This window comes from Dyadobacter chenwenxiniae (assembly GCF_022869785.1).
Lineage (GTDB): Bacteria > Bacteroidota > Bacteroidia > Cytophagales > Spirosomataceae > Dyadobacter > Dyadobacter chenwenxiniae.
This window is the reverse complement of the sequence record NZ_CP094997.1, coordinates 461,373-519,043: the sequence shown is the minus strand read 5'-3', so window position 1 is coordinate 519,043 and position 57,671 is coordinate 461,373. Positions and strand designations below refer to the sequence as shown.

Annotated in this window: 49 protein-coding genes and 1 pseudogene (1 of these 50 only partly in view); 17 read left to right on the top strand and 33 right to left on the bottom strand. The window is 46.6% G+C overall.

Going from position 1 to position 57,671, the window contains the following annotated elements:
• The first annotated feature begins 42 nt into the window (after positions 1-42).
• Complete coding sequence (locus tag MUK70_RS02080) at positions 43-2,505, top strand: response regulator (protein WP_234655586.1); 2,463 nt, start codon at positions 43-45, stop codon at positions 2,503-2,505.
• On the opposite strand, the gene MUK70_RS02075 is transcribed toward MUK70_RS02080, so the two are convergent.
• The 7 genes from MUK70_RS02075 to MUK70_RS02045 form a co-directional block, all read right to left on the bottom strand.
• A complete protein-coding gene (locus MUK70_RS02075) occupies positions 2,487-3,701 on the bottom strand; it encodes a glycosyltransferase (RefSeq protein WP_234655587.1) in 1,215 nt (404 codons plus the stop codon). The genes MUK70_RS02080 and MUK70_RS02075 overlap by 19 nt on opposite strands.
• 6 nt (positions 3,702-3,707) lie before the next feature.
• Positions 3,708-4,559: a beta-1,6-N-acetylglucosaminyltransferase gene (locus tag MUK70_RS02070; RefSeq protein ID WP_234655588.1), complete on the bottom strand. Its 852-nt coding sequence runs from the start codon at positions 4,557-4,559 to the stop codon at positions 3,708-3,710.
• A gap of 158 nt (positions 4,560-4,717) precedes the next feature.
• On the bottom strand, positions 4,718-6,244 hold the full coding sequence (locus MUK70_RS02065) for an O-antigen ligase family protein (RefSeq protein ID WP_234602072.1): 1,527 nt from the start codon (positions 6,242-6,244) through the stop codon (positions 4,718-4,720).
• Positions 6,244-6,390: a hypothetical protein gene (locus tag MUK70_RS02060; protein WP_234602068.1), complete on the bottom strand. Its 147-nt coding sequence runs from the start codon at positions 6,388-6,390 to the stop codon at positions 6,244-6,246. The genes MUK70_RS02065 and MUK70_RS02060 overlap by 1 nt, the downstream gene beginning before the upstream one ends.
• Before the next feature lie 9 nt (positions 6,391-6,399).
• Positions 6,400-7,581 carry a glycosyltransferase gene (locus tag MUK70_RS02055; protein ID WP_234655589.1) on the bottom strand — a complete coding sequence of 394 codons (1,182 nt, stop codon included), beginning with the start codon at positions 7,579-7,581 and terminating at the stop codon, positions 6,400-6,402.
• Entirely contained in the window at positions 7,578-9,758 is a 2,181-nt protein-coding gene (locus MUK70_RS02050) for an exopolysaccharide transport family protein (RefSeq protein WP_234655590.1), read from the bottom strand. The genes MUK70_RS02055 and MUK70_RS02050 overlap by 4 nt, the downstream gene beginning before the upstream one ends.
• The gene (locus MUK70_RS02045; RefSeq protein ID WP_234602064.1) at positions 9,755-10,423 is read right to left on the bottom strand and encodes a TolC family protein; all 669 of its coding nucleotides are present in this window, start codon (positions 10,421-10,423) and stop codon (positions 9,755-9,757) included. The genes MUK70_RS02050 and MUK70_RS02045 overlap by 4 nt, the downstream gene beginning before the upstream one ends.
• A 321-nt stretch (positions 10,424-10,744) precedes the next feature.
• Here MUK70_RS02045 and MUK70_RS02040 point away from each other — a divergent pair, with 321 nt between their 5' ends.
• Complete coding sequence (locus MUK70_RS02040; RefSeq protein ID WP_234602063.1) at positions 10,745-11,152, top strand: acyltransferase; 408 nt, start codon at positions 10,745-10,747, stop codon at positions 11,150-11,152.
• A gap of 46 nt (positions 11,153-11,198) precedes the next feature.
• On the opposite strand, the gene MUK70_RS02035 is transcribed toward MUK70_RS02040, so the two are convergent.
• The 4 genes from MUK70_RS02035 to MUK70_RS02020 form a co-directional block, all read right to left on the bottom strand.
• Entirely contained in the window at positions 11,199-12,413 is a 1,215-nt protein-coding gene (locus MUK70_RS02035) for a sugar transferase (protein ID WP_234602062.1), read from the bottom strand.
• A 13-nt stretch (positions 12,414-12,426) separates the two neighbouring features.
• Positions 12,427-12,816 (bottom strand): response regulator transcription factor, encoded by a 390-nt coding sequence (locus tag MUK70_RS02030; protein WP_234602061.1) that lies wholly within the window; start codon positions 12,814-12,816, stop codon positions 12,427-12,429.
• Between the two features lie 529 nt (positions 12,817-13,345).
• Positions 13,346-14,377 (bottom strand): energy transducer TonB, encoded by a 1,032-nt coding sequence (locus MUK70_RS02025; RefSeq protein ID WP_234655591.1) that lies wholly within the window; start codon positions 14,375-14,377, stop codon positions 13,346-13,348.
• Positions 14,364-14,954: an RNA polymerase sigma factor gene (locus tag MUK70_RS02020; protein ID WP_234602059.1), complete on the bottom strand. Its 591-nt coding sequence runs from the start codon at positions 14,952-14,954 to the stop codon at positions 14,364-14,366. The genes MUK70_RS02025 and MUK70_RS02020 overlap by 14 nt, the downstream gene beginning before the upstream one ends.
• A 143-nt stretch (positions 14,955-15,097) precedes the next feature.
• Between MUK70_RS02020 and MUK70_RS02015 the strand changes: the two genes are divergently transcribed.
• Positions 15,098-16,951, top strand: coding sequence for a YfbK domain-containing protein (locus MUK70_RS02015; RefSeq protein ID WP_234655592.1), 1,854 nt, complete (start codon positions 15,098-15,100; stop codon positions 16,949-16,951).
• Between the two features lie 11 nt (positions 16,952-16,962).
• On the opposite strand, the gene MUK70_RS02010 is transcribed toward MUK70_RS02015, so the two are convergent.
• From MUK70_RS02010 to MUK70_RS01995, 4 genes are all read right to left on the bottom strand, one after another.
• Positions 16,963-17,547: a DUF4202 domain-containing protein gene (locus tag MUK70_RS02010; RefSeq protein WP_234655593.1), complete on the bottom strand. Its 585-nt coding sequence runs from the start codon at positions 17,545-17,547 to the stop codon at positions 16,963-16,965.
• Positions 17,548-17,572: 25 nt separating this feature from the next.
• Entirely contained in the window at positions 17,573-18,046 is a 474-nt protein-coding gene (locus MUK70_RS02005) for a hypothetical protein (RefSeq protein ID WP_234655594.1), read from the bottom strand.
• Positions 18,047-18,117: 71 nt separating this feature from the next.
• Positions 18,118-22,329: a malto-oligosyltrehalose synthase gene (treY, locus tag MUK70_RS02000; RefSeq protein ID WP_234655595.1), complete on the bottom strand. Its 4,212-nt coding sequence runs from the start codon at positions 22,327-22,329 to the stop codon at positions 18,118-18,120.
• A 74-nt stretch (positions 22,330-22,403) separates the two neighbouring features.
• Entirely contained in the window at positions 22,404-22,781 is a 378-nt protein-coding gene (locus MUK70_RS01995; protein ID WP_234655596.1) for a response regulator, read from the bottom strand.
• Between the two features lie 321 nt (positions 22,782-23,102).
• On the opposite strand from MUK70_RS01995, the gene MUK70_RS01990 reads away from it, so the two are divergent.
• The 5 genes from MUK70_RS01990 to MUK70_RS01970 all read left to right on the top strand — a co-directional run bounded on the left by MUK70_RS01990 (position 23,103) and on the right by MUK70_RS01970 (position 32,312).
• Positions 23,103-25,064, top strand: a complete 1,962-nt coding sequence (locus MUK70_RS01990) for an alpha-1,4-glucan--maltose-1-phosphate maltosyltransferase (RefSeq protein ID WP_234655597.1) — start codon at positions 23,103-23,105, stop codon at positions 25,062-25,064.
• Between the two features lie 4 nt (positions 25,065-25,068).
• Positions 25,069-28,410, top strand: a complete 3,342-nt coding sequence (gene treS / locus MUK70_RS01985; protein WP_234655820.1) for a maltose alpha-D-glucosyltransferase — start codon at positions 25,069-25,071, stop codon at positions 28,408-28,410.
• 10 nt (positions 28,411-28,420) lie between these two features.
• Positions 28,421-30,352: a 1,4-alpha-glucan branching protein GlgB gene (gene glgB / locus MUK70_RS01980; RefSeq protein WP_234655598.1), complete on the top strand. Its 1,932-nt coding sequence runs from the start codon at positions 28,421-28,423 to the stop codon at positions 30,350-30,352.
• Between the two features lie 30 nt (positions 30,353-30,382).
• Positions 30,383-31,180: an SDR family NAD(P)-dependent oxidoreductase gene (locus MUK70_RS01975; RefSeq protein WP_234602044.1), complete on the top strand. Its 798-nt coding sequence runs from the start codon at positions 30,383-30,385 to the stop codon at positions 31,178-31,180.
• A gap of 376 nt (positions 31,181-31,556) precedes the next feature.
• Positions 31,557-32,312, top strand: a complete 756-nt coding sequence (locus MUK70_RS01970) for a LytR/AlgR family response regulator transcription factor (protein WP_234602043.1) — start codon at positions 31,557-31,559, stop codon at positions 32,310-32,312.
• A 2-nt stretch (positions 32,313-32,314) separates the two neighbouring features.
• Here the strand turns inward: MUK70_RS01970 and MUK70_RS01965 are convergent, their stop codons facing one another.
• From MUK70_RS01965 to MUK70_RS31035, 7 genes and pseudogenes are all read right to left on the bottom strand, one after another.
• Entirely contained in the window at positions 32,315-32,701 is a 387-nt protein-coding gene (locus tag MUK70_RS01965; protein ID WP_374759718.1) for a DUF3037 domain-containing protein, read from the bottom strand.
• On the bottom strand, positions 32,676-33,473 hold the full coding sequence (locus MUK70_RS01960) for a HipA family kinase (RefSeq protein WP_234655599.1): 798 nt from the start codon (positions 33,471-33,473) through the stop codon (positions 32,676-32,678). The genes MUK70_RS01965 and MUK70_RS01960 overlap by 26 nt, the downstream gene beginning before the upstream one ends.
• Positions 33,474-33,514: 41 nt before the next feature.
• Positions 33,515-35,581, bottom strand: a complete 2,067-nt coding sequence (locus MUK70_RS01955) for a S8 family serine peptidase (RefSeq protein WP_234655600.1) — start codon at positions 35,579-35,581, stop codon at positions 33,515-33,517.
• Positions 35,582-35,646: 65 nt separating this feature from the next.
• Positions 35,647-36,120 (bottom strand): hypothetical protein, encoded by a 474-nt coding sequence (locus MUK70_RS01950; protein WP_234655601.1) that lies wholly within the window; start codon positions 36,118-36,120, stop codon positions 35,647-35,649.
• Positions 36,121-36,149: 29 nt separating this feature from the next.
• Positions 36,150-36,962 carry an eCIS core domain-containing M35 family metalloendopeptidase gene (locus MUK70_RS01945; protein ID WP_234655602.1) on the bottom strand — a complete coding sequence of 271 codons (813 nt, stop codon included), beginning with the start codon at positions 36,960-36,962 and terminating at the stop codon, positions 36,150-36,152.
• 22 nt (positions 36,963-36,984) lie between these two features.
• Positions 36,985-37,335, bottom strand: a pseudogene (locus tag MUK70_RS31040) (contractile injection system tape measure protein); the annotation flags it as partial.
• A gap of 24 nt (positions 37,336-37,359) precedes the next feature.
• Positions 37,360-38,079 (bottom strand): contractile injection system tape measure protein, encoded by a 720-nt coding sequence (locus MUK70_RS31035; protein ID WP_374759719.1) that lies wholly within the window; start codon positions 38,077-38,079, stop codon positions 37,360-37,362.
• Positions 38,080-38,180: 101 nt separating this feature from the next.
• Here MUK70_RS31035 and MUK70_RS01935 point away from each other — a divergent pair, with 101 nt between their 5' ends.
• Positions 38,181-38,555 carry a hypothetical protein gene (locus MUK70_RS01935; protein WP_234655603.1) on the top strand — a complete coding sequence of 125 codons (375 nt, stop codon included), beginning with the start codon at positions 38,181-38,183 and terminating at the stop codon, positions 38,553-38,555.
• A 13-nt stretch (positions 38,556-38,568) separates the two neighbouring features.
• Here MUK70_RS01935 and MUK70_RS01930 read toward each other — a convergent pair whose 3' ends face one another.
• Complete coding sequence (locus MUK70_RS01930; protein ID WP_234655604.1) at positions 38,569-38,970, bottom strand: DUF1801 domain-containing protein; 402 nt, start codon at positions 38,968-38,970, stop codon at positions 38,569-38,571.
• 81 nt (positions 38,971-39,051) lie between these two features.
• Here MUK70_RS01930 and MUK70_RS01925 point away from each other — a divergent pair, with 81 nt between their 5' ends.
• The 4 genes from MUK70_RS01925 (at position 39,052) to MUK70_RS01910 (ending at position 45,147) form a co-directional block, all read left to right on the top strand.
• Complete coding sequence (locus MUK70_RS01925; protein ID WP_234655605.1) at positions 39,052-39,945, top strand: LysR family transcriptional regulator; 894 nt, start codon at positions 39,052-39,054, stop codon at positions 39,943-39,945.
• A 107-nt stretch (positions 39,946-40,052) separates the two neighbouring features.
• The gene (locus tag MUK70_RS01920; RefSeq protein ID WP_234655606.1) at positions 40,053-42,704 is read left to right on the top strand and encodes a DUF7133 domain-containing protein; all 2,652 of its coding nucleotides are present in this window, start codon (positions 40,053-40,055) and stop codon (positions 42,702-42,704) included.
• 192 nt (positions 42,705-42,896) lie between these two features.
• On the top strand, positions 42,897-44,297 hold the full coding sequence (locus MUK70_RS01915; RefSeq protein WP_234655607.1) for a hypothetical protein: 1,401 nt from the start codon (positions 42,897-42,899) through the stop codon (positions 44,295-44,297).
• A 1-nt stretch (position 44,298) separates the two neighbouring features.
• On the top strand, positions 44,299-45,147 hold the full coding sequence (locus tag MUK70_RS01910) for a hypothetical protein (protein ID WP_234655608.1): 849 nt from the start codon (positions 44,299-44,301) through the stop codon (positions 45,145-45,147).
• Positions 45,148-45,157: 10 nt separating this feature from the next.
• Here MUK70_RS01910 and MUK70_RS01905 read toward each other — a convergent pair whose 3' ends face one another.
• The 3 genes from MUK70_RS01905 to MUK70_RS01895 all read right to left on the bottom strand — a co-directional run bounded on the left by MUK70_RS01905 (position 45,158) and on the right by MUK70_RS01895 (position 47,497).
• Complete coding sequence (locus tag MUK70_RS01905) at positions 45,158-45,610, bottom strand: DUF1569 domain-containing protein (RefSeq protein WP_234655609.1); 453 nt, start codon at positions 45,608-45,610, stop codon at positions 45,158-45,160.
• 51 nt (positions 45,611-45,661) lie between these two features.
• Positions 45,662-46,975 carry a Fic family protein gene (locus tag MUK70_RS01900; RefSeq protein WP_234655610.1) on the bottom strand — a complete coding sequence of 438 codons (1,314 nt, stop codon included), beginning with the start codon at positions 46,973-46,975 and terminating at the stop codon, positions 45,662-45,664.
• 279 nt (positions 46,976-47,254) lie between these two features.
• On the bottom strand, positions 47,255-47,497 hold the full coding sequence (locus tag MUK70_RS01895; RefSeq protein ID WP_234655611.1) for a hypothetical protein: 243 nt from the start codon (positions 47,495-47,497) through the stop codon (positions 47,255-47,257).
• A gap of 356 nt (positions 47,498-47,853) precedes the next feature.
• On the opposite strand from MUK70_RS01895, the gene MUK70_RS01890 reads away from it, so the two are divergent.
• Together MUK70_RS01890 and MUK70_RS01885 are read left to right on the top strand one after the other, a co-directional pair.
• On the top strand, positions 47,854-48,213 hold the full coding sequence (locus MUK70_RS01890) for a type II toxin-antitoxin system RelE/ParE family toxin (protein ID WP_234655612.1): 360 nt from the start codon (positions 47,854-47,856) through the stop codon (positions 48,211-48,213).
• Complete coding sequence (locus MUK70_RS01885; RefSeq protein WP_234655613.1) at positions 48,210-48,521, top strand: helix-turn-helix domain-containing protein; 312 nt, start codon at positions 48,210-48,212, stop codon at positions 48,519-48,521. Before MUK70_RS01890 ends, MUK70_RS01885 begins: the two co-directional genes overlap by 4 nt.
• A gap of 9 nt (positions 48,522-48,530) precedes the next feature.
• Here the strand turns inward: MUK70_RS01885 and MUK70_RS01880 are convergent, their stop codons facing one another.
• On the bottom strand, positions 48,531-48,983 hold the full coding sequence (locus tag MUK70_RS01880; protein WP_234655614.1) for a GNAT family N-acetyltransferase: 453 nt from the start codon (positions 48,981-48,983) through the stop codon (positions 48,531-48,533).
• Positions 48,984-49,108: 125 nt separating this feature from the next.
• On the opposite strand from MUK70_RS01880, the gene MUK70_RS01875 reads away from it, so the two are divergent.
• Both MUK70_RS01875 and MUK70_RS01870 read left to right on the top strand, forming a co-directional pair.
• A complete protein-coding gene (locus MUK70_RS01875; protein WP_234655615.1) occupies positions 49,109-49,471 on the top strand; it encodes a hypothetical protein in 363 nt (120 codons plus the stop codon).
• 139 nt (positions 49,472-49,610) lie between these two features.
• Positions 49,611-49,841 (top strand): DUF433 domain-containing protein, encoded by a 231-nt coding sequence (locus MUK70_RS01870; RefSeq protein WP_234601996.1) that lies wholly within the window; start codon positions 49,611-49,613, stop codon positions 49,839-49,841.
• Positions 49,842-49,897: 56 nt separating this feature from the next.
• Here MUK70_RS01870 and MUK70_RS01865 read toward each other — a convergent pair whose 3' ends face one another.
• The 6 genes from MUK70_RS01865 to MUK70_RS01840 form a co-directional block, all read right to left on the bottom strand.
• Positions 49,898-51,196 carry an MFS transporter gene (locus MUK70_RS01865; RefSeq protein WP_234655616.1) on the bottom strand — a complete coding sequence of 433 codons (1,299 nt, stop codon included), beginning with the start codon at positions 51,194-51,196 and terminating at the stop codon, positions 49,898-49,900.
• Entirely contained in the window at positions 51,196-51,834 is a 639-nt protein-coding gene (locus tag MUK70_RS01860; RefSeq protein WP_234655617.1) for a bifunctional 4-hydroxy-2-oxoglutarate aldolase/2-dehydro-3-deoxy-phosphogluconate aldolase, read from the bottom strand. The genes MUK70_RS01865 and MUK70_RS01860 overlap by 1 nt, the downstream gene beginning before the upstream one ends.
• Complete coding sequence (locus MUK70_RS01855) at positions 51,831-52,838, bottom strand: 2-dehydro-3-deoxygalactonokinase (RefSeq protein WP_234655618.1); 1,008 nt, start codon at positions 52,836-52,838, stop codon at positions 51,831-51,833. Before MUK70_RS01855 ends, MUK70_RS01860 begins: the two co-directional genes overlap by 4 nt.
• Before the next feature lie 160 nt (positions 52,839-52,998).
• On the bottom strand, positions 52,999-55,155 hold the full coding sequence (locus MUK70_RS01850; RefSeq protein WP_234655822.1) for an outer membrane protein assembly factor BamB family protein: 2,157 nt from the start codon (positions 55,153-55,155) through the stop codon (positions 52,999-53,001).
• 256 nt (positions 55,156-55,411) lie between these two features.
• Positions 55,412-56,890: a RagB/SusD family nutrient uptake outer membrane protein gene (locus MUK70_RS01845; RefSeq protein ID WP_234655619.1), complete on the bottom strand. Its 1,479-nt coding sequence runs from the start codon at positions 56,888-56,890 to the stop codon at positions 55,412-55,414.
• A gap of 13 nt (positions 56,891-56,903) precedes the next feature.
• Positions 56,904-57,671, bottom strand: partial view of a SusC/RagA family TonB-linked outer membrane protein gene (locus tag MUK70_RS01840; protein WP_234655620.1) — the final stretch only. The gene runs 2,223 nt beyond the window's last position; 768 of the gene's 2,991 nt are visible here — the last part of the coding sequence; the start codon falls outside the window, past its right edge; it ends in the stop codon at positions 56,904-56,906.

Genomic DNA, 57,671 nt, shown 5'->3' with positions numbered 1-57,671 from the left:
CTATCCCTCAACAACGAACGCCTCAACAGGACGATAGGTATTTTGAATCAAACAGCCAATTTCGGGCTTGTTACCAAGGATTTCCAGTCTAATATGCGCGGCTACCTGATCACGCAGGACAACAACCTGCTGGCAGATAATTACAATAAAAAGACAGAGCTGGTCGGCATCACAGACACGCTCTACAATCTGGTCAAAAATGATCCGGCACAGACGGTCAGAGTGCGGCAACTGCTTTCCATTTCCAGTAACATTGTAGCATATTCACAGGAAATTGTGTCCATTTGCAGGACAATCAGCCGGGACAGTGCTTTCCAAAAAATCAGGGAAGGCGAAGGCATAAGGCTTAATAAGTCGCTGACAAACAAAATTAATGAGATAGAATATCACGAAAACCATAACCTCAATACGCGTCGCATGCTCGTAGCGCGTACACAGGAAAATTCGGTGCGATTTATCATGGTTACGGCTATTGTGGGTCTATTTCTGACCGTCGTTTCTATCATTTTCATGAATCTGGATAAGCGGAGACAAGTCCTTTTGCAAAACGAAATAAATGAAAAAGAGCGGCTGGTAAGTCAATATCTGGAAGCGATCCCGGATGGTGTGATGGTCATCAATAAGCAAAGTGAAATTGTGTTTTTGAACCAATCCGGACGGGAAATTCTTGGACTCAAACCCAGCAAACTTATCACACTGAGTGATGAGCTTAGCCAGATCACATTACTGGATCCCACCCGTTTTCACGAACGCTTCACACCGGAAACATTGCCCGTGGCCCGGGGCTTGAAAGGAGAAAAGCTGGCGGGTAACAAAATTGATTTAATTAAAAATGACAAAATATATCACCTGGAAACCAACGTGCAGCCCGTGATCGGGATCGAGGGTGAGGTTACCAGCGCAATTACTGTTTTTCGGGACATTACCGAAAGGGCCAATTATGAGGCCACGCTCGAAAAGGCGAGGGCGCTGGCCGAAAAATCGGTGCGAGTGAAAGATATTTTCTTATCCAATGTGAGTCACGAAATACGCACGCCGCTCAATGCGATCATTGGCTTTACAAATCTGCTGGTCGGAGAAGTAAAGGAGCCAAAGAGCATGGAATATGTAGAGTATATCCAGTATGCCGGGCGAAACTTGCTGGAACTCATCAACGATATTCTGGATTTCTCCAAAATTGAAGCAGGTCAGGTGCATTTGGAAAAAACTACAATTTCACTGAAAGAAGTGGTCGAGTCCGTATCGGTTATTGCCAAACAAAAAGCAGTCGAAAAAGGCATTTCTTACCAATACAGACTGGCCGATGACTTGCCTGCTTTTGTGGAGGCGGATAAGCTGAGATTAACCCAGATTTTGCTTAATGTATGCGGCAATGCTCTGAAATTCACAGAAAAAGGAGGTGTTACATTGAGCGTTGAGCCCGTCAGGAGATCTGTCAATGGCGTGCAAACTATCCGCATGACCGTAACCGACACCGGCATAGGAATTGCGAAAGACAAGCTGAGTGATGTTTTCAACCGCTTTGTGCAAGCCACAGAAAGCACAACGCGGGTTTTTGGCGGAACCGGGCTTGGCCTTAGCATTGTAAAATCACTCGTTGGGCTTTTCGAAGGAACGGTAAAGCTGGAAAGTGAGCTCGGAAAAGGGACGACTTTTATAATGGACTTCCCATTTCAGGTGATGCAAGCGCCCGCAGAACCGGCTGAGGAAATAGTCATTGATCCACGGGAATCTATTTCGTTACTTAAAGTGTTGGCTGCCGAGGACAATACACTAAATCAGAAATTACTACGTGCTATATTTGAAAGATTAAAAATTCCATTGAGCATTGTCAACAATGGTCAGGAAGCATTGGACAAGCTGCGCGAGGAAGAATTCGACATTGTTTTAATGGATATCCAAATGCCTGTCATGGACGGGTACACGGCCATTAAAGAGATCCGTAAGTCCATCTCAAAAACGATCCCGATCATTACAATGACGGCACACGCCATGGTCGGCGAAAAGGAAGAATGCCTTAGCATTGGTGCTAACAGCTACATTTCGAAGCCTTTTAAGGAAAGCGAATTAATATATACAATTGCATATCTGGGAAATAAAGGCCACTTAGAAACGCCTTCTCCCGCTCCACAAATCAAAGAAATAATTCCTCAACAACAGGGCACCATGGCGGACAGCATACTTAATCTTGAATATCTGGCAGAAATAACAGGCGGCGATAACGAGCTTCGCGCCGAGCTGATCCAGATGTTTGAAAATGACAGCAAGACACAATTAGATACGATTGAAGAGTCCTCGCGAGCAGGTGATCTTGAAAGACTGCGTCAGTCTATTCATAAATTCCGCTCATCCCTTTTCTCCGTGGGAATGCTCTCGACGGCCAATCAGTATAAAGAGCTCGAAGCCATTCTCAAACAAGGGAGCTGGAACAATGATCTTGCCCAAAAGCTTGTGTTACTAAAAGCTGAATCCGAGTTAGGATTGGTTCAGTTAAAATTGCTGTAACGATAATCTTTCTTACCGGAACCTGACGCGCCGATCGCCTTGTAAATTTCCCCGACACTATTCTCCCATGTGTGGGAGCTCGCAAATGTTCTGCGCGCCGCAATCCTGGCCTCTGAATTTTCCGAAAGTGCCTGCTCGATAAGCTTAATGTAGTCGTCTTTGGACTTTCCAAGGTAGACATGCTCCGAAAAAACACTCATCGCGTCGGTGCTGGTTGCCACCGTTGGCTTTCCGACAGCCAGATATTCGTCTATTTTTCGCGGGTAATTTCCAATGGTAACCTCGTTCAGTAATTGCGGATTGAGGCAAACGTCAAAAGCGTTGATATAGGCAGGTAAATCGCTGATATCCCGCGAACCCGTGAATAGCACGTTAGGCAATTCATGTAATTTGCTGGCCAGGAATTCATTATCCTCGGGTCCTACCAGCACAATATTCCACGTGGGCCGTTGCTCGGCAATGTACCGGAGCAGGTCCATATCCAGGCGGATGCTTTGCAATGCACCCACATAACCAATGCGCGGGCTGGATAAATGGCTCAGATCGGCCGGTTTGGGTGCATTGCCACCTGCCAGAAAAATGTCCAGGTCGCAGCCTTGACCCACATAATATGAATTTGGATTGAATTTTCGGCAATAATCGGCCAGATAAGTCGAGTTGGCTACGCAGAGATCACTTTTGGCAATCAGCTGCGGTTCGAGCAAGTCGCCATGCTTTTTCCAGTAGTCAACGGCCCGCATATAATCCCGCGAGTAATAAATCGACAATTTGGGTTCGAGCATATCTTTCAGATAGAAGCTCCGGAACATATCATTGTCGTTAAAATGAATGATATCCTTAAAGCCCAGCTTGTCGATTTCTTTTTGGATACAATCTGCAAAAATCCGGTTGTTCCTTCGATTGAAGAAAGTAAAAATTTTATCCGAAGAAATCCAGTTTATTGATTCTATGAGCTTATCCGGATAGAGCACCCATAAGTTTTCCTGCACTTTTTCCAGTCCATCCCGCTTATTCTTAATTACTTCCCGGCGTTTCAGGACCTTTGGATCTTTGCTGTTTTTAAACAAACTGGCACGGTCGAGAGGGGAATTCACATACAAGACACGGTGGTGCTTGCTAAATTCAAGCGCAATGTTTTTGCAATTACTTCCTATCTCTACGTCCCAAGCCTGTTGTCCGGTAATGACGATATCCATAATAACCTACGTGTAGCTAAAAATCTTCTTGTCTATCTGGTCCAGTATTTCAGGATGAGAAGTCATATCGAATTTTCGGGCAAAAAGTGCCCCTGAGTTCAACAGATCCTGCTCATCCATTGCTGTAAATATTTCCGGGCTTGCCTTGCCGTCTTGCCAGCGGATGTACCGGAGGTTGTTGTTCACCATTGTATCCCTAAGGCGCGAATTATAGAGTATGGTCTGAAAAATGATCTCATCCGGCGCCCAAGTATGTTTAAAAAAATGCGTAACCTCAGGATGCGCCTTTAAATACGTTAAAAGGTACTTCGCTGCATCCAGAGTAATGCTCATCCACTGGGACCGTCCCACAGCCACCAGATTGTCGGGCATCTTTCTGGCGGGTAACAGCTTGTTCATCCATCTTTGCACGAAATACTTCCCTGAAAAATGGTAATCGGTCAGGTGATATTCGCTTAGGCGCGGAATTGCCTCTTTCCATTCGTGGGAAACAGACAAAAATTCCATGAAATTTTTTCCGTTTTGGTCTCGAAAAAAATTGTGGATCTCATCTGCTCTTTTCAAGGGATAGTCGGAGCCGCTCAGCAAGTTGATGTATCCGATATTCAACTCAGAAGAAACGATCGCTTCCAGCCCATTGATGGTAGCCTGAACAATGCTGTATGCACCCCAGCCTACTTTCTCCCGCTTATTTACATAGAACACATTTTCTTTTGGCAAAATGGCTTCAAACTCCGGAAGAACGGCTTTTTTGTCAATGTGCAGAAAAAAATACGCGTCGGGATGAGCTAATGTTCTAACCAACCTGGCTAGTTGTGCAGGTTGTCCATGAGCCAATATCAGGTGAGCGATTTTCAATGTAACTGTTTATACGAATATGGGGTAATTTAATCTTTTTGTACAAATAATTCTATCTACGTCCGGCGCATCCCATCGTTTTTATTTTAATTAAAATGGTCATGGACAGCGCTGCGGTTTCACGCCTTGCAGGCATTCCAGAAAGCCTGTCGAAACAGCTACTGTGCTTCCGGAACAACTTCCTGCCTGACTTTTCGAATCTGCTGTTTTTCATCAATGATTTTGGTGACGTTAATGAGCGCAACAACGAGATAGAAATAGATATTTGAGGGAAACTGAACCAGTGCTTCCTGCGGATAATTACCAATGTTATAGGCAAAAACAATGAGCAGCATGGCCATACAATACGTTTTCAGCTCTGGATCGCGGATGGAGAAATAGTTATTAATGCCCTCTCTTAAAATAAAGAACATCAACACACAAAATATAGCAAGACCAATCCAGCCCAGCTCCACGGCTATTCGCACGTAACCACTGTCCGGTGGGAAATTGGCCAGATAAGACTGTGGTGCAAAGCGCTGTCCCCAGGCGCCCGTCGCCCCCAGGCCGCCCCCCATCGGATGGGACAAAATGTAAGGCTGAATCCGTTTCTGGTTGTTCTTCCTGGCTTGAAAGGAAATGTCTTCGTTAGGTTTGAATGCAGTTTGAAAGCGGACAATGTTGGAGTTTGAGGTAGGCACCAAAATTAGAAATACTATCCCCACGCCTGCAATGGCAGTTCCAATGAGCACCTGTCTGTTGAATTTCAAAATTACAAACAACACCATGGCAGCCGGCAGCAACACATACGCGCCCCTTGTTCCTGAGAAAAGCATCGCGGTAAACATCATCACTGTAAGCCCCGCGAGCACAACTTTTTTCCATCTCTCCTTCACATACGATAGCAGCGCAATACACAAAATACTGCTAACCACCATATTATACGAAAAGGCCACAGGGTCTGAAAAAATCGAAAACTTCCGCCAGTGCCCGGAAATGAAAAGCAGCTCCTTGATGTTAGGGTCCGAATATAGCCAGGCTTCCTCGGCAGCCGAAAAGCCGATAAATTCCTGCTTGAATGCGTACAACGCAGCAAATGTTGCCAGACCGATCCACATCTTCAAAATAAACCGGACCTGCTCCACCGTCCGGATCTGATACATAAAAACGAAATACGTAAGCATTACAATTGCCACCGCCCTGATCGTGTAAACCCAGGCCAGGCGCGATTCAGCAACCGGATTCGCCACCTGTGTAATGTTATAAACGATCCAGATCAGGATCATCGTCCCGATCTGCCCCCTGAACATGGTCCAGTCTGGGTTACGTTTCTGGCGAATAAAAAAGCCTAAAATGAGTAGTCCCTGAATTCCGTCCATGACCGTTCCCAGCGGGAAATCTATGCCCAGCCTGCCTACAAAAAAGAGCAGATAGGCGAGCATCAGTAAAACGGTAATCCCGAACTGCGGAAAAACAACAATGGAATAAATAAATGGCGGCCCAATCATTAACACAATGATCAAAGCGCCGGCGATGATGCCGTGATACGCTATTAAAGCACCCAACCCCGCTGAAAGCAAAAGAAGGATGAGCAGTCCGGTGGTATTGCTGAGCTTATCTATCAAAAACAGCTTGTGAAGCTTGCCTTTAAATGTTCGCTCAGCCGCATTGCTGTTGGAAATAAAAAGTTGTAAATCCTTCTCCATTAAAAGAACAAGATTTTAAAGAAAAAAATGAATGCGCTGACCAAAGCCAGCAGCAAAGCAACCTGCCTCGTCTTTTTTTGCAGCGGCGTCAGATGGTCGAACGTCTCTTTCTTTCTCTTTTCTGTCTTAACCGGGTAAATTTTCATATCGCAGGGCTATATCTGTTTTTCGTCCGTCTGGCCGCTGCGTGTGGCCACAGAAATCTGATTGGCCTTTCTGGCGTTAAGTAAGGCGATAAGCTGAAAAGAAATGAACTTCGGAATGTTTACCAGCGATTGGTAGATCCGGGAATCGGTATGCGAGCGTTTTAAGGAAATATAAAAACCCATAACGAAAACACACAAACCAACAAACCACATGAGGGCCACGGGAATCGAAATGAACAGGTTAATGAGCAAGAAAAATACCGACAGGATCAAAAATATAAACAGCGGCGGTCTGAGCAGCACTAGTCCGAACAAGGTTTGATTCCGGTTCAGGCTGGTTAATCCGCTGAAAAATATCTTAAATCCAAGTGCAAAATATTTAAACCATGTGTTGATCCAGCGTGCCCGTTGCTTCACAAGCTGATCGCTTCCTGTGGTTTTCTCATCATAAACGATGGCCTTTTCGGCGAATGCAATGCGATACTTTCTGCTGACAATGCCTTCCTGCAACACCTTATCAAAACCCGCACCGGTAACATCCAGGTGCCCCAGACATTCCTTGTAAAGCGCGGTCGTGAATGCCATTCCCGAGCCCGCAAGTGTTGCCGAAGATCCTGCGCCGAAAAGCACTTTACCATCGTAAAAGTGATAATAAATGTCTCTTGCAGCGTCCAGGCAAGCATAGGTGCTATCCAGATTTTTCGCTTCCCTCACGCCCTGCACCGCCTGAAATCCCGCTTTGAAATAAACATTGAGCTCATTGAGATATTGGGGGTCGGTCAGGTTATCGCTATCGATAATGGTCAGGTGCGAATGGGGCCGGATAAAATGGCGGATTGCATAAAAATGGGAACGGGTGTTACTGCCCAGCGTTTGCTCGGGTCTTAGCAATGAAACCCTTTCTGATGGGAAATGCAGTCCGGTAATGTCACATTTATCGGCCACTACATAAATATGATAGCGTTGGTAATCCAGTTCCAGCAGCGAGCTTACCACCGTGGGAAGCTGCTGCGTGTATTCGTAAGCCGTGACAATAATGCCGTAATCCGGTTCTTCCGGAACCAGGGCACCGGCCGTCGCCAGCTTGTCCTTACTGCGAATGCTGTAAATCAGGAGCAGCACCACCGGAAAGACCAGGTTATACCAGATCAGGAACTGAGTAAGTAGCCAAACCGCTTCCACTATTTTCATACTTCCACAGGTTTTCCAATTTTACCGGCTTGCTCGGGAATGTCCTCGGTGTTGGTCAGCACCCAGCCTGAGAACTTGGCGTCCAAATTATTGAGATATTGGATTTTAGACTGATCTTCATCTGAAATAGATCTTCCAGCGGCAAAAACAGCGACTACGCGGTCTGAAAATGTGATCCATTCCTTGGCCTTGTTCATTGCCGTGAGCGAGTCTGTTTCCACCAAAATAATGTCGAATTGCGTTTTAAGCACTTGCAGGCGATCGCCTACAGCCTTTTCGTCGGCCAGTTCGAGCAGGGAAATGTCGCCCCCTTTATTGCCCAGAATACGGATTTGCCCCGCACTGGCTTCGATCACCGTATTGCTCTTTACGAAGCTTTCGATCTGGCTCGAATCCGGGTTCAGCTTGGAAATGTCCGGCTGTCCAAAGTTTCCGTCAATAATGAGCACCGACTTATTTATTTTAGAAAAAGCCCAGGCGAGCGCAACAACAAATGAGGTTTTCCCCACGCCCTGTGACAGGCTTGTGACTGCAATGATTTTAGGATCATCTATTTCATTATCAAGCTCATAGCGAATGGATCGAACCAGATTTTTATACAGTCTGATCGACCTGTCGTCCGAAGCATTCATCCCCGAAAGGCTCACGTTTGAGCCTTTGTCCAATGCATTGAGATAACCCAATACAGGCCTTTCGGTTGCATTGGCCAGTTGTAACGGATACCGGATGGACTTATCAATATAATACAAAATGAAGAACACGAACACGCAGAATGTCAGGCTGATCACGCCGGAAAGCACCACCAGCACCATTTTTTTGGATGCCTGCACTTCACCCGGCATCGCTCTTTCGATCAGACGCAGGTAAACCGGAAAGCTGAATTCAAGGCTCGCCTCATTATAGCGCTGCAATGCCTCAATGTATTCTTTACTGGCAATGTCAATTGATGTTTCATATTCCTGGATGGTCGCTTCATTTGGCACCAGTCCGTCAAATTTCCTGTTCAACCGGTTGAGCTCACCCTGAATTGAGGCAACGCTGCTTTTGGCCAGTTCCAGCGAAATTTCCATTTGCAATTTCTGCGTGACCAGATCCTGTTTTAGCGCCATCGGGTTGTAGGCATACTTGTCCGTCGCCTCGTCGATTTCTTCTGTCAGCTGGTTTCTCAGGGAATCGATGCTGAATTTCAGACGCTGATCAAAATTGCTGACCACATATCGCTCATTCAATGCGCGCAGATTACTTTTCGAGGCAATGATTTTTTGATTGATCCCGGTCAGTGCGCTTTCAAAATATTTCCGCTCGGTGGGATCAAACTTTTTATCAATGTTGTTGATTGCCGCTGCCAACGCCACAATGTCCTTCTGTGCAACTTCTCTTCGTGTCTCATAATCAGCCATTTGGCCATAAATGCTCTTCGCTTGCTCATTCAGGTTCAAAACCCGGTTCTGAATTTTGAAATTCCTGAGCGTGTTCATGCGGCTGTTGAGCGCGCTGAGTTTTTGCAGCATGAAACGTTGCAGAAAATCAATGGTCTTTTTATTGTTTCCAACCACGCGCGTCGAGTTATCTGAGATGAACTCTTCGCTCAGCGTATTGATCACATAGGCGGCGAGTTCGGGGTTCTCCGCTTCGAATTCGATATCAATATAATCGCCTACGCCTGTGCGGTAAATGATCAGCTTTTCACGCAGTGCATTGGCGCCATAACCCATATCCACAATAATGTTGTTCAGCTCGTTTTCATAGGGTTTGGACAGGAACAGCTCCTCGCGATTCTTGTATTTCTGAGTGATCAGGGCAATCGCCTTACTTTTATCGGCTTTGCTCATGCTTTCCAGTTCCTTCACGGGCTCGCGCCAGGTCGAGTCTTTCAAGCCTTTGAGATGGTTCAGGAGAAGTCGGTAGGACACTTGATCAATCGTCCTTTTCAAACGCATGACCTGAATCAGGCTCTCAAACTTGCGTGCGATCTGCTGGTCCTGCTCGTCCTTTGCTTTGGTAACAACCTGGTCTGTCTTGTCCACAAGGCCGGTTGCAATGCGTGCGTGTGATTCAAATGTGTCAGGCAGGCGCCGTACAAGGAAATAGCAAAGGATAACGGTGATCAGCGGAACCAGGATCAATGTGACCTTATTTCGCTGCAGTAGTCTCAGGAATTGTACAAACTCGCTCATTTTACATCTTCTAATTTTTGTCCCAATAACTCTTCCAGACTGCTTTTCGCTATCAAAATATCACTTTCGGCATTCAGCAAGTTCTGGTAATGGTCTGTTTGCATAACCAGTATCTGGTTATATTTTTCCAGTGACTCCTGCCCCATTTCAAAGCGCTTCTTTACATTGGCAACCATACTTTCCACATCCAGCGCCGCATTGGAGCGCACCTTATAAACCGCGCGCTTCTGGATCAATGTGAAATACCGTTTTTTTACTTCCGCGACCATATTCAGGTCAAATGATTCCTTGTCATGCTGCATCACCGAAAGTTCCACTTTGGCCTGCTTAATGAGGCTGGGCTTTTGCAAAATAGCGCCAATATTGACGAAGAAGCCCAGCTGGTAACCACTCAGCAGCGTTGGCGAAATCGTGGCGGTGTTATTGTTTGGGCTATACAGGTAAGAGAAATTGAAAATGTCAAAGTACGAGAGCTTTGCCTTCTTGATCGCGTATTCGGCAATCGTTACCCGGTCGTCGTACATTTTTATTTTCGGGTAATTAGCTCTGGTAACCGCAATTAGTTTTTCGAGATAAGCGTAGTCTACATCTTTGCTCAAAGACTCCTGGGCGTGTGTTGTGAGGGTAATCAAAAACAAGGGAATTAAAAACACTGCGTATCTCATCGGCATTATTTTTTAAAAAACAGTTTATTTAAAATGCGTTTTGCTTGATTTTGTAGTTATAGGAAATACATTTGAATAAAAATACTTCTACTTTTCTTCTGTCCCATCCGAATGGCTTTTTCAGACCGAATCAAGAGCAATCCACGTTTAAAAAAATTCTTTCACTGGCTTCTTATTCCTACAAATCAGGCTCGTCCGAGGCTTTGGGTAAGGGTGATTTTGAATCGTTTCTATCACCAAAGGGGGAAAAACGTTATCATAAGGAGCTGGGTGAGAATGGATGTGCTACCATTTAACCCCTTTTCAATCGGAGACAATTCTATGATTGAAGACTTTACTACGGTTAATAATGGTGTGGGGGAAGTTAGAATAGGCAATAATTCGTTGATTGGGCTGGGCAATGTTATCATTGGCCCGATAACGGTTGGTAATAATGTTATTCTCGCTCAAAATATCGTGGCAAGCGGACTGAACCATAACTACACCGACACCAGGCGACCGATTCACGAACAAGGTGTCAGCGTCGCACCCATTGTGATTGAAGATGATTGCTGGATTGGTGCTAACTCGGTCATCACTGCCGGCGTTACCATTGGAAAACACTGCGTAATTGCCGCAGGAGCCGTCGTCACAAAAAGTATCCCTCCCTATTCCGTCGTTGTAGGCAATCCTGCGCGGGTTATTAAACAGTACGATGGGTCTCGCAACGAATGGGTTAAGACCATTTAACATAAGCGTGTACAAGTAGTTTCGATAGTTTTCTGATAAAGGAGTGCTAAACGTTTTCTGATTGCAAGAGGGCCGGAAATGTTTTTAAAATAATCTGCATATCCATTTTGAAGGAAAATTCCTTCGCATAGGTAATGTCAAGCTGCGTCCTTTCCTCTTCCGACATATCCGCTTTCCCCTTTCCGCGCTTGGTCACCTGCCACAAGCCGGTAAGTCCGGCTGGGCCTGCAAAGCGGAGGATTTTATCGTCAGTGGTCATTTTTTCGGCTTCGTACAGCGGAAGCGGGCGGTTACCCACCAGTGACATATCGCCTTTCAGGATGTTGATCAACTGTGGCAATTCGTCCAGGCTGCTATTTCTCAGGAACTGCCCGAAACGCGTGATCCGCGGATCGTTCTGGAATTTCATAAAAGCCGCTTTCTGATCTTTCTGGAAGTGATAAAGCTTCTCGCAGATCTCTTTCCCATCATGGAACAGCAAGCTTTTGCATTGGTTCCCAGCTATACATTCGTCGCATAAACCATTGCTTTCGATCTGATTTAAGGGTTCCGTTGTTTTGTTATACATGCTCAACGCAGCCATTTTCCGAATCAGCTGATCGGCATCCGTGCGCATCGTGCGGAATTTATAAAGGTCAAAGATCTTGTAGCCGCTCCCTACCCTTTTGGATTTGTAGAAAACTGGCCCTTTCGAGTCCAGGCGGATCAAAAGTGCCACTAGCAGGAACACAGGCAGTAAAATGATTACAGCTGTGCCCGTCGTGATGACATCGATGGCCCTTTTCCAGAGAGGCGTCCGTGTGCTTTGAGCACCTATTTTTTGCGAGGCTTTGCTGGCCACATACCACTGCCGCTTTTTGAAATAACGGATGCGGGTAATCAGGTCGCCATCGTCGAAGCGCACGGAAAAAACATCGTCGGCGTGATGCTTGCGGGCCATTTCAATGGCTTCATGGCTCAGCTTATCGACCATCAGCACAAACGGAATGTTACCGAAACCAGCATTATTCCGGATCGTGTCCAGCAATTGCAGGCCATCGCTTTCTGTGTGGGCCAGGATAATGTCTGCGGGATAATTTTCTTCAAGGGCGCGGAGAACGCCTTCTTTGGAGTCAAAGTATTCAACTTGCATTGAATCGGCATACTGCTCTGAGAACCTCAGATACTGTGCCAGATTTTTGTTCAGATAAATGACCCTGAACAACGCAACGTAGGATTTTGGCTCAACAACCATTCCTGGGGACGTGCTTGTCAATTCCATATTGATTTGCTGATTAAGAGTAGCGTTTACTTCGGCGGAGGATTGCATTGATTTTGGCGTGAACTTCCATCGGATTGAACGGTTTGACCATAAAATCGTCCGCGCCCAGGTTAAGACATTGTATCCGTTCACTGCTTTCGTCAGATCCGGAAAGGATGATCACGGGAATATCAGCGTACAAATTGCTGGCCTTTGCAACCTTTAAGAACTCTTTTCCGCTCAAATTGGGCATATGCAAGTCGGCAATAATCAAGTCAGCCTGATTTCCCTCTTCGAGCCAAAGCATGCCTTCGGACCCGTCACTTTTAATTACAACATCAAAGTCCTTTTTTAGAAAATGCTCTAATATCTTGGTGATACTGGGTTCATCGTCTATTATCAAGAGATTTCTTCTACTGCTCATAGGTTGAGTAAAAAATATTCAAATTGTCTGGTGCTTGTTGATGGTACTACTTGGAGGTTCCGCCAGGTTTAAGCTGCTCACCGCCTGATTGATTCGAAATAACAACCAATTCTTACGTAGAATTAGTAATAATACTGCCGATTACAAAATCCACACGAAAATTTTATTCGAAAGACCCTTTTTCTGTCGTATTAAATCTAATAAAACATCAATAATTGGTGGTACAGTTTGATTTACAGAAATTATTATAAAGGGTATATGTATGAAGGGAGTCTTAATGTAGGTAGTAAAATTAAATACAAGTATCCAGACTGCAAAAAATTCAGATTCTATTTTGAAAAAAAATACAAATTAGTTCTACGATGTAGTTTTGTAACCGATAAAACTTTGCGCGATTATTTAAATCCCTGGATAATTATATTCCGGCGGAAACGTGTAATGCGTTCAACCACAGGGATCCCGGTAGATTGACAAGGAGAAAACAGCTACTTTTTGAAGTTATCCCGGTAGATGAGTGAGGAGAAACTACCTACTTTTTGAAATTCAATATAACCTTCACAGGTGTACGGACGGCGGAGCCATTTTGTCTGGCGGGAACCCATTGCGGGCCTTCCTTCACAATGCGGATTGCTTCTGGTTGCAACTGCCTTTCCCCTTCGGCCGTCAAGTCGGCTAACGTGCCGTCTGAATTAACATAGAAGCTGACCGTCACTTCTCCTTTTCGCCTGGCGGCGGCGGTTCGTTTTTCCAGATAAGATCTATACGCATCCCATCCCATTAAAGGGCTGGCTGTGAGCTTCATAACAGAATCTGCCGGAACAGGCAGCGCTGTAAGACTTCTGACAGAAGTCGCCTCGGGTACAACAGTTTGACTCTTTTTGTACTTAGGCTGCTCCCGTACGCGACTGGCAGGGGCAGGCACCGGACCACGCGCTGTGTTGGCAAATGCCTGCTTTTCCGCTGGCGCAGCAGCAGGCACACTTACCTGGTCATCATGATCTGCGGCGGCTAAATCGGTTTCAAACTTTCGCGGGGAAACCACAGTTGCAGGTTCTGGCTCCTGCGCACGGCTCCCTGGCGTCGTTGTTCGCGGAGCTGGTTTTTCAGTTTGGGATGCTATTGCTGGTTTTGTTTCAGGAGCAGATGGAGCGGCGGTTTCAGGCTCGGATTGGCGCGCCGTTTCAGGTTCTGGCGCAGGTATTTCGACTAGATTTTGTCCAGTTTCTTTGTTGTCACCCTTTTGTGGATTGGACACAAACACAAGCCAAAGCGTTCCCAAAGTAAGGACCAGCGAAGCAGCTGCGCCGTAGGTCCATAGCGGAATTATCCACTTTCTATGATTAGTAGTCCTGCGTTCCAGGTTTTGTTTCAGCTCTTTTTGCAAGCTGGCCAGATCGGCCGTGTTATGGTGCATGGCGAGAAATCCTTCATATGCCTCAGCAAGCATAGGATCTTCCAGCATCTGCTTTTCTAGCAAATGTTGCTCCCGGGGCGACATTTCACCATTCTGATAGCGGCGAAACTCCTCAAATCCAGCCATATCAGATCTATTCTCTACCATTTCTCTCGATGCAAATTTTCAGGTTCCGTTTTCCGTTCTGGATGTAACTTTTCACTTTATTGAGATCGAAACCGGTTTCCTCACTAATTTCTTTATAACATTTTTCCTGCATGTAAAACAGCTGGATCGTCATTCTCTGCTCCGTTTGCAATGTTCCCAGGCACATTTCCAACGCGTCAAATTGCCGATCGTAGAAAAGCGGCTCTTCGGGGCCGGTCGCGATCAGCAATGTTTCATCGTGCTCATTGTCAATATCATGGGCTGTAACAAATGTCTTTCTTGCACGAAGCTGCATCAGGCAAAAGTTCCGGCAAACGCTGTGAAGCCAGCTTTTGAAATGTTCCACTTCATGCGTCCGTAATTCAACAACAAGTTTTTCAAAAATCTGCATCACCGCGTCCTTACACGCATCTTCATCACGCAAATATTTGAAACACACCGCAAAAACCATTTCCATGTAAGGTTCATAAAGCGCCCCCAACACGCCAACATCCCCGGAGCTGCGATAGGCCCTGAGTTGCTGCGCCTCTGAAAGCGATGCCGCTGTATTTCCCCTAAATATTCTTAAAAACCTCACATGCGCCGGCTTAAAAACATGATTACTGCTGTGTGTCAAGCATTAGATGCAGCTCATTTGAAATTCCATAAAAAAAGTCAGAAAAAATTTATGGAATCTGAATGCAGCTTGCATCCTGTCAATAAACAAAAAATCTATTAACCATGAAAAGTAAAATTGCGTTGCTCCTCTTTTTCGCCCTGACTGCATTTACATTGCTGCAGAACAGGAAAATCACCGGCGTTGTGACGGACGAGTATCAAAAACCACTTGCCGGTGTAATGGTCTCGGTCCCGAATACTATGATTTCAACCACCACAGATTCGCTCGGCCGTTACACTATCCAGGTGCCGGCTTATGCGCTCAAACTGACATTCGTTCTGCCGCATTTAACGACCCAACAGATTGACATAGGCAAAAGCAACACGATTAATGTAACGCTTAAAACGGGCAGGATCAATCTAACCGAAGCACTGGCTGACCATCAGACAGTCCACCGAAAAGTTTCCGGCAGTTACGTCAAAATGGAATCGGCACCACAGACTTTTATGGCGCCTATGCAAAGGTATCAGCCTGGGGAAACCGAAAATTACAATCCTATCAATGAAAACGGTTTCCAGGTTGCGTCGCAGATGCCAGTTACAACCTTCTCGGTAGACGTGGACCGGGCAGCTTACAGCAACACGCGGCGTTTTCTGAACAATGGTCAGATGCCGCCCGTGGATGCGGTCAGGATTGAGGAAATGATCAATTACTTTGACTATGATTACGCCGGGCCTTCGGGCGAGCATCCTATCGCCGTATCAACCGAAATGACCGATTCTCCCTGGAACCCGGGACTGAAACTCCTGCACATTGGCTTGCAGGCGAAAACCGTCCCGACTAAAAATCTGCCTGCTTCCAACCTCGTTTTCCTGATCGACGTTTCCGGCTCCATGTCCGATCAAAACAAGCTTCCGCTATTGAAGCAGGCTTTCAAACTCCTGGTTGACCAGCTTAGGCCTCAGGATAAAATTTCCATTGTGGTGTACGCAGGCGCTGCGGGAGAAATCTTGAAACCTACATCAGGCAGTGAAAAGATGACCATTAAGGAAGCGCTGGATGGTTTAGAAGCGGGCGGCTCAACGGCTGGCGGCGCAGGCATTGAACTGGCTTATAAACTGGCAAAGGACAACTTCATAAAAAACGGAAACAACCGTGTGATCCTGGCCACGGACGGCGACTTCAATGTCGGTATATCCAGCGAGGGAGCGTTGCAGCGACTGATCGAAGAAAAGCGGAAAGAGGGAATTTTTCTAAGCATTATGGGATTTGGGATGGGAAATTATAAAGACAGCCACATTGAAACGCTCGCCGACAAAGGCAATGGCAACTATGCTTACATTGATAACATTCAGGAAGCAAGAAAGGAGTTTGTACAGGAATTCGGCGGAACACTTTTCACAATTGCCAAGGATGTAAAAATTCAGATCGAATTCAATCCCCGCCACGTACAAGCTTACAGATTAATAGGTTACGAAAATCGGGCGCTCAAAAATGAAGAATTTCATGACGACAAGAAAGATGCCGGCGAGATGGGCTCGGGGCATACGGTTACTGCATTGTACGAGATCGTTCCCACAGGTGCAAAAAGCCCCTATCTGTCAAAGAATGATGCATTGAAATATCAGAAAACAGATGCATCGGACATCGGCAAAACAGACGAAATGCTGACTTTGAAAATCCGCTACAAAAAACCGGACGAAGACCAAAGCGTTTTGTTTGATATGCCTGTTAAAAACATTTCCCGACCCATGGCGGCGTGCTCTGAAAACCTTCGTTTTGCCAGCGCCGTGGCGGAATTCGGGTTGTTGCTTCGGGGTTCGGAGTTTAAGGGAAAAGCGAGTTACCGCGATGTTATCGCCCGCGCAAAAACAGCTTTTGGCAAAGATGAAGAAGGTTACCGCTCAGAATTTGTCCAGCTGGTGAAGACCGCGGAAACACTGGATAACAGGAAAGAAACGGCCCAAAAAGATTAATAAACATGGCATCAACCAGCATTTAATGCCATGTTTATCAGGCGCTTTCCTTCATCGCTATAATGTAAGGAAAGCGCCATATTCCTGCCGGGATCACTCATTTTCGCCCAGGTTTTCTGCAAAATATTAATCATTTTCTCCTCACTTGTCTTGCCAATGAGGTTGTCATATTGATATTGGAGAAAAACCAGGCAAAGCGCGTTCTCCATAGTCTGTATTTCGGGATCTGCTTTGATCCCTTGCTTGCGGATAATTTGCTGTACGCGTTCGATTGTCTCCGAATCATAACCCACCGATCCCAATATCTCAGCGGCTTTTGAAGCGTGAAATTTGGACAAGTCGGTTCGCCATTTAAGATAGCCAACCCTGCCTTCCGGGTAACTGTTTCTGGCAATTTCCCAGCGCCCTATATGCTGCGCTCTTGACGCAAGTAGCAAGCCCTCGCTCGCATCCGGAGCTAGTTTGGTAACCCATTCATATAATTTAACGGCATAAAAATATTCTACGGGATAATCTGTCCCCTCGTGGATCAAATGCTCGGGCGAATTGCGATTATAGGCGTCAAAAAGCGCAAAGGCCTTTTCAAGATTCTTCATTTTCCAGTGTTTTGCGAATGTGGGCTTACTTTACAGCTTTGAATTTCAGGGATATGCTTGTCATCCGGGGATAGTCGTATGCAGTACTTTTTGTTTTCATGGTAAAAAATTTACTGCTTACATCCTTCGGATCAATGGTCCATTCGCCTCCTTTGGCGGCTGCATCGGCCGCGCCAACCGTCAGGTTTTTATCAGTTTGCTTCCATTTCAGATTGAATGGCTTGTTGTCCCCCTTAAAAACACCCGAAAAAGTGCCGTCTTTCCGAAGCTCGACCGTTTCCATATAACGCTCAAAATCAATTCCGCCAAACTGCCGGGTCATCTTCCCGTCCTTGAAAGTCACTGCATCATTGACTGCAATTTCATCGATTTTCCACTGTTTCACTTCCGTGAGCACAGCAGCCGCGTCGGCAGGACTGTCGGCTGTATGCTCACAAGCGGAAAATTGGATCAGGAAAGCGCCGACCAGGCACAATAAAGAAGCCTTCTTTACAAACATAGGACATTCGGTTGCTATATTTTCACAAATATAAACACATCGAAACATTCACAACCATATTCTTGCACTGCCTAGTCGCGGTTGTACAGGGTTGTCAGGTTCAATAAAAATTGTTGCGCTTCCTGCGTAACCTGCCCGGGTTTCAACCGCCACGACCAGTTATTCTCGTTGGAACCGGGAATATTCATGATCGTTGTCTCGTCTAATTTAAGCACATCCTGCATAGGAAGCATGGCGACTTTGGCGACGGACGAAAACGTGAGTCGCGCCATTACATCGCAAATGTTCTCCTCATTCACTTCATAACCAACATATTTCTCGATCAGCCCCTTCGTGTCATCATCTTTTGACGCTCTGAACCAGCCCAGGGTTGTGTTGTTATCATGGGTGCCTGTATAGGCATAGAAATTGGCATTGAAATTGTGCGGGATATGGTCTGATTGCGGCATATTTTCACTGAATGCAAATTGCAGCACTTTCATTCCCGGCAATGCAAATTTATCCCTTAGTTTATAAACACCGGGGCTCATTTCCCCCAAATCCTCGGCCACAAACGGAAGTCCTCCCAGTTCCGTTGCAATTTTAGTAAAAAATTCTGCGTCAGGACCTAGTTTCCATTCGCCATTTATCGCCGTTTTCTCTCCGCCCGGAACTTCCCAATAATCTGTAAATGCCCGGAAGTGGTCCAGTCTCACAATATCGAAAAGCTCAACATTCTTGGCCAATCGCTGCACCCACCATTGATAATCCTGCTTTTTGAGTGCGCCCCAATTGAAAACAGGCATACCCCAAAGCTGACCATCATCGGAAAACGCATCCGGCGGCACGCCTGCTATGCCTGTAATCTTACCTTCTTCATCCACACAGAAATACTCCGGATTAGCCCAGACGTCCGCAGAATCATAGCTCACATAAAACGGAATGTCACCCAAAAGCTTAATGTCCATATCATTGCAATATGATTTCAATGCTTTCCATTGCTTATCAAATATGTATTGCTCCCATTTGATAAATTGTAACTTTTCCGAATCAAGCGCAGCCAGAGCGCTCTCGTCCCGCTTTCTGTATTGCTCTGCCCAGGTGTACCAGGGTTTTCCCTCGTGTTGTTTTTTCAGAGCCATATATAACGCAAAGTCATCCAGCCACTCCTGATTTTTTTCACAGAATGCTTCGAAAGCATCATTGGCCTCCGCATCATTGATGGAGAGGAATTTGTCAAATGCTTCCCTTAATATTTCATCTTTCAGTTTTCCAGCTTGATCGTAGTCTGTTTTTCCCGTTTGCGGAAGCTCGTAACCGGCCAGTTTTTCTGCTTCAAGGAGTCCTTCCTGGACCAATATTTCGGGGCTGATCAGCAGCGGATTTCCTGCCCGGCTCGACAATGCACTATATGGCGAATTGGATTGGGCGGCCTCTATCGGGTTCAGGGGCAATATTTGCCACAACTTCTGACTGCTATTTGCAAGGAAATCGGCAAAAGCAAAAGCCTCCGGACCCATATCACCTATTCCAAATGGCGACGCTAAGGAAGTAATGTGCAGCAACACGCCTGCTTTGCGCTCGTTATCAGGCTTTTTCCCTTTTAAAACGGCAACAGGAAGATTTCTGAATATATCAGCAGGTGTAAGTTTACCTTCATACTCAGCTTCTTCTCCGGTAAGCGCATCAGCCCAGTTGGGCTCCATGTTGTCGGGCAGCACTATGGACGTATCTTTCCAGTCCAGATCAAAAAAGGTCGTTCCCTGTTCTTTGCAAAGCACTGCGCTATGCAATGGGACGGCCACCACCAGATAATCCTTTTTAAATTTCCGGGCAAATGCCAAAATGTGCTCTTTGTAAGCACCACGAATTTTAAGCGGTACATAATCGCCTTTCGAAACCAGCACCGGATTCGATTTCCTCAACTGATAAAGCTGATGCGTAAGCCAGAGTTTGATCTGCCCCGAATTCCTTGTCTCCCACAGCTTTTCGCCCAATCTTTCCGTGTTGTAATCTTCAAATTCGCGCAGCCACTGCTCGCGTATTTCATAGTCGAATGGTCTGCGGTTATCGGGATCAACAAGGCTAAGGTCCCAGAGTTCCGTTCCCTGGTAAACGTCGGGAATACCCGGGCATGTAAATTTCAGAAGCACCTGGGAAAGTGAGTTGACTATTCCCGCATCCGAAATGGTTTTCAAATATTCCTGAAAACTTGCAAAAAAAGGTGACTCAGTATCCAGCAGGCTCAGGGCAAACTCTTCGGTGCTTTTTTCATAAACTTCGTTCGGCTCAGCCCATGTTGTATCCGTTTTGGCTTCGCGAAGCGCTTTTTTCAAATAATCGCCCAAACGTTCGGCAAAGTCAGTTGCATCTTCACCAGGCATCGGGTAAGCTCCTGCCAATGTCTGATAGATCAGATATTCATCATTATCTGTGGGGCCATCGGGCTTTCTGATCGGCGTATTCATAGTGCGCCATTCATTTACTTTGGCAATCCAATCTTCATGCAAGTCTGTAAGCACATTCAGCCTGGCCCGCACGTCTTCGCCTCTTTTCGTATCATGCGTAGAAGTTGAGTTCAATGCAAGCGGCCAATCTTTCTGGCGTAGCCGCATCTTGTGATGGAATTCTTTAACCGGCATACCGAACCGGTCAGGAAAGTCGCCCACATCATTGTGTCCGATGAAGCGATTATACGTGTACATTAGTGTATCCTCTCCACCCTTGGCCATCAAAGGTCCGGAAAACTGCATCAGGCGCTGGTAAAATTCCAATACTTTCGTATTGTAGGCCTCATCACCTTCAACCGCCTTTTCGAGAATCGCCTCTTCCAGGATCTGAATAGCACTGTCCAGTCCGGCATGGTGCGCCTTAACATCTTCAAACACAGCTTTAACCTCCTGGTTTTCCGTTTCGGAGAGAGGCATTTGGTTACCATAATATCTGTAAACCGGGCAATGGATCAAGAATTCACCGATCGCTTTTTTCACATTGTCTCTACCGACATCTTCCAGTTTTTCCAGCGCTACAAGTTCCAAATCTGTGAACAGCTGATAAAGGTTATCCAGCTCGCCGCCCATGTGGTTATTAAGAATTCCCGACTTTTTCTCCAGTAATTGTTCACGGATCGGGTCGCCGCTGTCTGTTATATCCTGATAAAATTTCGAGAAAGCTTCCTCAGCGTCGGAATTGGTGAACACATTATTTACATCCGCCAGAAATTCATAACCCGACGTACCTTCAATAGGCCACTGCACAGGAAGCGATTCGCTTTTTTCTAAAATCTTTTCAACAATAAGATATGTTTCAGGGCCGGCCAGCTCGCGCAGCTTTTCCAGGTAGCCGGCAGGATCGTAAAGCCCGTCGATATGGTCGACTCGAAGCCCCTGAAAAATGCCTTCGTCCACAAGCTGGCTGATGAATTCATGATATTTATCAAAAACAGTATCATAATGCATGTTAAGGCATATGAGACCATTCACTGTAAAAAACCTTCTGAAATTGATCTTGGAATCTGTATCCTGCCAGAAGCAAAGGATGTATTCCTGCCCTTTAACAAGCTCGGTTATCTTTGACTTATCTGCATTGACCGCCTGTATTTCCTGATCGATCCAACTTTTGATCTTTTCATTTTTCATTAGCGACGAAAGCTGCAGCAAAAACTCGCTCCATCGCTGCGAGAAGATCTTCGGATCCTCGGCTTCGTGGATCTCATTGAGCTGTTTTACTAGCTGATGGATCGTTTCGGGCGCATTCTCCTGGTCCGTCCCGAGCATGTTCATGTACGAGCGGATGTTCAAGGGAAAAGTCGCCCCTTCATAATTAAGAACTAATCGATTGCCGGCATACTCAACTTTTACCTGCTGGTTATCAATAACCTCTTCCAGCGGTGCACCCAGGAACGGAACCATGAGTTTGCCCTGAAAAAGCTTACTGTTCCAGGCGATGTCGAAAAATGAGGCATACTCCGACTGCTGGCCCTTTTCCAGCACGTCCATTAACCATTCATTTTCGGAATGAAAGGCCATGTGGTTAGGCACAATGTCTTGTAACCAGCTTATTTCAAGTTGTTTCAACGTTTCGCTAAGCTTTCTGAGCTGCTCGACTGTTCCTATTTCCGGATTGATCACCTCCGGGCTAATGCCGTCGTAACCGTGTGTGCTGCCTTTTGAAGCAGCAAAAATCGGCGATGCATAGAGCGTGCTGACACCGAGTTTCTGTAAATATGAAACCCGTTTTTCAAGGTCAGAAAAGGAAAAATCTTTATGGAATTGTATACGATAGGTAGCTATTGGATTGTTCATAATGGCTGAATGTTATGCCTGCAAGCATACTAAATATTGTGCCACTTGAAAATTTAAGACAATCAAAGGCGGATCTACTGCCCCAGAAGCGCCCGCAAAACCGGAATCTCCAATGGCTTCGACAGCAGTTCGATCACATACGGGTTCAGGCGAACCTCTTCGATATCATCTGTGTCCACGGTGGAAGATATCATAAAAAGTTTGATCCTTTTTCTCAAAGTCTCCGGCAACGCAGCGTAGTGACCAGTGAATTCAAACCCGTTTATGCCCGGCATCTGAATGTCGAGCAGGATAACGGTTTCCGGAAACTCGTCTGATTGTGCGTGCAAGTAATCCATAGCCAGCTGGGCAGAACCGAATGTCTTGACAGATTTGGCAAGCCCGCTCCTGAGAAGCAATTTTTCTTGTGTAAACAAGTCAAAAACGCTATCGTCTATCAGAATAAACTCCATGGATCCGATTGAGAAAATGTTTGTCCAGAATAATCTCAAAACACCAACTACAATGTAAAACGCAATATCAGTTCTAGTACATAATAAGATTACAGCCCAGATTTCTCAGGACCGGATCTCATTCGCAAATGTGGTGGGTAAAGGTTTTGTGAAGTCGTTGAAATTTACGCGATTACATACTTTAAAACAAACCGTTAAATATAAATTACCAAGAATTCGGGAGCGTATTCTCCTCAATGATAAGGTCATAAACACTTTCTGCAGGCATGGTTTTGATTGCTACAGTAGCCATTCATGAATGGAAACCAAAAAATCGGATCAATGCATATTCAGGACGGCAGAAAGCGAGTCGTGATTTCCAACGTTACTCCCCATATTGAAGGCGGCAGATTTCCCGCGAGACGAGCAATCGGTGAGCAGTTAACCTTAACTGCGGACATTATCGGGGACGGCCACGACGTGGTAGCGGCAAGCGTTATCTACAAACACGAGTCAGAAATGGATTGGGAAGAGATTCCCATGCAATACATTATCAATGATCAATGGCAGGCAATCTGGAAACCTCAAAAAACGGGGTTTTACGAATATCGCTTTACAGGGTGGATTGACCATTTCACAACCTGGAAGAAGGGTTTGGTAAAAAAATTCGATGCCAATCAGGACATTTCCGTGGAAATTCTTATCGGCGCCGAGTTGCTCTCGGAAGCATCCCAACTTGCCAGCGCAAACGAAATTCCGGCATTCAAAAAGTGGATTGAAGGCTTGAAAACGGTGGGAAGTCCCGAGCAGGCGGTTAATCTGGCCATTAGTGATGAAGTGGCAAATGCCATGGCAAAAGTCCGCTACACGGATCGCATTACGGTTTATGGCCAAACCTGCAAGCTGGAAGTTGAGCGCAAAAAAGCCGGTTTTAGCAGTTGGTATGAGCTTTTTCCTAGATCTGCCTCTACCCTGCCCGGTACGCACGGAACATTCAAAGACGTAGTCAACTTGCTGCCACTTGTGTCCAAAATGGGTTTTGACACGCTTTATTTCCCGCCGGTCCATCCGATTGGCGAGATGAAAAGAAAGGGAAAAAACAACTCCCTTACGCCATCAGAAACCGATCCTGGCTCTCCCTGGGCTATCGGGAACCGGCTTGGCGGCCACAAGGCAATACACCCGGAACTTGGCACGATCGAGGATTTTGAGAATCTGGTGACCGAAGCTAAAAACCTTGATATTGAGATTGCAATGGACATTGCTTATCAGTGTGCGCCGGATCACCCCTATGTGAAAGAACATCCACAATGGTTTAAATGGAGACCGGACGGAACGGTGCAATACGCCGAAAACCCGCCCAAAAGATATGAGGACATACTTCCCTTTGATTTTGAAACACAGGATTGGCAAAATCTTTGGGAGGAGTTGAAAAGCGTTATTGATTTCTGGATAAGCAAAGGTGTCCGCGTTTTCAGGATAGACAACCCGCATACGAAAGCTTTTGCGTTCTGGGAATGGTTGATTGGAGAAGTGCGCAAGGTTAATCCTGAGGTCATATTTCTGGCGGAGGCCTTCACCCGTCCGCGCGTGATGGAACGTCTGGCCAAAATCGGCTTTAATCAGTCCTATACTTACTTCACCTGGCGTAACAGCAAATGGGAAATTGAGCAGTATATGAACGAGCTCACCAAAACCGATCAGCAGTATTATTTCCGGCCTAATTTCTGGCCGAATACACCCGATATTTTGCCGCATCATTTGGTGGAAGGAGGCGAGAATGCACACATTACGCGGTTCATCCTGGCTGCCACATTATCCTCCAATTACGGAATGTATGGTCCGGTTTACGAGTATGGGGTCAACACGCCGCATCCGGGTAAAGAGGAATATACAGATAACGAAAAATATGAAATCAAGCATTGGGACTGGAACCGTTACAGCCGCACGCGCGAGATCATTACCCGCGTGAACCGCATCCGCAAGGAAAACCCAGCCCTGCAATCTACCTGGAACATTGATTTCGCAGAAACCAATAACGACAATGTGATCTGCTATGTGAAGGAAGACGATGCTTCGGGCAATGCACTGATCATTTCCGTAAACCTGGACGTATTCAACACCCAGGGAGCTCACATTAAAGTGCCTATCCACCGTTTCGGCATCCATCCTGGCCAAACTTACCGGGTGTCTGACATGCTGAGCGGTGAACAATATTACTGGCAGGGTGAATACAACTTCATTCTGCTAAATCCTTATGAAATGCCTGCCCACATATTAAAAATAGAAAATCTGAATGGATAAGACGATGGAACATAAAAATGGAATAATACACAAAGATCTGCTCTGGTATAAGGATGCGATCATATATGAGCTGCACATTAAGGCATTTAAAGATGGTAATTGTGATGGGATCGGTGATTTCAAGGGGCTTATGGAGCAGCTTGATTATTTGCAGGATCTGGGCGTAACCGCCATCTGGCTACTGCCATTTTATCCGTCTCCGCTGCGTGATGACGGCTATGATATCTCAGACTATTACACCATCAACCCTTCTTATGGAGATCTGGATGAGTTCAAAGCATTTCTGGAAGAAGCGCACAAACGCGGTTTGAAAGTAATTACCGAGCTTGTCATTAACCATACATCTGACCAACACCCGTGGTTCCAAAGAGCGAGAAAAGCGCCAAAGGGCTCAGACGAGCGAAACTTTTACGTCTGGACAGATGATCCGAAACAGTTCAAAGATGCGCGCATTATTTTTCAGGATTATGAAAAATCAAACTGGACTTGGGACAGTGAAGCCGATCAATATTACTGGCACCGCTTCTTCCACCACCAGCCCGACTTGAACTACGACAGTCCGCTCGTGCAGGAAGAGATCATTAAAATTCTCGATTTCTGGTGTAAGCTGGGCGTCGACGGGTTCCGCCTGGACGCTGTACCTTACTTGTTTGAACGTGATGGGACGAACTGCGAAAACTTGCCCGAAACACATGAATATCTAAAAAAACTAAGAGCATTCATTGATGATCGTTATCCGGGAACACTGCTGCTGGCAGAAGCCAACATGTGGCCGGAAGATTCGGCTGCCTATTTTGGCGACGGGGATGAATGTCAGATGAATTATCACTTTCCTATCATGCCGCGAATGTTTATGTCGCTGCAGATGGAGGACAGATATCCGATCACCGATATTTTTGACCAAACCCCTGAGATTCCCGAAAACTGCCAATGGGGTATTTTCCTGCGTAACCACGACGAGCTGACCTTGGAAATGGTGACGGACGAAGAGCGCGATTATATGTACAAAGTGTATGTAAAAGATCCCAAAGCGAGAATTAATCTCGGGATCCGGCACAGGCTTGCGCCTCTGATGGAAAATAACCGTAAGAAAATCGAGCTCTTGAATTCATTGCTTTTCACATTCCCTGGCACACCCATTATTTACTATGGCGACGAGATCGGCATGGGTGATAACTTCTATCTGGGTGACCGGGACGGCGTAAGAACGCCTATGCAATGGAACCCTGACCGGAATGCAGGATTTTCACAAGCCAATCCACAGCGCCTGTATCTGCCATTAATTTTGGATCCGCAGTATCACTATGAATCTGTGAATGTGGAGTTGCAGGAGCGCAATTCGTCATCACTGCTTTGGTGGATGAAAAGGGCCATTGCTGCCCGTAAAAAGTACCCGGCATTCAGTCGTGGTGATATCAAGTTTCTGAATTCCGAAAACTCGAAAGTGCTGGCATTTACGAGGACTTTCAAGGAAGAAACTATGCTGGTTATTGCCAACCTTTCGCGTTTTCCGCAGCCGGTTGAGTTGGATTTGGATCAATACAAAGGCTACCAGCCTGTTGAAATTTATAGCAAGAACAAGTTTCCTGGTGTTAAAGATAACACGCCTTATTTCTTTACACTGGAAGCTTACGCGTGCCAATGTTTTATTTTGCAAAAAACACATCCGGAGATAGATCAGAACGCGGAGCTACCGCTTTTGGAGCTCACAGACTGGAAAGATCTATTAACCCCTGCGGTTCTGGAGCGTTTGGAAAATAATTTCCTGCCCGCTTACATGATGAAAATGCGGTGGTTTGGTGGAAAAGGAAAAGGTCTGGACAGCGTGAAAATCGTGTCGCATGCGACCATTCCGCTGGGCAGCAATCCGCCTGCTTACCTGCTGCTTCTGGAAGCTTCCTATCAAAATGATCTTCCTGAAATGTATCAGTTACCGGTGGCTTTCGGAAAAGAACCTTTTTCTTATCAGGTGAGAGAGAACTGTCCGCAGGCTGTTATTGCAAAAATCAAAATTGAAGGCGAAGAGGAAGGTGTGCTCTTTGATGCCATTTATGGGCTTGAACTGCAGCAAGCGCTGATTGTCAATATGGGAGCCAACGAGAACCTGCCTGCTAAAAACAGTCAAATTCAATTCTCTGGAAATGAGGAACTGGTTCAGCATCTGAAAGACACCGAAAAGATCAAGCCACGTGTGCTTTCCGGCGAACAGAGTAATACGTCCGTTACTTATGACGGTAAATACTTCTTTAAACTTTACCGAAAAGTAGACCGGGCAATTAACCCCGATATGGAAATCACGCATTTCCTGACACACGAGGCCCAGTTTAAAAACATCCCGGCATTCGTTGGTGCAGTGGAATGGAAGCACAAGAATGATAGCATGGTGCTGGGTATGATGCAGGAAATGGTCGTTAACAGCACAGATGCATGGGCCAATATGCTGGACAGACTCGACAGCTTTAATGAGAAGATCCTTTCGACAAGCGAGATCCAGCTACCAGCAGAGCTTAGAGGAACAATAGTGGATCCGGTCGGCTATGAAGACATTCCTGACGTGTTAAAGGATCTGTTGGATGTTCCTGTTGCTGAACAGGTGGCGTTACTGGGTACACGGACAGGAGAGATGCATTTGGCGCTGGCTTCGGGCATTAAAAATCCCGACTTTAAACCTGAGGATTTTTCCCTGCATTACCAGCGCTCAGTGTATTCTTCACTTCAATCGCTTGTACGCGTCGCATTCCAAAGCCTGAACCGCAATATGAAAAAGATTGCTCCGGAGGTGCGCCAGGAGGCGGAAGATGTGCTGCAAATGAAGGAAGAGATTTTAACCGAGCTGAAAAAAGTTTACGGCCGGAAGATCGATACAGCCAAAATACGGATCCATGGGGATTATCATTTAGGACAGGTTCTGTTCACAGGCAAGGACTTTATTATCCTTGATTTTGAGGGGGAACCCGCGCGCAGTTACAGTGAAAGACGGCTGAAACGCTCGGCATTAAGAGATGTGGCCGGCATGCTGCGGTCCTTCCATTACGCAACTTATGGAAGCTTGTATCTGGATAATCAGGTGCGGCCGGAAGATATTACCAAATTGCTGCCGTACGCCGAGCAATGGTATCACTACATGAGCGGGTTTTTCATGAAAGCATATCTGGAAGCGGTAAAGGATAGCCCTATCATTCCGCAGAAGAAAGAGGATCTGGAAGTGCTTATGCAAACGTTTTTGTTGCAAAAAGCCATATACGAATTGAATTACGAGGTAAATAACCGGCCTTCGTGGGTGATGGTGCCATTGCGTGGTATAAAATCGATCATGAACAAAACCGAACCCCTAGTAACAGCTTAAAACTTTGATTATGACAGATCAGCGCAGCGATGCATTGCCTATGTTGTCCGGATTTGACATTGATTTGTTCACATCCGGAGCACATTACCATATTTATAACAAACTCGGCTCCCACATCATTGAACGCGACGGGGTTCAGGGAACACACTTCGCCGTTTGGGCACCTAATGCACAACAAGTTTCAGTAGTCGGCAATTTCAACGGCTGGAACAGGGAGTCGCACCCACTACAAAGTCGGGCAGACTACTCCGGCATTTGGGAAGGCTTTCTGCCGACTATTGGCCGCGGAGAATATTACAAATATTTCATCCGTTCCAATAGCGGTTACGAGGTTGAAAAAGGCGATCCTTACGCATTTCACTGGGAAACACCGCCCCATACTGCCAGCGTGGTCTGGGACCTTGATTTCGAATGGAGCGATGCGCAGTGGCTTGAAAACCGTAAAAGTGCTCCTCCACTCTCCAAACCCATTTCCATTTACGAAATGCACATCGGTTCATGGAGGCGGGTGCATGAAGAAGAAGGCCGCTTTTTGACTTACCGCGAACTGGCCGCTGAATTACCCCAATATTGTAATTATATGGGTTTCACTCACGTGGAATTCATGCCAGTCATGGAGCATCCGTTCTACGGTTCGTGGGGTTACCAGCTGACAGGCTATTTTGCTCCCAGCAGCCGCTTTGGGACACCGCAGGACTTTATGTACCTGATTGATACCTTGCATAATGCAGGAGTCGGCGTTATTCTCGACTGGGTTCCTTCCCACTTTCCCACAGACGAGCACGGGCTGGGCTATTTCGACGGCACGCATCTATATGAACATGCCGATCCAAAAAAAGGCTTTCATCCGGATTGGAAAAGCTTCATTTTCAATTATGGACGAAACGAGGTCAAGGCATTCTTGATTTCCAATGCCATTTACTGGCTGGATAAATTCCACATTGATGCGTTACGGGTGGATGCGGTGGCTTCCATGCTGTATCTGGATTATTCGCGCAATGAAGGTGAATGGATCCCAAATCAGTATGGCGGACGGGAAAATCTGGAAGCGCTGGATTTTTTAAGAGAGTTCAACAACGCAGTCCATACCAATTTTCCCGATGTAATGACCATTGCGGAGGAATCTACTGCATGGCCTGGTGTGACAAGTCCTACAACGAATGGTGGGCTTGGCTTTGACATGAAGTGGATGATGGGCTGGATGCATGATACATTATCCTATTTCCAGAGAGATCCGGTTTACCGTTCGCACCACCAGGGACAGCTTGCGTTCAGCATTCATTATGCGTTTTCGGAAAAATTTACTTTGCCGCTGTCGCACGACGAAGTGGTTTATGGTAAAAATTCTATGATCAATAAAATGACCGGGAACCACTGGCAACAGTTTGCAAATCTGCGGCTTTTGTATGGATATATGTTCGGGCACCCAGGCGCAAAATTGCTTTTTATGGGCGCAGAATTTGCCCAGCGCCATGAATGGCGACACGATTTCAGCCTGGATTGGGATGAGAACCTTAATCCTTTCCACAACGGGATACAGAAGGTGTTAAAAGATCTCAATGCACTTTATCAGTCCGAACCTGCACTTTACGAAAAGAACTTTTCGGCGGACGGCTTTGAATGGATAGATAACCAGGATGGGGTAAATAGTGTCATGAGCTGGGTCCGCAAAGGAAACAATGAAGCGGATGACCTGATCTTTGTCGCGAATTTTACTCCGATCGTCAGAAGCAATTACCGGATCGGAGTTTCCAAACCGGGATATTACCAGGAAATTTTTAATACTGATAATTTAAAATACGGCGGTTCTGACCTGCTTCATCTGGATGAGCAGGAAAGTTTCCCGATTCCAAAACACAGCAGAATCCACTCGATTCCGCTAGTTTTACCGCCCTTAGCCATCGTGGTGTTGAAATACGTGCGGGGATTTGAGTGGCTTTAATATAATCTTCATCAACAAACTATTAAAATTATGTCAACCAACGGAAAGTATGCGCTTATAACCGGCGCCACGAGCGGCATTGGCTATGAGCTTGCCTTGTTATTTGCCCGGGATCAGTACAATCTGGTTATTGTATCGCGGGACGGACAGCAGCTGGAAGTACGAGCCCAGGAGCTTCGCCAGCATGGTGTGGAAGTAGTTACCATTGCGAAAGATTTTTTTAACCGGGAAGAAACGCGCTCGGTTTATGACGAAGTCAAAAGCAAAGGAATCACCGTTGATGTGTTGGTTAATGATGCAGGTCAGGGCGTATATGGACTATTCCAGGATAACGAACTGGACCGTGAACTGGACATCATTGAGCTAAACGTTTCAGCAGTCGTAATCCTTACAAAGCTTTTCTTGAAGGATATGATTGCTGCCAACTCGGGAAAAATATTGAACCTGGCTTCTATTGCCAGCAAAACACCGGGTCCCTGGCAGGCCGTTTACCACGGTACAAAAGCTTTTGTTCTCTCATTCAGCGAGGGTTTACGCGAAGAGCTTAAAGAAACAGAGATTACCGTAACAGCCTTATTACCAGGCGTTACCGATACAGATTTCTTCAACAAAGCCGACATGAACCGCAGCAATGCCGTGCAGGATGAGGATGATAAAGCTGATCCCGCCGGCGTCGCCAAAGACGGCTACGACGCGTTGATGGCTGGTAAAGACAAGGTGGTTTCCGGTTTTAAAAACAAGGTCCTGATGGGTCTGAGCAACATCACACCAGACGGCATGGTTGCTCATAACATGAATGAAATGCAGAAGCCGGTCGACGCTAAATAGAAACTGTGTTTCGAAAAATACAAGCCCTGTTATCGCTATGATGACAGGGTTTTTTACGTTTAGCCTTTAAATAAATGTTACCGGCCTTTTAATGGTTGCGCTCATGCCTTTTCATGTTTTTCTCTTAATTATACTTCCGAAAAAAAAGGCAAACACGTGGATCAACCTTTTCCTTTACAGGAATCGTTGCCCGTCAACTGCTAATCAATTTCAATAAATGATGGCTCAAACGTTCAAATCAATGGCTGCGTAATGAATCTGGTAAAACCGAATTGGATTATAATTCCGGCAACCGGGACCCTTCTCTCTCCAAATATGGCTAGCTGCCAAGCATTTTTTGAACTTACTACATCATCCTTTACAACTTGAAAACGTTATGATAAATGCGCTAATTATTGATGACGAAATAAAGGCTCGTCTTATCCTCGCCCATTATCTCGAGACACAGATGACGGAAAAGATTGACGTCAAGCACGCGGAATCTGTAAATGAGGCTTTGGAAGTTATGAAAAACTATGAGCCCGGGATCGTTTTTCTGGATGTGGAAATGCCTTACCGAAATGGTTTTGATTTTTTGATGGAAAGAAAAAACCCCGATTATGATATCGTTTTCACTACCGCTTACAACCAATACGCCATCCAGGCAATCCGGTTCAGCGCGCTGGATTACCTGCTAAAACCGGTAGATCCGGGCGAACTTCAATTTGCCATTGACCGGCATCTGGAAAAAGTGCGGGAAAAGATCCAGGCGCCCAAGCAGGAGCTTTTCGATAATCTGGTGGAAAACATCCAGAGAAAAGAAATTAAGGATTTCAGGCTGGCTGTTCCTTCCAGCGAGGGTGTGTTCTTTTTTACACTGGACGAAATTCTAAGACTGGAAGCCGATAAAAACTACACTTCTATCCATTTGGTGGGTAAAAGGCCATTCGTATCCAGCAAAACATTAAAGCACTTCGACGAAATGCTGGGCGATTTCAATTTCATCCGCACACATAAGTCACACCTGGTCAATTCCCGTTATATCAAACAGGTTTCGCATAACAACCAGTATGTACTGCTTGCGGACGGATCGCAGGTGGAAGTTTCAAGAAGAAAAAAGGAGGAAGTTCAACAGCAGCTCAATCTGCGCTAATGTTACTTAACCAAATGATCGAACAGTTTACTTAAACACAGGTCCGGGTCCTGACAAAAACCAGGATGCACCTTTGAAGACTGAACCACCGTGCTACGCGTTGCGGTGAGCCAGCGAAACCGGGAAGCAGGCGGCAATGCAGCAATAGAGCCGCCTTCTTTTTTACCCGAACATATCCATTGAAATGCATGCAGATAAGCAGTCACTTCGTCCAGATCAATGCCAGCCGAAAGTGCGCGCAGCTTAGGCGCATTCACCTCAAAAGCACATTCCAGAAAACGTTTTGACGGACAAAATAAAATCACACCCACATTAATGAATTCCTCGCGCTCGACCCTGGGTACGACGCGGATTACGGCGTACTCAAATAAGTGCTGCTCTTGCATCATTGGCTCCTTTAACAAATACATCCGACACGGAGAGCCGCGACGCTAAAAATTTCACATATCCCTGCCGATGCGCCTCGGCTGACTCGAATGGTGCATCACGCAAAAGCCAGTCATCCGGGATGAGCGAAACAATCGCCTCGATCTGCTCTACACCGAATATGGCTTTGAATTCTTCATTTACCGCTTCTATTTCAGATGCATAACGAAGCAATACATGGTCTTTCACCTGCGCAAACGGCCTCTTGGCCTGCTCTTCCCAATTATCCCAGGAATGATGAAAATACAATGCTGCACCCTGGTCGATCAGCCATAACTCCTTGTGCCACATAAGCATATTGGTGTTTCTGGCCGTGCGGTCTACATTGGTAATGAGACTGTCGAGCCATACGATTGCAGACGCGAGCCTGGAATCTACGGCTGTCACGACGGGATCAAAAGTGATAGCGCCCGACAAGTAATGAATGGCCAGATTAAGGCCCGTACTCGCGCGGAGCAAATCCTGGATTTCTTCATCGGGCTCTGTTCGGCCGAAGGCTTCATCCAAATTGGCAAAAACAATTTCAGGCATCCTCAGCCCCAGCAGACGGGCAATTTCCCCACCGATCAGCTCCGCAATCAGTGCCTTCGTCCCCTGGCCTGCCCCGCGGAACTTGAGAACATATAAAAATTCGTCGTCCGCCTCGGCAAGCGCCGGAAGCGATCCGCCCTCCCGCAAAGGCGTGACATATCGGGTAACATTTACAGTTCGGAGTTGCGACTGCTGACCATTCATGGCTTACGCTGATGATTCAAGGCCGTCAATATAGGGATTTTTCAGAAAACAAGTTCCATGCCGGGCTGCACCTGTGCGCCGGTGTATGCGACCCTGTGAACCTGGTTTCCGGCTATGTCTTTGAGGATGATCGTGCCGCCCGTGTTGGCCAGGATTATTTTATTTTTTTTTAAATCAATGCTCATACTTGAAACCGGCGGAATGGAGCCTGTTAAGACCTGCACCCGGTTATTTTTGTCAACCAATGCCCAGCCTTCAATGGAAACAGGCACATTACTCTGATTTTCCAGCGTCACTTTCTCCTTATTATGATCATTACCGGCAGGATTTACCACGGCAGACCGGATTTTCACCGCCGGAACCACCGGTTCACTGCCTCCCAACCGAATGGCAAGCGCCTTTTTCACCGCTTCGAATGCATCCACCCTGCCAAAGCCATACCATGGGCTCCAAGTTCCATCGGCATGTCCATTTCCCTGGAAATCTGACGGAAATACGGGTGAAATATCCCAGGAAGTATCATTATCAAAGTTGGCCGGCGGTGTTCTCGGATACGGTGTTTCGTTCAGATCCCGGGAAGCCGTGCTTTGCAAAACGGACACCACTTCGAGTGCGCTCAGGTCCGGGTTAGCCGAAATGACCAGTCCTGCAATTCCGGCTGTAAGCGGCGTGGCGCTGGACGTCCCTCCAAAATCCTCGGTAACAGCCGCTATGCTGTCGCCCGTTGTAGTAACCACGCCTTTTCCTTCCACGGCCAGCCGGTAATAGGTGTGCACATTGTTGGTCGGCACTGTGAGCGAAATACCCGGCCCGTAATTGGAATAATGGCTGCGTTGCGCCGTGCTCGCCAGTGCCGCAATATGCATGACACCGGGGATATCAATCAGATTATGCGAAAAGACCTTACTTTTTTGAACCCCAACCCAAACCAGTGAATTGCCCTGCATACGCACCCCGTGATCGAAAGGAATGTTCTGTGTTCCCGAATACTGAATAGGACAATTTTCGTTGCCCGAAGCCCATAAGAAAACGATCCCTTTTCCCCGCCTGCCACCTGTTAAGGCGAGGGATCTGATCCGGTTTACGACTTGCTGGCTGAAATTCATTTCGGGGGAGCTTCCCCAGGAATTGGAAAAGACATCGACCTTATCTGATATGTATTGGAGTGCAAGCATCATTTTGTTGTCATCAATGTACAGCCCTCCGTCATCAGACGATTCCCATTTGATCGGTAAAAGCTTGCATGCAGGCGCGGCACCTACGGTTAATGTGCCATCCACCTCGCCTGCTATTACACCTGCACAGGAAGTCCCGTGATTGTTTCCAGGTGCATACATTCCGTTTGGATCGGCTCCTATATCTGTTTTTTTAACCAAAATATCGTTCACAAAATAACCCCAGCCTGCAAATTTGCCCGACGAATTAAAATCATCGTGATCCAGCTTGCAGCCATCGTCGGCAAGCCCGATAACGACATCCTCACTGCCGAAATTTGCAAGTAACTGCCAGGCTTCCTCGCAACGGCTTGAACAACGCGGGTCAAAATTTGTGGCAGATGGTGTGTGGGTGTGTAAATGCCATTGCAGATCATAGGATGTATCGGCGGGCAATGTCAGATATTTGGTAACCCGCTGTATCAGATCATGTTCTGCAATCTGCACGGACGGTTCTTCTTCATTGATCTTTACTATCATTTTAACCGGGTTCATACCAGACTGGTTGGTCAGCTGGAAAAGGAAATCCACATCGCTGTACTGGTTTTTGATCATCAGGGCATATTTTGCGATGAATGCAGACAAATGTTCCGGCGTTGGCTTGTCTTTAAAAGTAACCATAATGCGGTCTGTAATCAGAAACTCCTGCTTCGTCTCCTGCAACTGGTAAGCATGGTGCGTGGGCGCAAGGGCCCGGCTTTCAACCATTACTTCGTCCAGCTTGTCGGGCGAAACCGTTGCACGAAATGCAGAGGGCGAAACCTTTTCGATCCGGTCGATACCCAGATTGACAATGTTTTCAGCAGAATTGCGGGCTACAAACTGATCGTCTTTTTTGTATAAGGCAACTTTTTTCCCGTTGCGATAGGTGTATAAGGCATTATCCTCAGGCATGGCTGTGTTTGTTAAGTGAAGTGTTGATTACAAAGATCAATTTAATAATTAAGTTGCTGAACTCCTCAAAAAGGAGCGATTAACCAGCATTTGATCAGGCTGAAATTCAGCTCGCCTGCATCGCTCACCGTGTAATTATAAGCACAGGCCTTACAGTCGTCCTGAATGCAGGATTTGGCTATGGCTACATTTGTCTCCGTTTGCCACAGTGTCCGGACAGTTAATCCGCCCTCGGTGGAAAGTTCACATTCGTGCGTTTTCGAGCTGGCTGCCGAGAGTCGCCGGGCTTTTTCGATCTTATCAGAAATGCCCCTTTCGTTGGACAAATGATGTTCCGCCAGCCGTTTGGCAAAAGATTCTACGTCGTTCTCCCAGCCTTCATCACTGGCTTTTGCCTGGGTTGCGGTCGGCGCCCGCTGTAAAAGAGTGGTGTCCATCGGGATCTGCATGTTTTGCGGAGAGCTTGCCCATGTTTCTGAGGCCTCCAATTCCTGCGCGGCATTGCTTTGCCGGGAAGCAGATATGCGATTTGTTTTCATCGAAATCCTGTAAAATTTTGGCTATCCTCTTAATGTGCTCCTGCTGCACAGGAAAAATCCCCCACAGCCTGTCCGTCCGCTCTTCGCACAAAACCTTCCAGACAAGTTGCGTTCGCGAATTTGGTTTGGTTACCATGGTCCATATCAAACCAAATGTGAAAGACTTCGTGAAGAATTGTCCCGGCACGTTCACCCGGAGAATCCCAAAAATGCTGGCATAACACAACGAGCCTGTTACCGGGACACGTAAAAGCAAAAGTGTCGTTATCACAAGATGTTGCCGAACATCCGACCAGGCTTACATTATTTCCGCCACGGCACATATAACGCAGATAACCACTTTCCAAAGTAGTCCTGACACGGGCAATGCGCGATATGGCAATCCTGATTTGTCTGCGATCGCCCGTGTTGTCCAGATCCAGGCCGAGCTCTTCCTGCAAGATCAAGTTAAGTGCCGGATCGGCCGGGTTTCCGGCGACCACGTCATTCAGCGCATTTTGTAATATATCTTCTGCATTTTGCAGGACCCGCACAGCTTCTGCATCCGCAACCGCTATCGCCTGCACCGCCTCGGCGCCGGTCAGGTTGGGATTAATAAGTCCGGTCTCGTGGCAGGTTACACTCCTTGTATTAACCAGCCTGCGAACATTGCCGCTTTGCTGCATGGTATGTGTAAGTTCGTGCGCTAAAAGCCGCTTCCCGGAATCCGTTCCAGGCGAGAATTTACCCTCATTGAAAAACACGTCGTTACCCACTACGCGGAAACCCCAGGGCGGCGGCTTGTGATCGAACAGCACGTCATAGGATCTTCTTTCGACCCTCAGCAACCAGAAGCTGCCCATATCCTGCAAGATTCCCTCACGCTCAAAAAAAGCCTTCCCGAAGTCCTGCGACAGATCTCAACACATGCCAATGCGTAACCATGGCATCAAGCAGTTGTTCTGTTTCTTGGATTTGGATCGATGTCAGCGCGCAATCCAGTGGCACAGGTTCGTGCATCGGGACCCCGCAAAGCAATTTTTCGAGAACGAGATCGTGTTCCGGAATAAGCGTTTTCCCTCTTCCTATATATCCTAAAAGCGCAACTGCCCGGAATGCTGCTTGTTCATCTTTAAATGCTGCGCCTTCCGGGGTCAGCAGGTTTAGCTGTTTGAATAGCTGCGGCAAAAAAGGGGCAATAAGCACGATTCCAGCACACCGGATCACAAATTTTGTTTGCTCTTCCGCAAATTCTTCTTCCTAATTAAATGCATCTTCGTGCTTCCGCCGGGGACCGGCCATAGCATTTTTGTCCGATAGAAATGCTGCGGGCTGTTTCCATTCGATTTGTTGAAAAGAAGGCAAAAATTGCTTCTCAACCGCTCGCAGGCTGGATGCAGCATTGAGATTTTCTTGCTCATCCAGATGTGCCAATAGCAGCCAAACCCTCAATCTGTTTTTCTCACTTTCAGTCAAATGCTGATTGTGATCCAGTAATGCACCAGTTTGTTTCTCCACTTCCGTCCACTCCCTATTTGGCTTAAAAAGTGCATTTATAACGTCAATAAGCAACTGAATGTCAAGTTGATATAGCAGCCACAGCAACGAATCCTTTTCCCGGATAACAGTGAGAAACAGGCCCCGTATTTCGTCCGGTTTTTCTCTTGACAGCGTGCTTAAAATTTGGTTAAACTCAGTATTTTTGCACGATTGTGACCACCATGGAAGCGTGCCTGTTCTAAGAAAATCAATCAGCAAGTCACGCTCAACCATACTATTATTACTAATTGACTGGTCAATACTTTTGGAATGTATAATTTCCTGCAAGCGATCGGCAAGCAGCTTTTCCATGCGCTCCGGGAAGCCTTCCCCGAAATGCTCCGCTTCTAAAATTTCCAGATCAATCTCTAACCGGGCAATGCGGATCATTGAGTCGCTTGGAGCCAACCGATCCAATGCCTTTTCCAAATGCACCGTCACCCATTGCGGCCAGTAACCCGAATTATATGAGCACCGGACTGGAACGGTATTTTACATATTGCAGGATATACAATGCTTAAAACCAAAATGACCAAAAACCAATGAAAACGCTGAAAGTATTATTGATAACATTGGTGCTGATGGCACCCGCCGTTGCATTTTCTCAATCAAGGGAAAGTAAAACGGAATCTAAAAAATCAGAACGGACTTTTCAGAAAAAGTCATCACGTGCGAAGACAAGCACCGACACTTCTGACGTATCGGCCATCATTAAAGACTCTTCCAATGCAGAAAGCGGCCCGATTCTGAACGACAATGGAAATGTGAGCACCACAGGAACGATAGACGGAAGAAGCAGCACCGGTCGCCCCGACGCGGATACCACCGGATCTTACACAGTTAAACGCAACAAAAAGACAATCAGAACCGGCGGTGCAGTTATGCCTGATACGATCAAGCGGAGAAGCAGACCTTAACCTAGAAAGGTTATTACCCCACCAACCTGACATACTGGTTCAAGATCGTCTGCAAAAGCACTTTCTTTGCCTCAACATCGGCCATATCGGTAAAATACATCATCCTTCTGTCCTTGTAATCGCCTTCCAGAAATTCCGAAGCGATCTGCACGATGGCTATGTGATGGAAGACCAGGTGCACTTTTGTTTGCAGTCTTGGGTTGAATGTCAGCAGGTCAGAGGTGGTGTAATAGCTGGGGGCGTTCCATTTGATCCGCTCCTTGATTTCGGGATTGGCGTCTTTGATAATGCTCCGGATTGCCTCGATCTCAGCTTTTAGCGGATGTTGCAGCTCCTCCATATATGCCGCAACCTGCTCGGCATTACTTGGTTTTTTAGTCTTAACTATCGGTTCCTGGTCCTTTTTAGTCGGCATGATCGCATTATTGGGTTAAGTAAGGCATTGCAATTACGCCAATTATGAAGGGATTTGTATTTTTAACCACGAACTTGCACCATGGTCTTCGATTTTCGTTTGCAGGTTTTCAACACAGTCGCCCGGCGGCTCAACTTTACCAAAGCTGCGGCGGAGCTTTACATTACCCAGCCTGCCGTCACAAAACACATTCATGAGCTCGAAAATCAGCTTAATACCAAGCTATTTGAGAGAAATGGCTCGCGCGTAAAGCTCACGCAGGCGGGAGAAATCCTCTTGCACCATAGCGAGCAAATTTTTGAGATCTACCGCAACATTGAGTTCGAGATCAACAATTTATCACAGCGACAGGGCGGAAAGTTGCGCTTAGGCGCCAGCACCACGGCCGCACAGTACATTCTGCCGCCGATCCTTGCTGCGTTTCACCGAAAGTTTCACAACATTCAGGTAACGCTTACCATCAAGAACACAGAGGAAATTGAACAAGCGCTTCAAAACAAGGAGATTGACTTAGGTGTGATTGAAGGCTTTTCTAAGAACGCTGCGATCAAATACATTGAGTTTTTGAAGGATGAAATCGTTCTGGTCGCCAGCAGCAAAAATCCAACTGCTTCAACAGGCGCGGTTTCGGCAGAAAAATTAAAGGAAATCCCGCTGCTTATGCGAGAGCCCGGCTCGGGAACACTGGAAGTGATTGCGCACGCCTTAAAAATGATCGGCGTCAGCATTGCAGACCTGAACCTTGAAATGCAACTGGGCAGCAGCGAAAGCATGAAATTGTATATGCTGCATTCCGACGCAATGGCGCTGCTTTCCATTCACGCCGTTTTGAAGGAATTGCAAAGCAAAGAATGCCGCATTGTGGATGTGGAAGGGCTAAACATCGAACGCTATTTCTATTTCACGATTCTCCACGGGCAGCACGAAGCGCTGCCTGAACTGTTTATGAAATTCTCCCGCTATGTTGCCAAATGAATGCTGAATTTTGAGTAGTTATGCCAATTATCCTATTTTATTAAGTTGAGTTCTTGTCCATTTTTTCCCATACAGACACCAGATAGTGTGTTTTCCTGAAATAAATTATGTTAAAAATTACTTTTAGTCTTGTAACTGCTTTCCTGCTCCTTTACTGGAATAATGCAGTTAACAACCGTTCCGAACCCATCAAAAGTGCCGCTTCCCTTGTCAAAGCAGATTCCTTGCCCAACGCAGCCAGCTGGCCTGATGAGCTTAATGTCACCCATTTCGCAGGGTCGGATCTTACGCCTAGTCCTGCCTGCCTTGCTGTGGCAGCCAGCGGGGAAGTTTTTGTAGGTGTTGATATGATCGGTTCGCTGGGCAAAACGCCTGGTAAAGGCCGCATCGTGCGATTAGTCGATGTTGATCACGATGGTAAAGTAGATAAGAACACCCTATTTGCAGAAGTGGATAACCCGCGTGGGATCATTGCCATGGGGGATCGTGTTTTTGTGTTGCACACCACCTTTTCCAAAGAAACACAGAAAGCCTCGGGCATGGACCTGGTGGTCTTTGAGGATAAAAACCAGGATGGTGTGGCCGACGGAGGTCCTTCGCCATTGATCCAGAATATCAGCTCACCCAAATTCCTGCAAAGCCGTGGGACAGACCATTCTACCAACGGGATCAGAATGGGGATCGATGGCTGGATATACATTGCAGTCGGTGACTTTGGTTTCCATGACGCCATCGACAGGTCGGGCAAGAAACTGACCCAGCTAGGAGGAGGCATTGTGCGGGTTAGACCTGACGGAACTGAAATGGAAGTTTACACGCACGGGATGCGTAACATTTACGATGTCGCGATTGACCCTTACATGAACGTTTTCACCAGAGATAACACCAATGACGGAGGCGGCTGGAACATTCGTTTCAGTAACCAGATCCAGTCTGGGGAATATGGTTATCCTGTGCTTTTCAAACATTTTACAGAAGAAATTATCCCGGCATTAGTCGATGTCGGTGGCGGCTCAGGAACAGGTTCATTGTTTATGGACGATCCTAACTGGCCTGCAAAATACAATCAGGTGCCTATGATGGCAGATTGGGGCAGAAATCAGCTGTACATCCACCGCGTATCACCCGATGGCCCGACTTTCACCCAAAAGGAAGAAGAGTTTATCAAATTAGCGCAAATCACAGACATTGATATCGATGCATCGGGAAGCGTTTACCTATCTGCCTGGGATGGAGCCGGTTACTCGGGCAATCCGGGTAAAGGTTTCGTAGTGCGTGCGGTGCCCAAAACCTGGCAGTACAAGCCATTTGTTGACCTGAAAAAATCATCAGTGAAAGATCTGGCCGCATTACTGACCAATGCCAGCGCTGTTCAACGTCTGGCAGCACAGCAGGAACTATTGACCCGCAAGACCAAAGATGTAACGAAAGCTTCTTGGAAAATCGCTGAAAACAAGCAGCTTCCGCTTTACGCGCGCGTTGCAGGCATATACACATATGCGCAGGCAGCTGGTGCTTCGGGTAATGATAATCTTGTAAAGTTGACAGAGGATAATGCTGTGCGGGAATTCGCATTGCGTGCATTAGCCGATCGCCTAAAAAGCAACTCAAATGTTCCGGTTGAGCCATTTTTAAAGGGTTTACAAGACGGAACACCCCGCGTTCAGCTCGCTGCGACAGTGGGTTTGGGAAGACTTGGCCATCCTGAGGTTGCTGATGCGTTGTTGAAAGTGAAGGTTCCTGCCTCATTTGTTTCACCAGCAAAGGGAACGGAAGGTCCTCACGCCACACCAAATTCACCCATTATCCTTCCGCATGTGGCCGTGAGAGCACTTGTTGCGCTCAATGCGGTGGATGCCTGCGTGAAGGCAATCAACACGGAAAATGCCACGCTCGCACTGTGGGCGCTGCGTTATATGCACGATCCCAAAGCAGTTTCAGCGCTCATAGCAGTATATGGACTGGCCAAAGATGATGCGTCGAAAAACCAGATCTTAACCACGCTCTCACGACTTTATAAAAAAGAAGCGCCTTATGATGGCTCATGGTGGTGGAGCACACGTCCTGATACGCAGGGCCCTTACTATAAGTCTGTTACATGGGAATCGTCGGATGCCATCAAAGACTTTCTGATGCAGCAATGGAACAAAGCGGATGAGAATGGAAAGCAGCTTTATGCTGATTTGAACGGACGCCTGCGCCTGGGCATTACCGAATTTGGTGGTGAAGAAGTGGTTGTGGCAAAAGAGGAAGTTAAGGTTGACTTGGATAAAATCCGCAACAAAAAGGGTCAGGTTGGTGAGTCGTCGATTGAAGATGTGATGCTGGCAATAGCTAAAATAGAAGGGAATCCCGCTTTGGGAAAACAGCTTTTCACCAAGCAGGGATGCGTGGCATGCCACAGCCTGAGCAAAGGTGAAGTGATGAAAGGGCCGTTTATGGGCCAGATTGGTTCTATTATGAACCGCGAACAGATCGCCGAATCGATATTGAAGCCTAATGCATCCATTTCACAAGGATTTGCCTCAGTGCTCATTACGGCAAAAGGCGACAAAACGTATATGGGGTTTGTTTCTGAGGAATCTGCTGATAAATTGGTTATTCGCGATATTGCTGGCCAGGTTACAACCATAAAAACATCCGACATAATTTCTCGCAAAGAAATGGAGTCATCCATGATGCCGCCCGGACTTGCCAACGAGCTTTCATACGAAGAATTTGCTTCTCTGATCACATTCCTGTCGCAGCAGAGAAAGTAACATTCAAAAATAAAAGAGTTGGATGGCCTGTTCGGGATTTGGAAAAGTAGTTTAAGTAAAAAAGAAGTAACAAACTTCCCGCAAGCCCTTTCTCTCAACGTTTATCAATGATCTCAATCCTCGCGCTGCTCCAACAGGCGAGGATTTTTTTTAACAAAGTATTTATATACATTGGTGTAAATATTTCAGTTTATGAAAAACAACATTTGGCTGATAATCATTGCGTTACTGTTATTTGGCAATACAAAATCCAAAGCGCAGGCAGAAGAGGAAAAGCTGGACTTGCCTGGCGATAATCTGAACCTCTATGCTGTTATGAAGCTTTTCCAGGAGTCGGAGACGCTGGAAGGTTTCGAACGCAAACTCAATGATGAAGAAACGCAGATCAACAACCTCGATCTTGATGGGGATAACCAGATAGACTACATCCGGGTTTTTGACAACGTAGACCGAAAACTGCACACCATTTCGCTGAAAGTGGCATTGGGCCAGGATGAAGAGCAGGATGTTGCCGTGATTTTTGTGGAAAAGAAGGACGACGGACAGGTTTTGATCCAGCTCGTGGGTGACGAGGATTTGTATGGAAAGGATTATATTATTGAGCCTAATTCCCTTTCCGAAGATAATGGCCGCGAAACGCCAAACCCGGGCTACTCAGCCGATCGGGAGCGACCAACGGTTCGGAACAATACAACTTATGTCATTTCCTCCTGGCCGGTAGTTCAATACATTTATGTTCCCGATTACGTCGTTTGGCGGTCGCCCTGGCGCTGGCGCTATTATCCGACTTACTGGCGGCCATGGAGGCCGAATTACTGGCATTATTATTACGGTTATCACTATCATTACCACGATTATTACAACGGTCATTTCCGCCGCTGGAATGCCTACCGGAACCCTGCCTGGCAAACTCATTATTACGGCGGCGGTTACAGATCGCGTTCCGTGACCGTTACCCGCAGGTCCAGCCGGGGCGATTACAGGAAAACATATTCAAAGCCTTCGTCGGCCAGACAAGGTTCCGCGGTTTTTGTAAAAAGAAACCCAACGGCGCCTTCTGCAAAAGACAGGTTACCATCATTCGACAGGACGGGCCGGCCGGTTGTAAGCAGGCCGGGAACGAGTCGGCCATCCACAGGAAGGCCCGGCGCAAATCCTGATGTGTCGCGGCCAGTGACAAGGCCAGGTGGTGGAAACGGCTCTTCGCGACCGGGAGGGGAAAGGCCAGGAACAGAACGGCCGGAAACCGGACGCCCAGGAACGGGCAGGCCGGTAACAACGCCAATTGAGCGCCCCGCAACCACACGTCCTGTAACACCGAATCCAAGTCGTGAACGGCCCGCAACAACGCGGCCCGACAATCCAAATCCCAACCCACAGCGACCAGCAACAACACGTCCGATCAATCCAAACCCGGATCGTGAACGACCTGTCACCCGTCCAGTGACCCCAGGCCCAGGTCGTGAAAGACCTGTACCAACCCAACCATCATCCCGCCCTGCTGTTGAAAGGCCGACCAACAGGCCATCCACACCTGCTTCGTCGCGCCCCTCCGAAAGAGGCCGTCCAACTGAACCACGATCGAATCGCTAATATGAAAAAACTTCTGCCGCTCGTTTTTTTGCTTGTTTTGGCATCCTGTAATGATGACAAAAATCAGCCGGCTCCCCATCCGGACCCGGCCATTCTGGCGAAACAACAGGCGCCTTTTGGAGCGACGCCGGTTGATGTCAAACTCAAAAAATTGCTTTACAATGGGAAACTGTTTGCAGAATACATGTATGAAGGCGATCTGCTCCGTGAACAAAAGAAATATCTATTGTTTGATGTTCCAGGACATTATCAAACCGGAAGCTTCAAAAGAGCCGGGGGCATTCTGAAATCCTACGATGTCGAAGCTGCGCAATGGATTGCTGAATCCCAGTATGTCTCGGATGTTTTCAAACCTTCCTATTCGATTCGTTTCGATGCGCCCGTTAGTGACACATTGAGAACTGTCACGGAGGAGAATTTGATCTTTTTGGAAAATTTTTACAGGACATATATTCTTGATAAACAAGGTTATATCAAACGTCAGGAATTCACAGAGCGAACCAATACAACCGAAGATTTCACGATCACATATACAAGAAATGCGCAGCATAATGTTATCGCTAGTTCAGTCGTATATGCAGCCCAACCTGCCCTTGCCAGTCGTGTTGTGTATGAATACGACAGCCACCCAAACCCGTTTTTCAAACTCGGAATTGACCGCAATGGACAATTAGCCATGCACTCACTGAGTCCGAATAACATTGTGAAAGAAACCGTTATGGATGCAAACGGCCCCGTTTATACCATTGAATACAAGTATGAATACGCCGCAAACGGTTATCCAAGTAAAGTCAAAGTGGAATCCAAAGCTCAGGGTTTCGCTGCCTACACCATGGACTTTTCGTATTAATACAGACAACTTAAACACCAAACTGAGTCAGGTGATGATTCAAATGTTTGTAAAACATTGTGTTCCACTCCTCACTGCTTAGTTTGCCAAAAGACAATGATTCTTTGCCTTCAAAATAGCCGGAGCCCAGTTGTTCCGACTTTCTTATATAGCCGATTAGCCTGCTCTTTTCTGTTTCAAAGTCCTTTTTGTCTTTAATGAGAAACGCGGGAGCCGTTTGCTGGCTTTTCTTGTAAGGTTTATCACCACAAACCGTGCTTTTCGCCATCATCTGGATAAACCATCGCATGAGCGCGTTGGGCTTAGGATGCTTATTCTCAAATGCCATTTCATAGGCCACATTGCAATGCGCCATCATTTGCGAGACCTCCATCTTGCCCCATTCGGGCCGGGTTTCCGGCGTAAGGTTATTGATCCTGTCAATGACTTTCGCCGCTACTGCTGGTTCGAAGATGTTTTCCATATTAATTGTATGTTATGCTATGGGATTGAGGCGATAATTTTCAGGCTGTGATTATGAAACGTCAGTATGGCTTTCAATATAATCCTTGTGCCTTTTCAATTCAGAGCCGATTATCTCACCAATTTCCGAACTGCTCAGCATATCATGGTAAGTCTTTTCGATTTTATAAATGTTAGCTGTGCTGGTCACAGTAAAGGTGTTCTCAGCCATCAAAACACTTACAGAAGAGTGAAAGTCGAAATTTTTATCATGAGTATACTTGAAATGCTTGAATAGAAAAACAATTGTCAGGAAAGACGTTCTTTCGTTAACTTTCTGCCTATACTCGCTTATAGCGTCGGGCATATCATCAGAAGAATAGTTGTTCGCAACAAAAGAATAATCTAGTGTGTTGTAAAACTTTTCAAATTTCCTAGACTGCTCGAAAAACGCATTGAACAAAGGTTGGATTGAGTTATCGTATAATTTAAGAATTAATTCACTGTTTTTCTCAATTCTCGGCTTTTTGCTAAGTAATCGTTTCTCCAAAAGGGCCAGTTCTTTATCGAAGTCACCAGGATCTTCAATATTTTCACCTTTTGCTCCCCTGATCATTAAATCCAATGATTGCACAAGGTTAGCAGCTATGAAGTTTAAAAACGGCTCAAATATTCCACTGTCAGCTTGCCGTAGCGCCGCAAAATATTGCTGTTTTTCCTCTGTCTTTATGATGACTGGCGGGTAATTGAATTGCATTAAAATGAAATTCATCAGAATCCGGGCAGTCCTTCCATTGCCGTCATCAAACGGATGAATACGAATAAATTTATAGTGAAATTCAGCCGCCAATAAGATCGGATTAACGCTTGTAGAATTCATTCTCTGACGATACCAGTCAACAAGTTCACCCATCATCGCAGGAGTTTCCTCTGGCGCAGCAAACCTGAAAATTTCTCCGGTATTTGTCAAAACATGATTAGGCTGATTTTTATACTTACCAATCTCTACCCGCTTTTTGGTTGGCAATCCTTCCGCAGTAATTGCGTCAACTGTATAAGACTCTTTAAGTAAAAGTGTATGAATTTCACGAATAAAGGACTCTGTAAGCGGATAATCGCCTTTAACAATATCTAAAATCCATTCAATAGCCTTATTATGCCCTTCAATTTCAATGTGGTCTTTCAGGGGTTTGCCTTGGGCAGTTAACCCGAACAGAATCAATGCCTTAGTCTCACCATATGTCAACGAATTCCCTTCAATCCGATTGGAATGGTAATTCCAGTCAAGCCGGAACTTTTGCATAATTCTTAATTCCTGCTCCTTGCTAATGGGCCGGAGAGCATCCAGTTCCTCTTTAAGAATAACAGCGCGTTCAACTGGCTCCATTGATCAATTCTTTTTGTAAAGCTATTTAATACGATTTATAAAGTGACAGATTACAGGGATTTTTTACGTCTCGTTTTGGGTCGGCAGAAGCGATCCAGGCATGTTGTTACATCCCTCCGGGATTTGCCTAATGTTGGCATAATAACATTGCTACCGATATTGCATCGCTCCGCGATTTGGCGTTGACGCAAAGTTGGCTTTCAAGGATAACAAAAAATATTGGTAGCAAAGATGTAAATCATGCCGAATGTGCAATCCCGGCGGGATGCAACGAGGTCCTCAACGCTTCCAGGCACCAATATGCCTCAGCAACATCGTCACCGTCTCGCATTGATCAATGGCCTTGACTGCCAGATGCCTGCTTAGATTCCACTCGTCTGTGGAGCGCAGATAGTGCAGGAGCATATCATTGTGCAGCCGCTCGATTTCGATCGGGTCGTTTTCGTAATCCAGAAAATGTTGTAAAATTTCTTCTGCTGTCAGCGCAGGTTGCGCTTGTTGTTGTTGTTGTGTGCTTGACATAATAGTGATAATTGGACGTTTTGTGCAACAAAAAACGGTGCCGCACTTACCGTTGTCCAACCTATCACAAGGCAATGGTGTTCAAACCATTACGGCAGTAACGACACCGTTCATTGGTATACGCAATGAGTCGGAGCACAAGCAATGCCAGCAATGAAATGTCGGCACTCTCACGCCTTGTGATAATAATTGGACGCTTTAAAGGTAGGAGGAATTTTGAGAAAGGCAAAAAGCAGCATTATAGCATTTACAATTCCAAGGCCAATGCAATAAAAGCTATATCTAAAAAAGAGTCTCGCAATAGTTTCATTGAAAGGAAACTATTGTTAGCTTTGTGAAGCATACACACTATCAATATGAACAAACTCTTTGACATTGTTATTCTCGAAGACGCATATGCTTTTTTAAGAAGTCTTGACCACAAGCATTCGGAAAAGATACTTTATAATATCAGGAAAGCACAAATATCACTTGATCAAGATTTGCTGAAAAAGCTAAACTACGAGATTTGGGAATTCAGAACACTTTACCAAGGATTACAATATCGACTTCTTGCATTTTGGGATAAATCAAATCCAAAAGAAACACTGGTAATTTCAACACATGGATTTATCAAAAAGCAAAGCAAGATTCCGGATAATGAAATTGAAAGAGCTAAGCAAATCCGCGTTCAGTACTTTCGAGAAAAGAACAATCCAAACACAAAAACAAAATGAAGACTTACTCACTCGATGAGGTTCAGGACGATATCATTGGCAAAGTAGGAACGCCTGGCCGTGATAAATTTGAGTACGAACTGCAAATGGACTTAGTCGGACAAGCCATAAAGCAAACGCGTCTGGAGCGGCATCTTACCCAGGAAGAACTTGGAAAGCTGATCGGCGTTCAAAAAGCGCAGATTTCCAGATTGGAAAACAACGCCGGGAACGTTACGCTCGACACACTTATGCGGGTTTTTGCAGCTTTGAAAGCTCAGGTTAAATTACACATTGAGCTTGCCAACATCAATTTTGCGGAACAATAATATTCCGCCCTAAGCAAGCATCTTCTCAAAACAAACACTGTTCGCCACCCCGATATACTGGCCGTAATTTTCAATCACCTGGTAATCATTCTTTTTATAAAGCGCAATCGCTTCTGCCTGGCGTTTGCCGGTTTCGAGCACGCAGCGTTTAAAACCGAGCTCTGCGGCCCAACTTTCCAGCTCTTTCAACAATGTTGTCGCCACGCCCTTATTTCTGCCGGCTTCGGCAACAAACATCCGCTTCACTTCCATCGCATCGTCTCCAAAAGCTTTGATAGCCCCGCAGCCGATTGCACCGTCATTTTCATAAGCCAAAACGACATGTTTAATCATATCGACTTTGTTGTATTGATTATAAAAAGCATGCTCATCGCCATCGGTTACCGCTAAATAAGCGTCCAGAGATTTTATCAGCGCAATGAAATCAAGATGTTCGGAGTTGGTTCTTACAAGTTGGATCATGGAATGAATTGGAACTGATGTCAAAATGTTAACCCAGACTTCGATTTTGAGGTTCCCAATTTACAACCATTAGCCTGGGATTTTGTCTTTCAATTTGTAACTTGTTGAACTTTAACCTTTCGATCATGAGACTATTGCGATCAGGTCTTTCCATAACTTTTTTGCTTTTTCTTGCTATCACAATCTCATGCAAAAAAGATCCCGAGCCGGGTATAAATTGCGGATGCAACGGTGCTCCTTACAAGCATTTTGAGAATGTGGATGCCAGCCACGTTGGCAGCGGCAATTATGTGATTTTTGAAACTGCGGATACAACAAGTCGCGTTTTTGCTGTGGCTTGCGATGCGGATACCACATTGGCAAAAAGTCCGAAAACTACATCACGGGATTATGTACTAACAGGCGATTTACTTACGCCTTGCCGTGAGTTTCAAACTATGATGTACCAAATTGAGCGGATGAGTATAACCACAATCAGAAAGAAATAGACCATTATCATCACCGCAACTCGTCCAACTCCACAACCTTCGCAGCGGCTCAAAGATCAGCTTCGCCGCCTTGATGGGCAATAGCGCTCACTGCATTCAGTAAATTTTTGTATATTCGAATGAACCAATGATTAAGGCCATGCAATTCGGACAGGTAAGTATCGACCCGGAAATTATGAGTGGAGCACCAGTTTTTGCTGGAACGCGCGTTCCAATTAAAAACCTTTTTGATTACATCGAGGGTGGGGAAACGCTTGCAGAATTTCTCGATGATTTCCCTTCAGTAACAAAAGATGCCGCATTAACCGTCCTTGAAATGGCAAAAAAGACATTGACTACTGAAAAAGTATTACATGAAAATTTTGCTTGACGAGAGTTTGCCGCGTAAGCTTCGTCAGGATTTTAGCCCAGAGCATGGTTGCCCCATCACCGCAACTCGTCCAACTCCACAACCTTCGCAGTCCTCGTCAGCAAATGAATGATGAGCCAGGCGATCAGATAAGTGCAGCCGCATATGGTGAAGATAATGTTGTAGCCTCCTTCCAAATTCCCGGCGGCTTTGTAACTATCCAATAAATTCCCGATCAGGATTGGAAATAAGATCCCCCCAACTGCCCCGGCCATACCGCCGATGCCGACCACTGAGCTTACGGCTTGTTTCGGAAAAAGGTCGGATGGTAAGGTGAAAACGTTCGTTGCCCAGGCTTGGTGAAGCGCTACGGCGAAGCTGATTAAGCCAACGGCGATCCAGACGTCGTCTGCAAATTGAATCAGAATCACAGATAATTCCAGGACGGCGAAGGCGAGTAAAACGGCCTTTCGAGCTTTCAATGTAGGCCAGCCCTTCTTGATGAGCCAGGAAGATAAATAGCCTCCGGCAATGCTGCCGATCGTGGTTGCGGTATAAATCAGCATTAATTCCGGGCTTATTTTTTTGAGATCCAGGCTAAATGTTGATGCAAAATAGGATGGTAACCAGAAGAGGAAAAACCAGTAAATGGGGTCAATAAGGCCCTTTCCCGTAATGTATGCCCAGGTTTGCGGAAATGTGAAAAGTTTGATCCATTGCACGGGCTGTTTCTTGGTGTCAAGTTCATCCTGATCCTGACCACTCACAATGTATTGCAATTCTGCGGCGCTGAGGCGCTTTTGCTGGGCAGGAATGTCGTAGTAAATCAGCCAGAAAACCAGCCACACGAAACCTAGCGCCCCTGTAATCCAGAACACTTCCTGCCAGCCGTAATGACTTAATATCCAAGGCACAAGCATCAATGCCACCACCACGCCTACGCTGGTTCCGGCATTAAAAAGACCTGTCGCCAAAGCACGCTCTTTCTTGGGAAACCATTCTGCAACCGTCTTAACGGCCGCCGGATAATTCCCTGCCTCACCCAAACCAAGCCCCACCCGCGCTAATCCAAAACCGAATGCGCTCCCGGCAACGGCGTGCAACATCCCGGCAATGCTCCAAAAAACAATCGTGATTGAATAACCCATTTTTGTCCCGATCTTATCAATCAGCCAGCCAAACAGTAACAATCCCACTGCATAAGCAGCCGTGAAAGCCATCACGATTCGCGCAAAATCCGTTTCTGTCCACGCAAATTCTTTTTCAAGAATGGGTTTGAGCAAACCAATGATCTGCCGATCGAGATAATTGATAGTCGTAGCGGTGAAAAGCAGCACGACGATGAGCCAGCGGTAATTCTTGGTTTTGTTCAGCATTACAAAGCGAGTTTGCTTTTGAATTGAAGGAAATGTGCTTTCAAGCCATCCCAATCCTGATCTTGAATTAATTTTTTGTCAAATAATTGCCCTCCTACCCCGAGGCCATTGGCTCCGGCTTTCAGAAATGCCGCCATATTTTCCAAGCCAACGCCGCCGGTTGGAAGCAGTTTGAGCTGGTTCATTGGCGCTTTGAGATCTTTAATATATTCCGGACCGAGCGAGGTTGCGGGATAGATTTTTACCATGGTCGCGCCTAGCGTCCACGCATTATAAATCTCGGTTGGGGTGAATGCGCCGGGAAAAATAGGCACCTTCTTTTTTACGCACGATTTGATCACTTTTTTATTGATGATCGGCGTGACAATAAACTGAGCACCAGCTTCCAATGCTATTTCCAGATCATCTTTCGTGCAAACGGTTCCTGCACCGATATTCAGCCCTTCTCCCTCTGTTTCCAATGCGAGCCGGATCATTTCCGCAGCGCCGGGCGTGTTCATAGTGATTTCAATGGTTGTCAGTCCTGCCTGGCGGTAAATAGGCAGGATTTTTCTCACGTCGTCAGGTGAAATATTGCGGATAATGCCCACCAGAGGCGCTTTGTTAAACAGTTCCCAGGAAAATGTACGCTCACTCATAAGTTTATTTTGTTCAATAGTAAGTTCTGAAATTCGAATATTTTGATCTGTCCGGCCGTGGCTGCATTGTCCACCATGTCGGGCGGCACAATGATGGCGCGCTCGCCAAGTTGCAGCGTTTCGATAGCTTTCTTATATAGTGCATGCAGATTCTGGCCGCTGCAAAGAACGAGCTGCCAGTTTGCTTCACGCTTTAATTGCCGCAGTTCCGAGCCAATTAGTACACCGCTCAAATACATTGCATTTTGTTTTTTATTAAATAAATCAAAAAGTTGCCTCGTCCTTACTGTAAATAATGCATTTAAAATCTCGGCATGCTCCGATTCTTTAATTCCTACTTCAAAAGCCGCCCATTCCAAAGCACTGATCTGCTCATTCGAACCCACTGTTAATGAGTCTTTTAAAATGCTATGATTGGCCATCACATTAAAAACCTCGCCCGTCATATAAGTTTTAAAATCAACCAACACGCCGTTTCTGACATATAAATGCTTGGAATGCGTCCCGGGAAGCACAAAAATCGCATCCTTAACACCCGAAAGATCAACCATTTCCGCCAACCCAATCAACTGCGTCTCCTCACCCCGCATCACATCCCGACTGCTTCTGACGCCTGAAAACAACATTATGTCATTGGACAAAACCTGATCTGCTTCATGATATTTGACTAAAACATCCCCCCCATCCAAACCAAACGGGAGCTGTGCATAAGGAATTTCCTGCATGCCGATAGAGGACGAGGCCATGCCGGATATTAGGATTGTAATGTTATCCAAATTAAGGCCGACTTTGGCCGATAACGTCTCTGTTTGATTTCTTAATTGTTGTTTGAAGAATGCTGCGCGTTCGATTTGGCTTGACTCGCTTTGTTTCCATAGGTCATAAGTTTGGCCGATTCCGTTTTGGGAGGTGAGTTCGGCTATTATTTTATGGTCCTCCCGGCTGATTAATTGTAGCCGGAAAGACGTCGTTCCCCAGTCGCAGCAGAGAAGGTGTTTGTTCATTTTTTGTTAGGTTTACAAATTTATAAATGACTATGCAGCAAAAGGCATAGGGGCTTGGGTGGCGTCCTGGACGTGCCTTCGACTCCGCTCAGGCTGACAAAAAAGAGGCGTCGAGCCCATTCCTGCGACCGCTTTGGCTGACAGGGCAGGTTCCCTTCCCTTACGGCAGGGCAAACGCAACGTACGTTCCGCCCGCTTTTAACCCGTAACGCGCTCCGCCGGCTGCAATGGCGATGTATTGCTTGCCGTTAACCATATAGGTGATCGGTGTGGCGAAGCCTCCGGCGGGTAATTTGTATTCCCATATAACCTTTCCTGTTTTCGTGTCGAATGCTCTTAACTTTTCGTCATAAGTGGCGGCGATGAATAGCAAACCGCCAGCCGTGACGATGGGACCTCCGTGATTTTCTGTGCCTGTCGGCGGGATTCCCTGCTTTGTTAATTCAGGATATTCGCCTAGTGTGACTTTCCAGAGATATTCTCCGGTGTTGAGGTCGATGGCATTTAATGTTCCCCAGGGGGGTTTGATGGCTGGATAATTGTCCTGGTCGCGGAATTGAATGTTGCCGTTGTTGATGTAAGGCGGTGCATGCGGGAAATCTGCGATGGTTTTTTGAATGTCCGAAACAGCGTGAATGTCGTTAGCCGCTGGTTTTGTTTCCATGTTTAGCAGGAAATTGATGAGCTCTTCGCGGTCCGCTTTCGGAATGTGCTGGAACGATGGCATCCTGTTGCGGCCGGTTTCCAAGAGCGAGCCAATTTGCGCGCTGTTCATTCTCTTTCCAATGTCTTTCAAGGATGGGTATGCTTGCGTTCCAGCAGTTGCCGGGGCACTTTTGCCGTCGGTGGCGTGGCAGGCGGCGCAGTTTGTGTTGAATAAAACATTGCCTTTTGAAAGCGCTTTTCCGTCGGACTTTTCTTTTGCGTCACGCATTTTAAGCCACCAAAGCATGTTATTGGCATTTACATACATGATGCCGTTCGGATCGGCGGCGGCTCCGCCCCACTCTGCCCCGCCACCTATGCCGTAAAGCAGGCTTCCTTCCAATGTGGGCGGCAGGTTTTTGGGGCCTTTAATGCTGTTTGTAAACCTGTCGAGCACGTAGGCGTGTGCTTCGGGTGTGCGGGTTGTGATGTCAGCTTCTGTTAATGTCTGGTTTGCGAATGGCGCTGGTTTTACGGGAACGGGCTGCGTAGGCCAGGGATGCTCGCCGGGTAATGCGTTGGTTGTAGGTGCAGGAATTTCTTTTACATCAAATAATGGTTTGCCTGTGTCGCGGTCGAAAAGGAAAATGAGGCCGTCTTTGGTTGCCTGCGCTACGGCTTCTACGGTTTTGCCTTTGCTTTTTACGGTAATCAGGTTTGGCGGACAGGGAATGTCGCGGTCCCACAGATCGTGGTGAACGGTCTGGAAATGCCATCTGCGCTTGCCGGTTGCCGCATCGAGTGCAATGACGCAATTGGCAAACAGGTTGGCCCCTTTTCTTGCGCCTCCATAAAAATCCACAGATGGCGAACCTGTTCCCAGAAACACAGTTCCGCGTTTTTCGTCAATCACCATTCCAGCCCAGCAATTGGCTCCGCCGAGCTTTTTATACGAATCTTTTGACCACGTTTCGTAACCATATTCTCCCGGAAGCGGGATGGTCCTGAAAACCCAGGCTAGCTTGCCCGTGCGCACGTCGAATGCGCGAATGTGGCCTGGTAATGCGTCGCCGCCTTCGGAAACGGACGAACCGGTGATGAGTAAGTTTTTGTAAATAACGCCGGGCGTCGTGGAGCGAATGTTGAAATTGTTAACGTCATAACCGTAAGTCTCTTTATCACCCAGTCCTTCGTGAAAATCGACTTCACCGTTTTTACCAAATTCTTTTACCAACTGCCCATTATCTGCATTAATGGCATATAATGTGGAGCCGGCTGTGTATAAAATGCGTTTGTCATTGCCATCCTGCCAGTAAACCACACCGCGCACGGGATGGAATCTCGGCCGCACATTAGGGTCAGCATAGGGATCGAATTTCCAGATTTCTTTGCCCGTTGCTGCCTCAATGGCAAACACTTTCAATCGCGGCGTGGTGCCGTACATAATGCCATTGATCACGATGGGCTGACATTGCATGTCCCCGCTGCGCTGCTGCTGATCCTTGTTTTCGCCCGTGTCGTACGACCAGGCCAATTGCAGGTTTTTAACATTGTCTTTGTTGATCTGCGCGAGCGTGGAGTAGCGGCTTCCGCCGTTGTTACCGCCATATACGGGCCAATCCGCATCCGGGTCCGTAGACTTTCCAGGTTTTGAAAACCTGGAAAGTCTCATCCCGCAAAAAAGAATTACTACCAACAAAAAAATCAGATATTTTGCAGCATTTCGGGTCATTTTATCAATAATTGGGCGCTGGCAGGCGCTTTGTTTAATTTAAATTCGGGTTAATCGACGTCGGCGAAGACTTTCCAGGTTTTGAAAACCTGGAAAGTCTCATCCTGCAAAAAAGAATTATTACCAAAAGAACACTTAGATATTTTGCAGCGTTTCGGGTCATTTTCTTAAAAATTGGGCGGCTATGTGCGCTTTGTTAATTCAAATTCGGGTTAATCGACGTGTCCGTGTAAGGCAGCGGCAGCAAGTAATTGGCTTTTGTGATCGGTTTGATCGGCTGCAAATCGTCCGGACTTTTCTTTGCATTGGCCTCCTCCACTTTTTCCAACCTCACCAGGTCAAACCAGCGCGTCCTTTCGCAGGCAAATTCCCAAGCGCGTTCCTGCACAACGGCATCCGCAAATTGAACAGCATTAAGGCTTCCTACCGCCAACGGCTTAGTTCCCGCAGGAAGAGCACGCAGGCGAACCTGGTTCAAAGCATCATAAGCAGCCTTGTCCGGCCCGCCGGTTCCGCGCGCTTTTGCCTCCGCGTAAACCGTCAGCACGTGCGCATAACGCATCATCACAGACGGCAGCGAAATGCTTGAAGTCACAATGTTGCCTTTGATATACCATTTTTGATAATAAGGATGCTTGGTAAGGCTGCTCTGCCAGGGAATTTTGGTGGCTCCCAATCCGAACTCGGTGCGGAATGTGGCGTCTTTTCTCGGCCCGGCAGGGAAATCGCGGAAGAAATTAAGCTCGGCAAACATATCATCCCAGCCACCTTCTTCACCCGGCATGGTGGTGTTTCCATAAGTTGCATTGGCCGTTCCGCTTCCGGCTGCGAATCCGCTGATCTGGAAAACAGCTTCCCTTGTCCCGGCGGATGCAGGATCATTTTCAAAAACGGCTGCAAATGTGGGCAAAAGCTCAAAACCGTACAATGCACGGTTATCAATCACTTCTTTGGCTTTGGCTGCAGCGAGGTCATATTTATCTGTTTGTTTCAAAGGCCAGCCAGCCATTGTCAGATAGACATCTGCCAGAAACGCTTTGGCAGCACCTTTGTTTGCGCGGCCCGGATCGCGTTTTGTATCAGGCAAATTCGTCTCTGCGATCTTTAAATCGGCAATGATCAGATCGTAAACCTGCTGGGGCGTGGACTTACCAACAGTTAACAGATCGTCCGAATATTCACCGGCTGTGATGAGCGGAATGTTGCCATAAAATCGAACGAGCCAATAGTAAGAAAACGCACGGATAAAATGTGCTTCACCCACGATAATGTCGATCGTTGCTTTTGTTCCAACCGTTTTTTCCCAATTATTAATCACGTTATTTGCTCCCTGAATGGCCTTGTAGCAGCCTGTGTAAACGGCATTGGAACGCTGGTTGGTCGTTGACGGATTGAACTGGTCGAATTCCCGCCAGTCGGCCTTGTTACTGGCCGGGTGGGTGGTCACATCGTCGCCGCCCAGCATTGCCGCCTGCGCCCCAGGGTGAATAAATCCGTAGGACCATTGCGATCCCAGCCCTTTGTAAGCGCCTGTCAGCGCCGATTCGAGGCCGTCTTGTGTGGAGAGCACATTTTCTCCGTATAACAGGCCGGTTGTGTCTTCTTCCAGATAATCCTTGCAGCCGGCGCCTGTCAAAAGCATTGCCGCCAATATGAGTAAGTTATATTTTTTCATTTTTTGATTTAAATTAAAATCCAAGATTAAGCCCGATTGTGTACACTTTGGCATTAGGATATGAACCGCGGTCGATGCCCATGGCAGTGTCCGTGTTGGATCCGACATTGCTGGATTCCGGGTCCGGTCCTGTGTATTTTGTGAAGGTCAGAACATTGGTTGCACTCGCAAAAACACGGATCGTGGCTTTGTCTTTAAAGATCGAAGTCGGCACGTTGTAAGAAAGGCTCACGTTTTTCAACCTTACATAACTGCCGTTTTCAACAAAGCGGCTGGACTGTGTAAATGGCTGATATGTTTTGGTAAAGGCAGGAATGTCAGAATTCTCATTTCCAGGACGATAGTAATCCCTGATTTCGGTCAGCAGGAACTGCCGCGCCTCTCCTGATCCCGACATAGCGCCTGCCCTCGTGTAATTAAGCTTATCCAATCCGAACGCACCTTGAAAGAACACATTCAATGTTAATCCACTGTAAGTAAATGTGTTATTCCAACCGCCTGTCATTTTCGGGAATGCGCGCCCGACGATCTGGAAGTCATCTGTTGTAATTGCATTGTCGCCATTCACATCTTCATAGCGTGGATCACCCGGCACGCGGCCCTGTAGTGCAGCGGCATCCGCGTCGGCCTGCTTGAATGTTCCGAGGTAATTCAGTCCCCAGTAAGAGCCAAGTGGTTCGCCGGGTTTCAGCATAAATTCATTGGTAATCGACATCCCGCCGCCAGCGCCAGTGCCCGTTCCTAAACGAGGCAATCCGCCCAGACTCAGCACCTGGTTTTT

Bases quoted from the DNA above. Each gene is read 5' to 3' on its own strand.
- MUK70_RS02075 (WP_234655587.1), bottom strand. From the start codon at position 3,701: ATGGATATCGTCATTACCGGACAACAGGCTTGGGACGTAGAGATAGGA.
- MUK70_RS02065 (WP_234602072.1), bottom strand. From the start codon at position 6,244: ATGGAGAAGGATTTACAACTTTTTATTTCCAACAGCAATGCGGCTGAG.
- MUK70_RS02060 (WP_234602068.1), bottom strand. From the start codon at position 6,390: ATGAAAATTTACCCGGTTAAGACAGAAAAGAGAAAGAAAGAGACGTTC.
- MUK70_RS02055 (WP_234655589.1), bottom strand. From the start codon at position 7,581: ATGAAAATAGTGGAAGCGGTTTGGCTACTTACTCAGTTCCTGATCTGG.
- MUK70_RS02050 (WP_234655590.1), bottom strand. From the start codon at position 9,758: ATGAGCGAGTTTGTACAATTCCTGAGACTACTGCAGCGAAATAAGGTC.
- MUK70_RS02045 (WP_234602064.1), bottom strand. From the start codon at position 10,423: ATGAGATACGCAGTGTTTTTAATTCCCTTGTTTTTGATTACCCTCACA.
- MUK70_RS02040 (WP_234602063.1), top strand. From the start codon at position 10,745: ATGATTGAAGACTTTACTACGGTTAATAATGGTGTGGGGGAAGTTAGA.
- MUK70_RS02035 (WP_234602062.1), bottom strand. From the start codon at position 12,413: ATGGAATTGACAAGCACGTCCCCAGGAATGGTTGTTGAGCCAAAATCC.
- MUK70_RS02030 (WP_234602061.1), bottom strand. From the start codon at position 12,816: ATGAGCAGTAGAAGAAATCTCTTGATAATAGACGATGAACCCAGTATC.
- MUK70_RS02025 (WP_234655591.1), bottom strand. From the start codon at position 14,377: ATGGTAGAGAATAGATCTGATATGGCTGGATTTGAGGAGTTTCGCCGC.
- MUK70_RS02015 (WP_234655592.1), top strand. From the start codon at position 15,098: ATGAAAAGTAAAATTGCGTTGCTCCTCTTTTTCGCCCTGACTGCATTT.
- MUK70_RS02010 (WP_234655593.1), bottom strand. From the start codon at position 17,547: ATGAAGAATCTTGAAAAGGCCTTTGCGCTTTTTGACGCCTATAATCGC.
- MUK70_RS02005 (WP_234655594.1), bottom strand. From the start codon at position 18,046: ATGTTTGTAAAGAAGGCTTCTTTATTGTGCCTGGTCGGCGCTTTCCTG.
- treY (WP_234655595.1), bottom strand. From the start codon at position 22,329: ATGAACAATCCAATAGCTACCTATCGTATACAATTCCATAAAGATTTT.
- MUK70_RS01995 (WP_234655596.1), bottom strand. From the start codon at position 22,781: ATGGAGTTTATTCTGATAGACGATAGCGTTTTTGACTTGTTTACACAA.
- MUK70_RS01990 (WP_234655597.1), top strand. From the start codon at position 23,103: ATGCATATTCAGGACGGCAGAAAGCGAGTCGTGATTTCCAACGTTACT.
- treS (WP_234655820.1), top strand. From the start codon at position 25,069: ATGGAACATAAAAATGGAATAATACACAAAGATCTGCTCTGGTATAAG.
- glgB (WP_234655598.1), top strand. From the start codon at position 28,421: ATGACAGATCAGCGCAGCGATGCATTGCCTATGTTGTCCGGATTTGAC.
- MUK70_RS01975 (WP_234602044.1), top strand. From the start codon at position 30,383: ATGTCAACCAACGGAAAGTATGCGCTTATAACCGGCGCCACGAGCGGC.
- MUK70_RS01970 (WP_234602043.1), top strand. From the start codon at position 31,557: ATGATAAATGCGCTAATTATTGATGACGAAATAAAGGCTCGTCTTATC.
- MUK70_RS01965 (WP_374759718.1), bottom strand. From the start codon at position 32,701: ATGATGCAAGAGCAGCACTTATTTGAGTACGCCGTAATCCGCGTCGTA.
- MUK70_RS01960 (WP_234655599.1), bottom strand. From the start codon at position 33,473: ATGAATGGTCAGCAGTCGCAACTCCGAACTGTAAATGTTACCCGATAT.
- MUK70_RS01955 (WP_234655600.1), bottom strand. From the start codon at position 35,581: ATGCCTGAGGATAATGCCTTATACACCTATCGCAACGGGAAAAAAGTT.
- MUK70_RS01950 (WP_234655601.1), bottom strand. From the start codon at position 36,120: ATGAAAACAAATCGCATATCTGCTTCCCGGCAAAGCAATGCCGCGCAG.
- MUK70_RS01945 (WP_234655602.1), bottom strand. From the start codon at position 36,962: ATGGGCAGCTTCTGGTTGCTGAGGGTCGAAAGAAGATCCTATGACGTG.
- MUK70_RS01935 (WP_234655603.1), top strand. From the start codon at position 38,181: ATGAAAACGCTGAAAGTATTATTGATAACATTGGTGCTGATGGCACCC.
- MUK70_RS01930 (WP_234655604.1), bottom strand. From the start codon at position 38,970: ATGCCGACTAAAAAGGACCAGGAACCGATAGTTAAGACTAAAAAACCA.
- MUK70_RS01925 (WP_234655605.1), top strand. From the start codon at position 39,052: ATGGTCTTCGATTTTCGTTTGCAGGTTTTCAACACAGTCGCCCGGCGG.
- MUK70_RS01920 (WP_234655606.1), top strand. From the start codon at position 40,053: ATGTTAAAAATTACTTTTAGTCTTGTAACTGCTTTCCTGCTCCTTTAC.
- MUK70_RS01915 (WP_234655607.1), top strand. From the start codon at position 42,897: ATGAAAAACAACATTTGGCTGATAATCATTGCGTTACTGTTATTTGGC.
- MUK70_RS01910 (WP_234655608.1), top strand. From the start codon at position 44,299: ATGAAAAAACTTCTGCCGCTCGTTTTTTTGCTTGTTTTGGCATCCTGT.
- MUK70_RS01905 (WP_234655609.1), bottom strand. From the start codon at position 45,610: ATGGAAAACATCTTCGAACCAGCAGTAGCGGCGAAAGTCATTGACAGG.
- MUK70_RS01900 (WP_234655610.1), bottom strand. From the start codon at position 46,975: ATGGAGCCAGTTGAACGCGCTGTTATTCTTAAAGAGGAACTGGATGCT.
- MUK70_RS01895 (WP_234655611.1), bottom strand. From the start codon at position 47,497: ATGTCAAGCACACAACAACAACAACAAGCGCAACCTGCGCTGACAGCA.
- MUK70_RS01890 (WP_234655612.1), top strand. From the start codon at position 47,854: ATGAACAAACTCTTTGACATTGTTATTCTCGAAGACGCATATGCTTTT.
- MUK70_RS01885 (WP_234655613.1), top strand. From the start codon at position 48,210: ATGAAGACTTACTCACTCGATGAGGTTCAGGACGATATCATTGGCAAA.
- MUK70_RS01880 (WP_234655614.1), bottom strand. From the start codon at position 48,983: ATGATCCAACTTGTAAGAACCAACTCCGAACATCTTGATTTCATTGCG.
- MUK70_RS01875 (WP_234655615.1), top strand. From the start codon at position 49,109: ATGAGACTATTGCGATCAGGTCTTTCCATAACTTTTTTGCTTTTTCTT.
- MUK70_RS01870 (WP_234601996.1), top strand. From the start codon at position 49,611: ATGCAATTCGGACAGGTAAGTATCGACCCGGAAATTATGAGTGGAGCA.
- MUK70_RS01865 (WP_234655616.1), bottom strand. From the start codon at position 51,196: ATGCTGAACAAAACCAAGAATTACCGCTGGCTCATCGTCGTGCTGCTT.
- MUK70_RS01860 (WP_234655617.1), bottom strand. From the start codon at position 51,834: ATGAGTGAGCGTACATTTTCCTGGGAACTGTTTAACAAAGCGCCTCTG.
- MUK70_RS01855 (WP_234655618.1), bottom strand. From the start codon at position 52,838: ATGAACAAACACCTTCTCTGCTGCGACTGGGGAACGACGTCTTTCCGG.
- MUK70_RS01850 (WP_234655822.1), bottom strand. From the start codon at position 55,155: ATGAGACTTTCCAGGTTTTCAAAACCTGGAAAGTCTACGGACCCGGAT.
- MUK70_RS01845 (WP_234655619.1), bottom strand. From the start codon at position 56,890: ATGAAAAAATATAACTTACTCATATTGGCGGCAATGCTTTTGACAGGC.